This window comes from Deinococcus aerophilus (genome assembly GCF_014647075.1).
Classification (GTDB): Bacteria; Deinococcota; Deinococci; order Deinococcales; family Deinococcaceae; genus Deinococcus; species Deinococcus aerophilus.
In genome coordinates, this window is record NZ_BMOM01000016.1 from 1 (window position 1) to 55756 (window position 55756).

Annotated in this window: 53 protein-coding genes and 3 tRNA genes (1 of these 56 cut by a window edge); 16 read left to right on the forward strand and 40 right to left on the reverse strand. The window is 69.3% G+C overall.

Translation table 11 applies throughout. The annotated features are described in order from the left end of the window. Positions 1–234 precede the first annotated feature (234 nt). Both treS and IEY21_RS10500 read right to left on the reverse strand, forming a co-directional pair. Positions 235–1896: a maltose alpha-D-glucosyltransferase gene (treS, locus tag IEY21_RS10495; RefSeq protein ID WP_188904169.1), complete on the reverse strand. Its 1662-nt coding sequence runs from the start codon at positions 1894–1896 to the stop codon at positions 235–237. Between the two features lie 262 nt (positions 1897–2158). Further along, positions 2159–2232: transfer RNA gene (locus IEY21_RS10500), tRNA-Gln, on the reverse strand. A 312-nt stretch (positions 2233–2544) separates the two neighbouring features. Between IEY21_RS10500 and IEY21_RS10505 the strand changes: the two genes are divergently transcribed. Beyond that, the gene (locus IEY21_RS10505) at positions 2545–4341 is read left to right on the forward strand and encodes a 30S ribosomal protein S1 (protein ID WP_188904171.1); all 1797 of its coding nucleotides are present in this window, start codon (positions 2545–2547) and stop codon (positions 4339–4341) included. Positions 4342–4472: 131 nt separating this feature from the next. On the opposite strand, the gene ppk1 is transcribed toward IEY21_RS10505, so the two are convergent. The 12 genes from ppk1 to IEY21_RS10565 form a co-directional block, all read right to left on the reverse strand. Continuing rightward, positions 4473–6527 carry a polyphosphate kinase 1 gene (ppk1, locus tag IEY21_RS10510; RefSeq protein ID WP_188904298.1) on the reverse strand — a complete coding sequence of 685 codons (2055 nt, stop codon included), beginning with the start codon at positions 6525–6527 and terminating at the stop codon, positions 4473–4475. A 337-nt stretch (positions 6528–6864) separates the two neighbouring features. Next, a complete protein-coding gene (fabF, locus tag IEY21_RS10515; RefSeq protein ID WP_188904173.1) occupies positions 6865–8109 on the reverse strand; it encodes a beta-ketoacyl-ACP synthase II in 1245 nt (414 codons plus the stop codon). 123 nt (positions 8110–8232) lie between these two features. Continuing rightward, complete coding sequence (acpP, locus tag IEY21_RS10520; protein WP_188904175.1) at positions 8233–8463, reverse strand: acyl carrier protein; 231 nt, start codon at positions 8461–8463, stop codon at positions 8233–8235. Between the two features lie 116 nt (positions 8464–8579). Beyond that, entirely contained in the window at positions 8580–9344 is a 765-nt protein-coding gene (fabG, locus tag IEY21_RS10525; RefSeq protein ID WP_188904177.1) for a 3-oxoacyl-[acyl-carrier-protein] reductase, read from the reverse strand. A gap of 128 nt (positions 9345–9472) precedes the next feature. After that, on the reverse strand, positions 9473–10420 hold the full coding sequence (gene fabD, locus IEY21_RS10530; RefSeq protein WP_188904179.1) for an ACP S-malonyltransferase: 948 nt from the start codon (positions 10418–10420) through the stop codon (positions 9473–9475). Beyond that, entirely contained in the window at positions 10417–11472 is a 1056-nt protein-coding gene (locus IEY21_RS10535; RefSeq protein WP_188904181.1) for a beta-ketoacyl-ACP synthase III, read from the reverse strand. The genes fabD and IEY21_RS10535 overlap by 4 nt, the downstream gene beginning before the upstream one ends. A 156-nt stretch (positions 11473–11628) precedes the next feature. Beyond that, positions 11629–12963: a trigger factor gene (gene tig / locus IEY21_RS10540; protein WP_188904300.1), complete on the reverse strand. Its 1335-nt coding sequence runs from the start codon at positions 12961–12963 to the stop codon at positions 11629–11631. A gap of 260 nt (positions 12964–13223) precedes the next feature. After that, positions 13224–13309, reverse strand: a tRNA-Leu gene (locus IEY21_RS10545). 80 nt (positions 13310–13389) lie between these two features. After that, positions 13390–13466: transfer RNA gene (locus IEY21_RS10550), tRNA-His, on the reverse strand. A 117-nt stretch (positions 13467–13583) separates the two neighbouring features. Then, on the reverse strand, positions 13584–13793 hold the full coding sequence (locus tag IEY21_RS10555; RefSeq protein WP_188904183.1) for a hypothetical protein: 210 nt from the start codon (positions 13791–13793) through the stop codon (positions 13584–13586). Continuing rightward, a complete protein-coding gene (locus tag IEY21_RS10560; RefSeq protein WP_188904185.1) occupies positions 13790–15718 on the reverse strand; it encodes an amylosucrase in 1929 nt (642 codons plus the stop codon). Before IEY21_RS10560 ends, IEY21_RS10555 begins: the two co-directional genes overlap by 4 nt. Positions 15719–15780: 62 nt before the next feature. Beyond that, entirely contained in the window at positions 15781–16557 is a 777-nt protein-coding gene (locus IEY21_RS10565; protein WP_229753028.1) for an APH(3') family aminoglycoside O-phosphotransferase, read from the reverse strand. A gap of 56 nt (positions 16558–16613) precedes the next feature. Here IEY21_RS10565 and IEY21_RS10570 point away from each other — a divergent pair, with 56 nt between their 5' ends. The 4 genes from IEY21_RS10570 (at position 16614) to IEY21_RS10585 (ending at position 19505) form a co-directional block, all read left to right on the forward strand. Next, positions 16614–17315, forward strand: a complete 702-nt coding sequence (locus IEY21_RS10570; protein ID WP_373290506.1) for a YqhA family protein — start codon at positions 16614–16616, stop codon at positions 17313–17315. A 59-nt stretch (positions 17316–17374) separates the two neighbouring features. Continuing rightward, positions 17375–18256: a hypothetical protein gene (locus IEY21_RS10575; RefSeq protein ID WP_188904186.1), complete on the forward strand. Its 882-nt coding sequence runs from the start codon at positions 17375–17377 to the stop codon at positions 18254–18256. Then, entirely contained in the window at positions 18253–18627 is a 375-nt protein-coding gene (locus tag IEY21_RS10580; RefSeq protein WP_188904188.1) for a hypothetical protein, read from the forward strand. The genes IEY21_RS10575 and IEY21_RS10580 overlap by 4 nt, the downstream gene beginning before the upstream one ends. Before the next feature lie 137 nt (positions 18628–18764). After that, the gene (locus IEY21_RS10585; protein ID WP_229753029.1) at positions 18765–19505 is read left to right on the forward strand and encodes a CDP-alcohol phosphatidyltransferase family protein; all 741 of its coding nucleotides are present in this window, start codon (positions 18765–18767) and stop codon (positions 19503–19505) included. Here IEY21_RS10585 and IEY21_RS10590 read toward each other — a convergent pair. The 8 genes from IEY21_RS10590 to secA all read right to left on the reverse strand — a co-directional run bounded on the left by IEY21_RS10590 (position 19435) and on the right by secA (position 29467). Continuing rightward, positions 19435–20109 carry a DUF2270 domain-containing protein gene (locus IEY21_RS10590; protein WP_188904189.1) on the reverse strand — a complete coding sequence of 225 codons (675 nt, stop codon included), beginning with the start codon at positions 20107–20109 and terminating at the stop codon, positions 19435–19437. The genes IEY21_RS10585 and IEY21_RS10590 overlap by 71 nt on opposite strands. Positions 20110–20255: 146 nt before the next feature. Beyond that, positions 20256–20921: an MBL fold metallo-hydrolase gene (locus IEY21_RS10595; RefSeq protein ID WP_188904191.1), complete on the reverse strand. Its 666-nt coding sequence runs from the start codon at positions 20919–20921 to the stop codon at positions 20256–20258. Positions 20922–20957: 36 nt separating this feature from the next. Then, positions 20958–21890, reverse strand: a complete 933-nt coding sequence (locus IEY21_RS10600; RefSeq protein ID WP_188904193.1) for a DNA polymerase III subunit delta' — start codon at positions 21888–21890, stop codon at positions 20958–20960. A gap of 5 nt (positions 21891–21895) precedes the next feature. Next, a complete protein-coding gene (locus IEY21_RS10605) occupies positions 21896–22657 on the reverse strand; it encodes a metallophosphoesterase family protein (protein ID WP_188904196.1) in 762 nt (253 codons plus the stop codon). 41 nt (positions 22658–22698) lie between these two features. Then, positions 22699–23727: a S66 family peptidase gene (locus tag IEY21_RS10610; protein WP_188904198.1), complete on the reverse strand. Its 1029-nt coding sequence runs from the start codon at positions 23725–23727 to the stop codon at positions 22699–22701. Positions 23728–23785: 58 nt separating this feature from the next. Continuing rightward, positions 23786–24982 (reverse strand): M20 family metallopeptidase, encoded by a 1197-nt coding sequence (locus tag IEY21_RS10615; protein ID WP_188904200.1) that lies wholly within the window; start codon positions 24980–24982, stop codon positions 23786–23788. Positions 24983–25066: 84 nt separating this feature from the next. Continuing rightward, positions 25067–26644 (reverse strand): ABC transporter substrate-binding protein, encoded by a 1578-nt coding sequence (locus IEY21_RS10620; RefSeq protein WP_188904202.1) that lies wholly within the window; start codon positions 26642–26644, stop codon positions 25067–25069. A 213-nt stretch (positions 26645–26857) separates the two neighbouring features. Then, complete coding sequence (gene secA / locus IEY21_RS10625) at positions 26858–29467, reverse strand: preprotein translocase subunit SecA (RefSeq protein WP_188904204.1); 2610 nt, start codon at positions 29465–29467, stop codon at positions 26858–26860. A 207-nt stretch (positions 29468–29674) separates the two neighbouring features. Here secA and IEY21_RS10630 point away from each other — a divergent pair, with 207 nt between their 5' ends. Beyond that, the gene (locus tag IEY21_RS10630; protein WP_188904206.1) at positions 29675–30160 is read left to right on the forward strand and encodes a hypothetical protein; all 486 of its coding nucleotides are present in this window, start codon (positions 29675–29677) and stop codon (positions 30158–30160) included. A 37-nt stretch (positions 30161–30197) separates the two neighbouring features. Here IEY21_RS10630 and IEY21_RS10635 read toward each other — a convergent pair whose 3' ends face one another. Further along, the gene (locus IEY21_RS10635) at positions 30198–31379 is read right to left on the reverse strand and encodes an amidohydrolase family protein (protein WP_188904208.1); all 1182 of its coding nucleotides are present in this window, start codon (positions 31377–31379) and stop codon (positions 30198–30200) included. Positions 31380–31407: 28 nt separating this feature from the next. Then, entirely contained in the window at positions 31408–32265 is an 858-nt protein-coding gene (gene ppgK, locus IEY21_RS10640; RefSeq protein WP_188904210.1) for a polyphosphate--glucose phosphotransferase, read from the reverse strand. Between the two features lie 210 nt (positions 32266–32475). Here ppgK and IEY21_RS10645 point away from each other — a divergent pair, with 210 nt between their 5' ends. Next, on the forward strand, positions 32476–33093 hold the full coding sequence (locus IEY21_RS10645; protein WP_188904212.1) for a TetR/AcrR family transcriptional regulator: 618 nt from the start codon (positions 32476–32478) through the stop codon (positions 33091–33093). Between the two features lie 223 nt (positions 33094–33316). After that, entirely contained in the window at positions 33317–34849 is a 1533-nt protein-coding gene (locus tag IEY21_RS10650; RefSeq protein WP_188904214.1) for a 2-phosphoglycerate kinase, read from the forward strand. Positions 34850–34857: 8 nt separating this feature from the next. Here the strand turns inward: IEY21_RS10650 and IEY21_RS10655 are convergent, their stop codons facing one another. The 5 genes from IEY21_RS10655 to IEY21_RS10675 all read right to left on the reverse strand — a co-directional run bounded on the left by IEY21_RS10655 (position 34858) and on the right by IEY21_RS10675 (position 38873). Beyond that, on the reverse strand, positions 34858–35277 hold the full coding sequence (locus IEY21_RS10655) for an organic hydroperoxide resistance protein (protein WP_188904216.1): 420 nt from the start codon (positions 35275–35277) through the stop codon (positions 34858–34860). A 124-nt stretch (positions 35278–35401) separates the two neighbouring features. Further along, complete coding sequence (locus tag IEY21_RS10660; protein ID WP_188904218.1) at positions 35402–36700, reverse strand: flotillin family protein; 1299 nt, start codon at positions 36698–36700, stop codon at positions 35402–35404. 73 nt (positions 36701–36773) lie between these two features. Further along, positions 36774–37298: an NfeD family protein gene (locus tag IEY21_RS10665; RefSeq protein WP_229753030.1), complete on the reverse strand. Its 525-nt coding sequence runs from the start codon at positions 37296–37298 to the stop codon at positions 36774–36776. A gap of 88 nt (positions 37299–37386) precedes the next feature. Beyond that, positions 37387–38031: a pyridoxamine 5'-phosphate oxidase gene (gene pdxH, locus IEY21_RS10670; RefSeq protein WP_188904220.1), complete on the reverse strand. Its 645-nt coding sequence runs from the start codon at positions 38029–38031 to the stop codon at positions 37387–37389. Continuing rightward, positions 38028–38873 (reverse strand): DNA-formamidopyrimidine glycosylase, encoded by an 846-nt coding sequence (locus tag IEY21_RS10675; RefSeq protein WP_188904222.1) that lies wholly within the window; start codon positions 38871–38873, stop codon positions 38028–38030. Before IEY21_RS10675 ends, pdxH begins: the two co-directional genes overlap by 4 nt. A 108-nt stretch (positions 38874–38981) precedes the next feature. On the opposite strand from IEY21_RS10675, the gene IEY21_RS10680 reads away from it, so the two are divergent. Then, a complete protein-coding gene (locus IEY21_RS10680) occupies positions 38982–39653 on the forward strand; it encodes a pyroglutamyl-peptidase I (RefSeq protein WP_188904224.1) in 672 nt (223 codons plus the stop codon). A gap of 13 nt (positions 39654–39666) precedes the next feature. Here the strand turns inward: IEY21_RS10680 and IEY21_RS10685 are convergent, their stop codons facing one another. Genes IEY21_RS10685 through IEY21_RS10695 form a run of 3 tightly spaced genes read right to left on the reverse strand, consistent with a single transcriptional unit; the run spans position 39667 to position 40905 of the window. Continuing rightward, complete coding sequence (locus IEY21_RS10685) at positions 39667–39966, reverse strand: hypothetical protein (protein ID WP_188904226.1); 300 nt, start codon at positions 39964–39966, stop codon at positions 39667–39669. Positions 39967–39970: 4 nt separating this feature from the next. Then, the gene (locus IEY21_RS10690; protein ID WP_188904228.1) at positions 39971–40366 is read right to left on the reverse strand and encodes a hypothetical protein; all 396 of its coding nucleotides are present in this window, start codon (positions 40364–40366) and stop codon (positions 39971–39973) included. Further along, complete coding sequence (locus tag IEY21_RS10695) at positions 40363–40905, reverse strand: hypothetical protein (RefSeq protein WP_188904230.1); 543 nt, start codon at positions 40903–40905, stop codon at positions 40363–40365. Before IEY21_RS10695 ends, IEY21_RS10690 begins: the two co-directional genes overlap by 4 nt. A 143-nt stretch (positions 40906–41048) precedes the next feature. Between IEY21_RS10695 and IEY21_RS10700 the strand changes: the two genes are divergently transcribed. Beyond that, a complete protein-coding gene (locus tag IEY21_RS10700; protein ID WP_268237793.1) occupies positions 41049–41606 on the forward strand; it encodes a cupin domain-containing protein in 558 nt (185 codons plus the stop codon). Positions 41607–41628: 22 nt separating this feature from the next. On the opposite strand, the gene IEY21_RS10705 is transcribed toward IEY21_RS10700, so the two are convergent. The 6 genes from IEY21_RS10705 to IEY21_RS10730 all read right to left on the reverse strand — a co-directional run bounded on the left by IEY21_RS10705 (position 41629) and on the right by IEY21_RS10730 (position 47547). Beyond that, on the reverse strand, positions 41629–44550 hold the full coding sequence (locus IEY21_RS10705; RefSeq protein WP_188904234.1) for a transglutaminaseTgpA domain-containing protein: 2922 nt from the start codon (positions 44548–44550) through the stop codon (positions 41629–41631). Beyond that, a complete protein-coding gene (locus tag IEY21_RS10710; protein ID WP_188904236.1) occupies positions 44551–45501 on the reverse strand; it encodes an AAA family ATPase in 951 nt (316 codons plus the stop codon). A 60-nt stretch (positions 45502–45561) separates the two neighbouring features. Then, positions 45562–45891, reverse strand: a complete 330-nt coding sequence (locus IEY21_RS10715; RefSeq protein WP_229753031.1) for a VanZ family protein — start codon at positions 45889–45891, stop codon at positions 45562–45564. A gap of 44 nt (positions 45892–45935) precedes the next feature. Further along, positions 45936–46346, reverse strand: coding sequence for a VOC family protein (locus tag IEY21_RS10720; RefSeq protein WP_373290507.1), 411 nt, complete (start codon positions 46344–46346; stop codon positions 45936–45938). Positions 46347–46432: 86 nt separating this feature from the next. Further along, on the reverse strand, positions 46433–46933 hold the full coding sequence (locus tag IEY21_RS10725) for a PaaI family thioesterase (protein ID WP_188904242.1): 501 nt from the start codon (positions 46931–46933) through the stop codon (positions 46433–46435). A gap of 53 nt (positions 46934–46986) precedes the next feature. After that, positions 46987–47547 carry a DUF402 domain-containing protein gene (locus tag IEY21_RS10730; protein WP_188904244.1) on the reverse strand — a complete coding sequence of 187 codons (561 nt, stop codon included), beginning with the start codon at positions 47545–47547 and terminating at the stop codon, positions 46987–46989. 35 nt (positions 47548–47582) lie between these two features. Here IEY21_RS10730 and IEY21_RS10735 point away from each other — a divergent pair, with 35 nt between their 5' ends. Beyond that, positions 47583–47999, forward strand: a complete 417-nt coding sequence (locus IEY21_RS10735; RefSeq protein WP_188904246.1) for a hypothetical protein — start codon at positions 47583–47585, stop codon at positions 47997–47999. On the opposite strand, the gene purN is transcribed toward IEY21_RS10735, so the two are convergent. After that, positions 47983–48582 carry a phosphoribosylglycinamide formyltransferase gene (gene purN, locus IEY21_RS10740; protein WP_188904309.1) on the reverse strand — a complete coding sequence of 200 codons (600 nt, stop codon included), beginning with the start codon at positions 48580–48582 and terminating at the stop codon, positions 47983–47985. The two genes, IEY21_RS10735 and purN, sit on opposite strands and share 17 nt — an antisense overlap. Positions 48583–48613: 31 nt before the next feature. Continuing rightward, positions 48614–49987, reverse strand: coding sequence for a dipeptidase (locus tag IEY21_RS10745; RefSeq protein ID WP_229753032.1), 1374 nt, complete (start codon positions 49985–49987; stop codon positions 48614–48616). Positions 49988–50050: 63 nt separating this feature from the next. On the opposite strand from IEY21_RS10745, the gene IEY21_RS10750 reads away from it, so the two are divergent. The 5 genes from IEY21_RS10750 to alaS all read left to right on the forward strand — a co-directional run. Continuing rightward, positions 50051–52063 carry an amylo-alpha-1,6-glucosidase gene (locus IEY21_RS10750; protein ID WP_229753033.1) on the forward strand — a complete coding sequence of 671 codons (2013 nt, stop codon included), beginning with the start codon at positions 50051–50053 and terminating at the stop codon, positions 52061–52063. An 84-nt stretch (positions 52064–52147) separates the two neighbouring features. Continuing rightward, positions 52148–52825, forward strand: coding sequence for an NUDIX hydrolase (locus tag IEY21_RS10755; protein ID WP_188904251.1), 678 nt, complete (start codon positions 52148–52150; stop codon positions 52823–52825). Positions 52826–52896: 71 nt separating this feature from the next. After that, a complete protein-coding gene (locus IEY21_RS10760; protein WP_188904253.1) occupies positions 52897–53187 on the forward strand; it encodes a YbaB/EbfC family nucleoid-associated protein in 291 nt (96 codons plus the stop codon). Positions 53188–53239: 52 nt separating this feature from the next. Further along, a complete protein-coding gene (recR, locus tag IEY21_RS10765) occupies positions 53240–53851 on the forward strand; it encodes a recombination mediator RecR (protein WP_188904255.1) in 612 nt (203 codons plus the stop codon). A 120-nt stretch (positions 53852–53971) separates the two neighbouring features. Next, on the forward strand, positions 53972–55756 hold the 5' portion of the coding sequence (gene alaS / locus IEY21_RS10770; protein WP_188904257.1) for an alanine--tRNA ligase. It continues 897 nt past the right edge of the window; only the first 1785 of its 2682 coding nucleotides appear in the window; the start codon lies at positions 53972–53974; the stop codon falls past the right edge of the window.

Sequence of the window (55756 nt, forward strand, 5' to 3'; positions counted from 1 at the left end):
TGACCCGTCTCCTGCTCCGCCGGCTGGTCACAATATGAAAAGACTGTCTGAGACAGTCTTTTCATTTCCAAAACGGGCTCTAAGGGGCGTAAAAGAAAACCACCAACCGGGCAGGCACGCAGAACCCAGCGCACCGGCTGGCAGACATCACGGTCCGCCTGCGCCGTTCTGCACGCCCCACACCCAGAAGGGAAGGCCGACCTGCACCGGTCGCCTTCCCTCCCCTGCCCCGCCTCAGTTCAGTCGCAGCCAGTAGTACTCATGACGGCCCATCATCACGGTGTACTGTCCACCCTCCTGCACCGGCGGAAAAGGACTGGCGCCGGACAGGGTCACAGGGATCCGGCCCTCGTACTGGCTGAGGTCCAGGGTGGCCGACTGGGCATTGGCCGCGAAGTTGTAGATCAGCAGCAGGGTCTCGTTGTCGTGGTTGCGGGTAAACGCCAGGATGGCGGCGTTGTTTGTGTCAATGAAATGCAGGTCTCCGTAGGCGAAGGCCGGGTGCTGGCGGCGGGCTTCCAGCAGGCGCGAGGTCCACTTGAGCAGGCTGCCGGGGTCACGCTCCTGGGCCTGCACGTTGACGCGCTGGTAGCCGTATACCGGGTCGCTGATCGGCGGGAAGAAGCAGTCCGAAGGCCAGGCCGTCGAGAAGCCGCCGCTGATGCCCGCGTTCCACTGCATGGGGGTGCGCACGCCGTTGCGGTCGGCCAGTCCCAGCTCATCGCCCATGCCGATCTCGTCGCCGTAGTACAGGATCGGGCTGCCCGGCAGCGCCAGCAGCACGCTGGTCAGCAGTTCGATGCGTCGGCGCTCGTTGTTCAGCAGCGGCGCGAGGCGGCGGCGGATACCCACGTTGATGCGCATGCGCGGGTCGGGCGCGTAGGCTGCGTACATGAAGGTCCGTTCCTCATCCGTGACCATTTCCAGCGTCAGCTCGTCGTGGTTGCGCAGGAACGTGGCCCACTGCCCGAACGACGGCACCTCGGGCAGACGGCCCATGATCTCGCGGATGCTCGTGGTGTCTTCCTGCTTGAGCGCCATGTACAGCCGGGGCATCACCGGGAAGTTGAAGCACATGTGGAACTCGGGGTTCTCCTCGGTGCCGAAGTAGGGAGCGACCTCCTCGGGCCACTGGTTGGCCTCGGCGAGCAGCAGCCGCCCGGGATATTCCCGGTCTACGAGCTGCCGCATGACCCGCAGGATCTCGTGGGTTTCGGGCAGGTTCTCGCAGTTGGTGCCCTCGCGCTCGATCAGGTAGGGCACCGCGTCTACCCGGAAACCGTCCAGGCCCATGTTCAGCCAGAAGCGCATCACGTCCAGCAGTTCCTCGATCACCCGCGGGTTGTCGAAGTTCAGGTCCGGCTGGCTGGCAAAGAAGCGGTGCCAGTAAAAGCGGCCGCTCACCTCGTCGCGCGTCCAGTTGCTCGTCTCGGTGTCGGTAAAGATGATGCGGGCGCCCGCGTACTCGGTGCCCGTGTCGCTCCAGACATAGTAGTCGTGGTACTCGTTGGGGCTACCGTCGGGCAGCGTGGGGCCGCGCCGCGCCGCCTGGAACCACGGATGGTCGATGGAGGTGTGGTTGGTCACCAGATCGGCGATCACCCGCAGGCCGCGGGCGTGGGCCTCGTTCAGGAAGAACTGAAAGTCCTCGATGGTGCCGAGGTCCGGATGAATGCCGGTGTAATCGGCCACATCGTAGCCGTCGTCGCGCAGCGGGCTGGGATAGAAGGGCAGCAGCCACAGGCAGTCCACGCCCAGATTGCGCAGGTATTCGAGTTTGCCGGTCAGTCCGGGAAAGTCGCCCTTGCCGTCCCCGTTGCCGTCCGCAAAGGTCCGCACAGACAGTTCGTAGAAGACGGCGCTCTTGTACCACTGGGGATGGGTGTGCTGGGTCATTGGGTCCAAGTGTACCCAAGTGTTCCCGGGAGCAGGCAGTCCTTTAATTGACGCCCCTGATTTCCATGAGGGAGCGCCCGCCTGCCTGGACCACCGCGGCAGCCCCACCCCCGCCTTCTTTGCGCCGCGTGACCGTCTGCGGAGGCCTGAGCTCGGAGCGTGCTGGGCATGGGGCATGGAAACGTCCCTGGCCTGAGAAGAAGGGTCCGGCATCCCGGCACCCGACAACAAAAAACCTCCGCACGTGGCGGAGGCTTTGGCTTGGCTGGGGCACAAGGACTCGAACCTTGATCGACAGTGTCAGAGACTGTTGTCCTGCCATTAGACGATGCCCCAACGAGGCTGCGCTTCCTGTTTCGGGGAAGGCGACGCAGAGTATAGACGGGGCCACCGGGCACGTCAAGCCGGGGGGCGGGGCTGTCCGGCCAGCAGGGCATCTTCAGCGTTTCATCAGAAATGAATGGACCGCGTTCAGAGCGTGCTTGCCGCCCCTGGCTGGACTCTGGTACACTAAGGTGTTGCCGCGCCGCTGCGCCCGTGTCTCCCCCTGTTGGATTAAGCCCAGCAGACAGGCCGAAGGACGCACGGCAGCAGGTTTACAGGCTGGCTTACGAACGAAGTTTTGTAAGCCCAGGAGGACAGGAGTTCATGGAAGACAACACCCAGACCCCCGCCCCGCAGGGTGGGACTCAGCCCACGACGGGCACCGATACGGCCACTCCGGCCACGACCGATCAGTCCACTCCGCAGACGGACACTGCGCCGCAGGCCACCGCGCCCGCGAGCAGCGCCCCCGAGGAGCGCGAGTACCCGGCCATGACCATGGAGGACATTCTCGCCAGCGAGGCGCAGGAGCCCCAGAGCGTCACCCGCGGCGACATCGTGGACGGCCAGATCGTGTTCATCGGCCAGGAAGGCATCGCGGTTGACATCGGCGCGAAGGTCGAGGGCATCATTCCCCTCAACCAGCTCGGCGACGAACCCGTGACGCTGGAAGAAGCCCAGGGCATGTACAAGCCCGGCGAAACCATCGAAGCCTATGTGGTCCGCGTGGACCTGTCCAACAGCCAGATCGTGCTCAGCAAGAAGCGCGCCGATCAGGACAAGGGCTGGCGCGTCCTCGAGAAGATGCAGGAAGCCGACGAGGCTTTCGAAGTCGAGGTGCTCGAGAAGGTGCGCGGCGGTCTGGTGGCTCAGGTCGAGGGCATCCGCGCCTTCCTGCCTGCCTCTCAGGTCGATACCCGCCGGGTCAACGATCTGGATCCCTTCGTGGGCAAGCCGCTGATGGTCAAGCTCATTGAGCTCAACCGCAAGCGCAACCGCGTGATCATCAGCCACCGCGCCATCATGGAAGCCCAGAAGGCCAAGGCCCGCGAGGAAACCGTCGGCCAGCTGGAAGCCGGCGCGCAGTTTGAAGGCGAAGTTGTCGAGATCACCGATTTCGGCGTGTTCGTCAACCTCGGCGGCATCGACGGTCTGGTTCACCGCTCGGAGCTGACCTACGGCCGCTTCAACCACCCGCGCGACGTGGTCGCCGTGGGCGACAAGGTCCAGGTGCAGGTGATCGACGTGGACGAGGGCCGCGAGCGCATCAACCTGTCCATGAAGTCGCTGACCCAGGACCCCTGGGAAGGTGCTGTGGACCGGTACAGCGTCGGCCAGCGCGTCAAGGGCAAGGTCACCAACCTGACCAACTTCGGGGCCTTCGTGGAACTCGAGTCCGGTCTGGAAGGTCTGGTCCACGTCAGCGAGATGAGCTGGACCAAGCGCGTGCGTCACCCCAATGAGGTCATGAAGGAAGGCGACGAGGTCGAGGCCGTCATCCTGCGTATTGACCCCAAGGAGCGCCGCATCAGCCTGGGCATCCGTCAGACCACCGACGATCCCTGGAGCGCGCTGCCTGACCGCTACCCGCCCGGCACGCCGGTCAAGGGCAAGATCACCGGCATGACCGATTTCGGCGTGTTCATGGAGATCGAGGAAGGCATCGAGGGTCTGATCCACATCAGCGAACTCGATACCGCGCGCGTCAACAACCCGGCCGACCTGTTCAAGAAGGGTGACGAGATTGAGGCCATGATCCTCAACATCGATCCCGTCGAGCAGCGCGCCAGCCTGAGCCGTCGCCGCTTCCTGGGTGGGGGCGCTCCCCCCGCGCAGCGCGACTACGTCAGCCAGGGCGGCGGCAGCCGCAGCGACCGTTACGGCGGCGCACCCGGCGGTGGCCGCAGCGGCGGTCGCGGTGGACGTGGCGGCGGAGCCGACTACAACTACAACGCCAAGGACGCCAGCCAGGGCGGCAAGATCAGCACCAAGCTGGGCGACGTGTACGCCGACCTGTTTGCGCAGTTCGGTCTGGGCGGCGACAAGAAGGACGAGGCCACCAGCGCCGAGTCTGCCGATACCGCCAGCACCGACACCTCCAACGAGGACACCCAGGCCTAAGCCCTGAGGTCCACGTGACCAACACAAAGGCCCGGACGCACTCAGCGTCCGGGCCTTTCTTGGTGCTGTCGTTTGGTGCCGTCGTGCTGAGGTCCGTGTCCCGCGCAGGCCTCTTGTAAGCGGGACACGGCTCAGACCGGTGGAGACTGGGCCGGGTGACGCGCGAGCGCAAAGGTTTGCTGGGCGCTGTCGTCGCCCGGCAGTTTCTCGTACTCGCCGTCCAGACACAGTTCCCACGACCCGCGGTGGTCGGTCCACTCGGTTTCCAGAATGTCCAGGAACTGGTCACGGTGGGTGTCGTCAAGCACCGGGGCAATCACCTCCACGCGGCGGTCGAGGTTGCGGCTCATCCAGTCGGCGCTGCCGAAATACACTTCCGGATGTCCCCCGTTGCCAAAGGCGTAGACGCGGGCGTGTTCCAGATACCGGCCCAGCAGGCTGCGAACCCGCACCGTCTCGGAGAGGCCCGGTACCCCGGGACGCAGGCAGCACACGCCCCGGATGATCAGATCGATGCGGACCCCGGCCCCGGCCGCCGCGTACAGCGCCTCGATCATGGCCGGGTCGGTCAGGGAGTTCACCTTGATGCGCGCCCAGGCGTCGTGCCCGGCACGGGCGTGCTCCGACTCGCGCTCCAACAGGGCTTCCAGGCCGTTGCGGGCGGTGTCAGGAGCCACGAGCAGGTGGGTGTACTCGGCCGCCGCGTAGCCGGTGAGGTGATTGAACAGCTCGGCCACATCGGTGCCGAGTTCGGGATCGGCGCTCAGCAGGCTCAGGTCGGTGTACAGGCGGGCGGTCTTGGGATTGTAGTTGCCGGTGCCGATGTGCACGTAGCGCCGCAGCCCCCCCTCCTCGCGCCGCACGATCAGCGTGACCTTGGCATGGGTCTTGAGGCCCGCCATGCCGTACACCACGTGCGCCCCGGCGCGTTCCAGTTTGCGTGCCCAGCTGATGTTGCGCTGCTCGTCAAAGCGGGCCTTGAGCTCGATCAGGGCCACCACCTGCTTGCCGTTCTCGGCGGCGGTCCGCAGCGCGGCAAGCAGGCGGGGATCGTCGCCGGTGCGGTACAGCGTCTGCTTGATCGCGAGCACCTGGGGATCGCGGCTGGCCTCCTCCAGAAAATTCAGGATGTTGGCAAAGCCGTCGTAGGGGTGATGCAGCAGCACGTCCCCCCGGCGCAGGGTCTCAAAGATGCCGTTCTCCTCATCGCCGTCCAGATCGGGAACCGCCGGAGCGTAGGGGGGAAAGCCCAGATCCGGGCGCTCGATGGGCAGGCCCATCAGGTCGGCGCTGCCCAGCGGACCTTCCAGCAGGAAGATGTCCTCGGGCGCCAGCCGCAGGCGCTCCTGCAAGAAGGCCACCAGCCGGACGGGCGTATCGCGCACCACCTCCAGCCGCACGGCGGCCCCAAAGCGGCGGCGGCGCAGGCCGTCCTCAATGGTCGCGAGCAGGTCCTCGGCCTCCTCCTCCTCGAACTCGTAATCGGTATTGCGGGTCACCCGGAAGACGTGGGCCGCAAGCACCTCCCGGCCCTTGAACAGGTCGCCGATGTTCGCGGCGATCACGTCCTCGAGCATCAGCAGTGCGTCCCCGATGACCACCACACGCGGCAGCACACCCACCGGTACCTTGACGCGGGCAAAATCCGGCGATCCGTCCGACGCGCCCCTGAGCAGCACTGCGAGGTTCAGGCTGAGGTTGCTGAGGTACGGAAACGGGTGGCTGGGATCCACCACCAGCGGCGTGAGCACCGGCTGAATCTCGGCGAGGTAATGCTCGCGCAGGCTGGCGCGGGCGCGCTTGCCCAGGTCGGCCACCCGCGTGAGCTTGACGCCCTCGTCCATCAGGGCCTTGAGCGCCTTGCGGGTGGTCTTCTCGATCTCGCGCAACATGCCCTGGGTCCGCTCGCGCACCAGCGCCAGGGTCTCGCGCGGGAGCAGACCGTCCAGGCCCGGCGTATTCACCCCAGCCACAATCTGGCGGTGAATGCCCGCCACGCGCACCATGAAGAACTCGTCGAGGTTGCTGCCGCAGATGGCCGCATATTTCAGGCGTTCCAGCGGGGGGTTGCGCAGGTCACGCGCCTCGGCCAGCACCCGTTCGTTGAAGGCCAGCCACGACAGCTCGCGGTTGAGGTAGCGGCTCTCGGGATTGGCGACCGTGCTGTGCGTGCGCGTTTCACCCATGCCGTCCGGCTCCGGCTTCTTCCGGCGGCGTTTGGTCCGGGCGGGAGAAGGGCTGACGGTGGCGGTCGTGGACTTGTCGCGGGGCACAGGCAGAACTCCTTTTGCGAGAGCGGGGTCGGGGACAGGGCAGCCGGTCTGAAGCGAAGGGGGGGCGGCGCCGGTCCTCCTGGGGTCAAGGCATTAGAGCACCGATGCACACGCACCGCACTGTACTTTGCTTGAAACTCTCCTTCGCTTGGGCGAGGCTGGGGCAAGCCGGTATCGCCGCCCTGCCCACAAAGGGGTGGGGCCGGGCCAGCGCCTGTGCAGCGCAGCGGCCCCGCCCCACCCCGCTTTCCTAGACCCGTTTGAACAGCAGCGCCGCGTTCTGGCCGCCGAAGGCAAACGAGTTGCTCAGAGCGTATTCCACCTGCTGCTCGCGGGCGCCCTCGGGGATGTAGTCCAGATCCAGCTCGGGGTCGGGATCGGTCAGGTTGATGGTGGGGGGCAGAATGCCGTCCTTAAGGGCCTGCGCCACGGCGATGGCCTCCACCGCGCCCGCCGCGCCCAGCAGGTGTCCGGTCATGGATTTGGTGCTGCTGACCGCCAGCCGCGAGGCGTGGTCTCCAAAGACATGCTTGAGGCCCTGGGTCTCGTACAGGTCGTTGTAGTAGGTGCTGGTGCCGTGGGCGTTGACATACCCGACCTGCTCGGGGTTGACGCCCGCCGTGCTCAGGGCCATGCGCATGGCGACCTGTGCGCCGCGTCCCTCGGGGGCGGGCATGGTGATGTGGTGCGCGTCGGCGCTTGTGCCGTAGCCGACGATCTCGGCGTAGATGGTGGCTCCGCGCGCCCGGGCCCGCTCGTACTCTTCCAGAATCAGCAGGCCCGCGCCCTCGCCCAGCACAAAGCCGTCGCGCGAGGCACTGAAGGGCCGGCTGGCCGTCTGGGGGTCGTCGTTGCGTGTGGACAGCGCCTTCATGTTGGAAAACCCGCCGATGGCGATGGGCGTGACGGCGGCCTCGGTGCCCCCGGCGATCATCACGTCGGCCAGGCCGAGCTGGATGTAACGCGCCGCGTCCCCCACCGCGCCGGTGCCGGTCGCGCAGGCGGTGACGACCGTGCTGCTCGGACCGGTGGCCCCGAACTTCATGGCGACGTGGCCGGTCGCCATGTTGGCAATCATCATGGGAATGAACATGGGGCTGATGCGCCCCGGGCCGCGGGCGTGCAGCACCCCGGCCTGGTCCTCGAAGGTCTTGACCCCGCCAATGCCGCTGCCGACCACCGTGCCGACCCGCTCGCCGCTCAGTTCCTCGGCGCTCAGGCCGCTGTCGCGGGCGGCCAGTTCGGCGGCGGCCAGCGCGAGCTGCACGTAACGGTCGAGCTTGCGGGCCTCGCGCGGATCCACGAAGGCGTCCAGGCTCTCCCCCACCTCGCCCGCGATCTTGCTCGCCGTATTCGACGCATCAAAGTGCGTGATGGGCCCGATTCCGCTGCGTCCGGCGCGCTGCGCCTCCGCGAATGCCTGCGCTCCCATGCCAATGGGCGTCACCGGTCCCAGCCCCGTGATCACCACCCGCCTCAAGCCTGAAACACCCATGTCTTCTCTCCTTGCTCCGAATTCCTGCACACTGGACGTCATGCAAAAGGGCGGGGAACGGTCTTCACCGCGCCCCGCCCACCCGAACTCTTTTCCGGCTCCCGGACGGGAACCGGAGCGCAGTTACTGCTGGCCCTCGATGTAATCCACGGCGGCCTGCACCGTGCGGATGGTTTCGGCGTCCTCATCACTGATGGTGATGCCGAATTTGTCTTCCAGACCCATGATCAGCTCGACGGTCTCGAGGCTGTCTGCACCCAGGTCCTCCACGAAACGGGCCTCGGGGTTCACTTTGTCCGCGTCGACACCCAGCTTGTCAACGATCACATCTTTTACATCATCAAAAGTCGCCATATGTTTGTTCCTCCTGTCCTGAAGTCTGCGCCAGTCTACACGGGCAGGCCGGGGGTGTCATGTTTCTTGAACGGGGTGCAAAGCGCGGAGCGCCGGAGTGGCCCGGCGCCCATCCCTCAGCTCGGATTCAGGCCGCCGTCCACGCCCACGGTCTGGCCGGTGATGTACCCGGCGCCCTCGGAGGCCAGGAAGGCGACCAGCGCCGCCACCTCCTCCGGCTGGCCGAAACGGGCCAGGGGAATGCTGTCGAGGTAGCCCTTCTGCACACCTTCGGGCAGGGCCGCCGTCATGTCCGACTGAATGAAGCCGGGGGCCACGGCGTTGACGGTGATGCCGCGCCCGCCGTATTCCTTGGCCAGCGCCCGCGTCAGCCCGATCAGGCCGGCCTTGCTCGCCACGTAGTTGGCCTGTCCGGCATTTCCGGTAAGACCCACCACGCTGGCGATGTTGACGATGCGGCCTGAGCGTGCCCGCATCATGTGCTTGAGGGCCGCGCGGCACGCGGCGAAGGCACTGGACAGGTTGGTCTGGATCACGGCGTCCCAGTCCTCGTCCTTCATGCGCACGGCCAGCCCGTCGCGGGTGATGCCGGCATTGTTCACGAGGACGTCGAGGCGGCCCATCTGCACGATCACCGCCTCCACCAGCTGTGTGGCGTGGGCGGGCGCGGACAGGTCCGCTCCGAACACCTCGGCGCGGACGCCGTGCTCGCGGGCTTCGGCCGCCGCCTTCTCGGCCTCGGCGGCGTTGCGGCCATAATGAACGGCGACATCGAAGCCGTCTGCGGCGAGCTTCAGGGCCACCGCACGGCCCAGGCCCCGGCTGCTGCCGGTCACGAGGGCGACTTTACGGGGGGTGGGCGCATTCTTGGAATCGGTCATGGAACCTCTGGAATCGGGAAAGGAGGGGTAGGATGGGAGCTGGGCCGCGGCAGTTCTGACGGCGCCGGGTCAACCGGCACGGCAAAGCGCCGGGAGCGCTGGCGGTACGGACTCCGGGCCAGGACGGACTACGAAGTGGTCAGGTCGGCCCGTTCGGCCGGCGTCATGCGCTCAAACGTCTGTACCTCCGCCGCCGTGCCCACATTGACCACCGTCGCGTCGGGCAGGATGCGCTTGACCAGCCCGGTCAGCACCTTGCCGGGGCCGAATTCCACGAAGGTATCCACACCCAGGTCGGCCAGTGCCCGCACGGTCTCGACCCAGCGCACCGCCCCGGTGATCTGACTCTCCAGCAGCCCGGAGACACGGGCCGGATCATCGTTGACGGCGGCCGTCACATTGGCCACCACTGGAAATGCGAAGGGGTGGTAGGCGGCGGCCCTCAAATCGGGCGCGAGGCCCGCCGCCGCCGGGGCCATCAGGGCGCAGTGGAACGGAGCGCTGACCTTCAGGGGAATGGCCTTCAGGCCGCGGGCCTTGAGTTCGGCGGCGGCGGCCTGTACCGCCGGCGCCGAGCCGCTGATCACCGTCTGGGTGGGGGCGTTGAAGTTGGCGGGCTGCACGCCGTCGATTTGCGCGCAGACCTCGGCCACCACCGCGGGATCACCCATGATGGCGCTCATGGCCCCGTCGCCGGGCGCGACGGCCCGCTGCATCAACGTGCCGCGTGTGCGGGTCAGGCGCAGGGCATCGGCCAGAGACAGAACCCCGGCCGCCACCAGGGCGCTGTACTCCCCCAGCGAGTGTCCGGCGGCCACCACGGGCGTCAGACCCGTCGTGTCCTGCCACGCCCGGTACGCCGCCACGCTCGCCGCGACCAGGGCGGGTTGCTGGTTGGCGGTCAGGGTCAGGTCTTCGAGCGGCCCGGTCTCGATCACGGCGCGCAGGCCCGGCAGCGTGGCCTCGGCCTCGGCATAGACGGCCTCGGCCACCGGAAAGGCGGCGCTCAGATCGGTCCCCATGCCCACCGCGTGCGATCCCTGACCGGGAAACAGGGCCGCGATCCGGGAGCTCAAGCCTCCACCCCGGCCAGCGTGGAAACGGCCTTCGCCTTCAGACTGGGCGCACCGGCCCACCACTTCATCGTTCCGGCCACCCAGCTCAGGCCACCGCCAAAGGCAATCAGCAGCAGTTGTTGGCCGTCTTGCACCCGCCCGTCATCCACCGCCTCGCGCAGGGCGAGCGGTACGGTCGCGCTGGAGGTATTGCCGTAGCGGTCCAGGTTGATCACGGTTTTGCTCATGGGAATGCCGAAGCGTTCCACGGCCGCTTCAATGATCCGCACATTGGCCTGATGCGGAATCACCCAATCCACGTCCGCGCTGGTCAGGCCGCTCTTTTGCAGCACCTTCTGGCCGCTGTCGCCCAGTACGCGCACGGCGAACTTGAAGACCTCGCGGCCGTTCATGCCCACGCTGTCGCCCATCTCAAAGCCGCCGGGCAGGTGCGGCGCCACGTTGCGCAGGTACAGGCTGGACCCCCCCGCACCGTCCGCGCCCATGATGAATTCTTGGAACCCCAGCCCGGCGGGAACGGGTCCCACCACTGCCGCCCCCGCACCGTCACCGAACAGAATGGCCGTGCCCCGGTCCTGCTGATCCACGATCTTGCTCAGCGCCTCGGCGCCCACGACCAGCACCCGCTGCGCCGCGCCGGACTGAATCAGACCAGACGCCACGCTCAGGGCGTACACAAAACCGCTGCAGGCGGTGGACAGGTCAAACGCCGCCGCTCCCGTCAGGCCCACCTGCATGGCAATCAGCGCGGCGGTAGACGGCATCAATGCGTCCGGACTGACCGTGGCGCAGATCACCGCATCCACCCCTTTCAGGGCGTCCGGGTCGCGGTCCAGCATGTCGCGCACCGCGCCCACGCCCACATCCGAAGTGTACTCATCGGGGGCCGAGAAACGCCGCTCGCGGATACCGGTCCGCGATTCGATCCACTCGGCATTGGTCTCCATGTATGCCTCGAAGTCCGCGTTGGTCACGACCCTTGCGGGTACGTAGCTGCCCAGGGCAGTGATGCCGATGCTGGGGCGTCCAGGACGATCAGTGGGAGCGCTCATATCCATCACGGTAGCATTCATTGAACGCCCGTTCAATGAATTGAGTTCAGTCTTCTGGGACCCCGGGAAGGCGGGGGGTCGAGACGGGGCGGCGCACCATACGGAAGGGGGGAGCACGCCCCGCAGGACGCGCCCCCCCCCTTCTGATGGTGCGGTTTACTCTTCGGTCTTGGCCCCGGGCTCGCCCTCACCCTGCGGCTGCGCCTGCGCGTCGGCCTGCGCGTCCCCGGCGGGGGCGTCGACTTCGGTCTGGGCGGGCTTGCTCAGCTGAGCGAGCGCCTGCTGGAGGCCCTTCTCGCGCACCAGGCTGGTGTAGTACGAGTTGATGCCGTCCGGCCCCAGCTGCTTGCTGAGTTCCTGGGGGTTGAGGTTGTTGGCCTGCGCCAGGGCGTTCATGGTCTGGTTGAACTCGGCGTCGCTGACCTGCACCTTGAGGTCCTCGGCCAGCTTCTCCAGGGCCAGATCGCGCTTCACGCGGTTCTCGGCATTCTTGGCGAGGTCGGCCATGAACTCGTCGAGCTTGCCCTGCTCCTGCATGAAGGACTCGTACTCGCCCCACTTGACGCCCTGGCGGCCCAGGTCATCCTTGATTTCCTCGAGCATCGACTCGCGGCGGCGGTCCAGCAGCGCCTGGGGAATGTCGGCCTGCAGGCCCTCGGTCAGGTGGGTGACGAACTCCTCGCGGCGGGCGTTCTCGCCCTCCTGCGTGGCGCGGCGCTCCAGCTCGGTCTTCAGGTCGGTGCGCAGACGGTCAAAGCTGTCGAAGTTCAGCGACTTGGCGAACTCATCGTCCAGCGCCTGGGTCTGCTTGGTCTTGACGTCCACGATGCGCACCGTGACGGTGTGCTCGGGATGCTCGTGGTCGCCGTGCTGGTGGGCCGGCACGGTGATTTCCACGGTGTCGTCCTTGTTCTTGCCCAGCAGCGCGTCGCGCACGTGCGCCTCGGCGACGTCCATGTAGATGGGGTAGGTGCCGCCGTCCTCGCCCTGCTCCTCCACGGTCACCTGATCGCTGGCCTCGATGGGCCGGTCGGCGCTCTCGAAGGTCGCGTTGCGCTCCTGCAGGTCGCTCAGGGTGCGTTCCAGCACCTCGTCGGTGATCTCGGGAGCCGCGGCGCTGAGGCTCAGGCCGCTCCACTCGGGCAGGGTCACGTCGGGGTAGGTCTCGCCCTTGACGGTGAACTCGAAGGCCTGCCCGCTGACCACCGGCTGGGGGTCAATGCTGGCGTCCACCAGGCTGAGCTGCAGCTCACGCGCGGCCTGGCTGTAGTGCGTCTGCAGCAGGCGGTCACGCACTTCCTGCTCCACGTACCCCTTGCCCACGCGGCCCTCGATGACCTTGCGGGGGGCCTTGCCCGGGCGGAAGCCGGGCACACGCACGTCGCGCGCCAGCCCTGCCCACACCTGGTCGTAGGCGCGGTTCACTTCGGAGGCGGGCACCGAAACCCGGAACTCCACCTTGTTGCCATCTCTGCTGATCAGCTCTGCCACGTTCATCTCCCGTCTGCTGCCCCCCGACGTGAGGCCCACAGGGGGCCACCGCCAGGGCGGGCGCACTTGATCTTTGTCTGCCGTGCCGGGCGCGCCCCCCACTGAAGCGGGGCCTGCGGGCGCGCGGCATGCCGCCCGGTATCATAGTGCGTTTTGCCCCTTCGCGTACACCCGCCGGTTTGGTCCGGCGCACGGCCCGGTCCGGACCGGCCCACAACAGCGGCAGCCCTCCCCTGTTCAGAGAAGAGCCGCCGCCGTTGTGGTGCGAGGAAAGGGACTTGAACCCTCACATCCTATGGATACCAGATCCTAAGTCTGGTGCGTCTACCAGTTCCGCCATCCCCGCAGATCTGCCGTGCTGTGCCGAATAAAAATCCGGCCCCCACCGACGAGGGCAGAGACCGGGGTCATGCTCGGTACAACAAGTGGGGTGGATTAGGGGACTTGAACCCCCGGCCTCCGCTTCCACAGAGCGGCGCTCTAACCAACTGAGCTAAACCCACCACGTCCTGCCAACCCGCACAGGCCTACACATCCTAGTCGGCGGTGGGCAGGGTGTCAATGACCCCGGCCCGGCAGACGACTTTGCCCGGTTCCGGCACGGCACAGGGGGCGGGTGGTTACTTGGGCCGCTCGGCCGCCCGGCGGATGGCATCGAGCAGTCTGCCCACCGCCTGCGCGACGTGGGCGGCCTCACGACGCACCTCGGGGTCGCGCGAGAAGCGGGTCAGCCGCTCGGCGGCGTCACGCACGGCGCTGAGCAGGGCCTCGGTGGGCACGCGGGCGCGGCCCGGCCCCTTGCCGGACGGGGGGGTTCGGGGATCGGTCATGCGCTCACCTCCGCTGCGGTCAGCCACAGGGCGCGGTAGGGATCCAGGGTCACGGTGGGGCGTGACAGGGCAAAGGCGCTGCCGCTCAGGGCGTCGGCGGCGTGTTCGCCCAGATGGCCGCGCAGCACGTAGGCGGGCAGGGCCACCCGCTCCTCGCTGAAGTTGTACACCTCCAGCAGGGTGCCCTGCGGATGGTCGCGGCGCAGCAGCAGCACGCGGGGGTCGGGGCACGGCGCGGCCACGCTCTCGATGGAGGCGTGCAGGTGGGGCAGGCTCCTGCGCACCGCGATCAGGTGGCGCAGCCCGGCGTTGACCCGGCCAGCCGGCGTCTCGGGGTGTTCGGCCACCTCACGGGCCAGCGCCCAGTCCATGCGGGGACGGTGGACCCAGCGGTTGTCGGCGGCGTGTTCGGGGGTGTCGGCGTAATTCGGGTCGTTGAGCAGCGCCAGTTCATCGCCCATGTACAGCAGCGGCACGCCGCCAAAGCCCAGCACCACCGCGTGCAGCAGCAGCAGCCGGCCCACGGCGAGGTCAATCTGGACTTCGTCGCCGTCCTCTAACGCCGCCTCCAGACCCGCGAGGCTGGCTGCCGAGCCGCTGATGCGCCGGTCTCCGGTCGCCGGGTTGTGCTGGAACACCAGCCCCCGCGCGAAGGACCCCGGAAACGTGCCGCTGTAGAAGTCGCTGAGAAAGTGGCGATGCCCGGGTCCGCTGAGGCCCACGCGGGCCGCGTCCTCGTCGCCGATGGCCCAGCCGATGTCGTCGTGGCAGCGCACGTACATGCCCCAGGTGGTGTTCGTCGGCTTGGGCGCAAAGGCGCGCAGGGCCTCGGCCATCAACCGGGTATCGCGGCTCGCGAGGCTGCTCCACAGCTGCACCATCAGGCTGTTGTGGTAGGCCATGTCGCTGACCCGGCCGTGGTGGGTGCCGGTGCCCAGGTAATGAATCAGGTCGCCCGGAGCCACGATGGCCTCGGCCTTGAAGGCCACCGCCGGAGCCACGATGCGCGCCGCCGCCCGCAAGGCCCGGGTCAGGTGATGCACTTCCGGCTCGTTCTGGCTGCTCGTGCCCAGCCGTTTCCAGATAAAGGCGATGGCGTCCAGCCGGAAGACCTCCACGCCCCGGTTGGCCAGCGTCAGGATGATGTCCACGAACTCGGCGAGCACCTCCGGATTGCCCCAGTTCAGATCCCACTGGTAGGTGTTGAAGGTGGTCCAGACCCAGCCGCCCGCCGCCTCGTCAAAGGTGAAATTGCCCGGCGCGAAGTCGGGAAAGACCTCGGGCAGCGTGGCCTCGTAGGCGTCCGGGCCGCTGCGGTCAGGGAAGATATGAAAGTAATCGCGGTACCTGGCCTCGCCGGCCCGCGCCCGCGCCGCCCAGTCGTGCTCACGGGCCACGTGGTTGAGCACCAGATCCAGCACCAAGCTGATGCCGCGTCCGCGCAGGTCACGGGCGAGCGCCGAGAGGTCGTCCATGCTCCCCAGATCCGGCCGCACCGAGCGGTAGTCGGCCACCGCGTAGCCGCCGTCGTTCTCACCGTCGCGGGGGCGCAGCAGCGGCATCAGGTGCAGGTAGGTGACCCCCAGCCCTTCCAGATAGTCCACATGCTCCTGCACGCCACGCAGCGTGCCGGCAAAGCGGTCGGCGTAGGCCACGTAGCCCAGCATGCGCGGCGACTGCAGCCAGTCGGGAGACAGCAGCCGCGCCTCGTCGAGCCGTTTCAGATCGGCGGGGCGGGTATGAAAGGCGTGCAACATGATCTCCAGCAACCGCTGCAGCAGGGGCCCGGCCCGCTCTCCATACACCGCCTGAAGGCTGGCCTGCAGTTCAGGGCCGTAACGCTCCAGCCGCAGCAGAAAAGTCTCGGCCTCACGGTCGTCGTCGAAGGCCCGCCTCAGTTGCGTGACCTGCTCCGTAGTCAGCATGGTTCACAGCATACGGTGTGTCTGGAAATGATTCCAAAAAAGGGCAGAAACGGTGAAGTCCCTCAGAACAGTTCGTCCAGCAGTCGGTAGTAGTCCAGTTTTTGCAGATCGATGGATTCGCGCCCGTACAGATCGAGAAACTGCTCGGCGTATTCGGCACCCAGATTGCGGGTCAGGCTGCGGTGGGTCAGGGCCAGATCGGCGTGGCGGTCGGCGAGCCCGGCGCGGCCCACGTCGATCAGGCCGTCGATGTACTCGCCGTTTACGATGAAGTTGGGCAGGCAGGCGTCGCCGTGCGTGACCACCAGGTCCTCGGTCTCCGGGCGGGTGCGGACCAGTTCGTTGAAGACGCCCACCGCCGTGCGGCCACGGCGTTCCTCATCAAAATCCGTCTCGTCCACCACGCCGGCCGCCACCCGTTCGCGGGCGCGGGCCAGCATGACGGGCAGAGACATGTTGAAGGGGCATTCGCGTACGGGCAGGGCGTGCAGTTCTCGCAGCGCGCGGGCGAGCAGGCTGACCAGCCGCTGTGGGTGCAGCAGCACATCCGGGTGGCTGGCGTCCAGACCGGGAATGCGGGTCATGGCGAGGTACTCGTGGTTGCCCTCAATCTCATAGCCCATCATGCGCGGCACCGGCACGCGCCCCCACAGCCAGCGCAGGCGTTCGCGTTCCTGTTGCAGGGTGCCGGCCGGCCAGCCGCCCCGGGCCTGCACCTTGACCACGTGGCGGCCCGACTTCCATACGCCCGCGCCGCTCTCTCCCACGGTCACGTGCTCCCAGCGGGCGGCGGGCAGGACCCGGCGCAGCGGGACGGGCAGGGTCAAGGTTTCGTTCACGGCCGGCAGGATAGATCATGCAGTCCGGGCGCGGGCCGAGGCGCATGATGAAGGGCGTGACCACTTCCAGAACAGGCCCCCGGCCCGGCAGCACGGCCAAACCCCGCGAACACCGGGCAGACTGGTTTTCCGCCGCCATCGGGCGCACCCGTTTCGTGGTCCTGATCGCGGTGATCGCGGTGCTGCTCGTGTCGTTCAGCCTGTTCCTGCAGGGCACGGTGCTTGCCCTCTCGACGCTGTACGACTCCTGGCACGAGACCCTCAAGGCCGGCATTCAAAGCCAGCGCGGCAGCCTGGCGGTGGAATTTCTGGAAGTCGTGAGCACCATGCTCAAGGCGGTGGTCTTCTACCTGATCGGGGTGGGGCTGTACTCGCTGTTCATCTCACCGCTGAACCTCACGAGCGCGCTGGGCGTCGAGAGCCTCGCCGACCTGGAACAGAAGATCATCTCGGTGATCGTGGTGATTCTGGGTGTCACCTTTCTGGAGCATTTCGTGCGCTGGCAGGACCCCGTAGAAACCCTGTATTTCGCCGGGGCCTTCGCGCTGGCCGGCGGAGCACTCGTGTTCTTCCAGCGCGTGCATTCCGGGCACGGCAGCGACCTGCAGCAACCCGAGGCCAAACTGCGCGCCCGGCGCGAGTTGTTTGAACACGACGACGAGCAGCGGCACATCGAGGAAGAGGAGGTCGAGCGCGCCGCGGAGGTCACCGAATCCAAGGCCGAGGGCAAGATCAAGTCCCAGGAGGACGCCGGGTAGACCGCAATAGCGAGGCGCACACTGCTCGGCCGGGGCTGCGCCGCGTAGACTGTTCTGCAATGAGAGTTGGCCTACTGGATTCCTCTGCCGCGCGCCTCCGGGCGTACTGGGCGGCGTACCTCAAAGAACTGGATGTCGAGGCCGTCACGCCCGGCCTGGACGACGCGCAGGCGCTGGCGCTGGGCCAGCAGAGCCTGCCGGGCGAGGCGACGACGGTGCAGCTTGCGCTGGGCCGGGTCCTTGCGCTGGGACCGGTGGACGCCGCGCTGATTCCGCAGTGGCCCGCCGTGACCGGCGACGCCTGGAGCGAGGCGCTGACTGAGCTGCTGCCCCGGCGCATCAGCGGCCTGCCCACGTTGATTGCGGTGCCCGGCCGCGGCGGCCCGGAACTCGAGGGCGTGGCAGCCGAGGTCGGCCTGCGCGTCTCGCAGAACGCGGGCGTCGTGCGCCGGGCGCTGGAACGGGTGCGCCCGCTGGCTGCCGAACCGCGCGTGGCCATGCCGGCCCTGGGCCGCGCTTCACGCACGACGGTGGCGGTGATCGGCCCGCGCGTTCTGCTCGCCGAGGACATCCTGGCCGGGGGGCTGCGGCCCGCGCTGGAGGCGGCGGGGCTGTACGGCGTCTTCTCGCACGAGCTGCCTCTGGGCGAGGTGCTGCGCCGGGCCGAGCGCATGGAGAATGCAGCGGACGTGCCGGAGGGAGAACGTGAACTGTTCGGCGCCGCCTCGCTGCTCTCGGGCAAGAGTGCGGTGCGCGGCGTCATCCTGGCCGCCCCCGCCCGCGACGGAGCCGCGGCGGCGGCACTGGGCCGCATCGCCGCGCGGCTGCACCAGCCGACCCTGCGCGTGGACGTGGAAGCCAGACAGACCGATTTTGACGGCCTGGAGGCCTTTGCCGTGCGGCTGGGTGCGCAGGCCGCCCCCGCCCCCGAGGACGCATGAACTTCTGGCGCTGGCTGACCACCCCCGACTCCAGTCCCGGCTTCACGGGGGGCAAACTGCTCAAGCTCGCGGTGCGCGTGACGCTGTTCGCCACCTTCGCCACGCTGGTGAGCAGCCTGCTATCCCTGACGCCGCTGGGCCCCTACCTCAATACTTGGTGGGGCAGCCTGCTGTTCATTCTGGTGCTGTACGTGCCGCTGGCGCGTTTCATGATGGTGGACTCGTTCGTGCCGCGCCGCGCCGCCGGCCGCAGCGCTGACCCCAGGGCAGCGGGGGCCAGCAGTGCCCAGCGCCGCAAGGAGCGCAACCGCTACGCCGGGGTCAAGAAGGGACCCCCCAAGTACGGCGGCCGCGGCGGAGGCAGACGATAGCCCCGGACTCCATCCCTGGCCTGGCCCAGACGCGCAAGAAACGGCCGGCCGACGAGTGGCTCAATGAGCGCCTCTACCGGCCGCTGGCACAGACGCTGGTGGGGCCGCTGGCCCGGCGTGAAGTCAACCCGGCCCACGTGGTTCTGTTTCATACCGCGCTGGGCGTGTACGCGGCGTGGCGCATCCGGCGCGGCGGATCAGGGCTGGCCGACCGGCTGACGCCCGCGCTGCTGCTGCAGGTCAAGACCGTGCTGGACAACCTGGACGGCCAGCTTGCCCGCGCCACCGGTCAGACCACCGAGACGGGTCGTTACCTGGATACCGAGATGGACCTGGTGGTCAATCTCGCGCTGAACGTGGCGCTCGCGGGCCGCGCCGGGGTGCCGCTGACCGTGCTGCAAAGCCTGATCCTGACCACCGACTACCTGTGGGAGCGCGACCACCGCCAGGCCAGGGGTGAGGTGTTCCGTGAAGGAGCGGCGCAGGCCGGGGACCATCCCCGCGTTCTGGCGACCCTGAAAGCCGTGTATGCCGCCTATTTCGCTCCGCAGGAACGGGCGCTGGACACGCTGTTCGGAACGCGGCTGCGGGCAGTCGCGGGTGCTGAGCCCACGCCGGAGCAGCGGCGGGCATACACCGCGCTGCCCGTCACGGCGGTGGCGGCCAATCTGGGCCTGACCACCCAGCTCGCCGTGCTGGGAGCGTGTGTGCTGGCGGGACGGCCGCAGCTGTATCCCCGCTCGCTGCCCCTTCAGGCGGCGCTGCTGCTGGGCACGCAGCTGTGGCGCGAGAAGCAGGTCCGGCGGCTCAGCCCTCTTCCAGCGGATAGGTGCGCGCCGCGCGCAGGGCCAGCCAGATCAGATACAGGTAAAAGCTGAACACGAACAGAAACACCAGCCAGCCGGGAAAGTTGCCGATGTCGGCCAGTGACAGTGCGTCGGGAAAGGACAGCACGTAGCCCTTGGGCTGCCCCAGGTCCAGCTTGGCCAGCCACGCGAGCAGTACCGCAGCGTAGATCCACAGGTAGTTGCGCCCCAGCCGCCAGCCCAGCGCGTCGTTGCGGGTCATGGGGCTGCGCGGCTTGCCCAGTTCGGCGAGCAGCAGCTGGTGCCAGCCGGGGTCCACATGGTCTCCCAGCATGGCCGGGTAAAAGAAGCGCTCCATGATGCGCACGCGGTGATGCGCGATCTCGTAAGTACGGAAGCGCCGGGCCTCCAGGCGCAGGAAAAAGTAGTTCATGAACATGGCGAACAGAAAGGTGGCGTGGCTGTTGCCGGGGTCTCCCAGCGCAAACGAGGCCAGACCTGCACTGGTAACCACAGACCAGTTGGTGGTCATGTCCAGCCGCTGGCGGTAGGCGGTCATCTTGCCGACCTCGGCGCGGTACAGGTGAATCAGGGCGTTGGCCGTGTTGGTGGTGTAGCTCACCTCGGTCAGGCCTGTGGGCAACACAGCGCCCGCACCGCCGCCCGCACCGGGCATCAGGTCACCCTCCGGCGCGGACCCGCGCCCCGCACCGTCTGCTCCGCCCGTGCCCGCCTGCCCGCGCCCCGCGTCATGACACCCAGGGTAGCGCGTCTGCAGGGGCGGCGGGCGTGCCCGCTGTGGACCGCTCGGCGCAGAAGAGATCAGCGCAAAAAGGGATTGCTCCGCCGCTCCTGGCCGACCGTTGTGGCGGGACCGTGGCCGGGGTACACGGCGGTGGCGTCCGGCAGGCCCAGCAGTTCGCGCTGCAGGCCCGCGAGGAGTTGCGGGTGGTCGCCGCCTGGAAGATCGGTGCGCCCGATACCGCCCTGAAACAGCGTGTCGCCGGCCACCACCAGCCCGTGCTCACCGTCCGTTCCGGCCAGGAACACCACATGCCCCGGCGCGTGCCCGGGCAACTCGCGGGCGGTCAGGGTCAGGTCGCCCGCCGTGAAGGTCTGGTCCTGCGCGATCTCGTAATCGGGCGCGTCGGGCTGAAGGAAGGGCAGGTTCCAGCGGGCCGCCGAGGCCGCTCCCATGCGGTACAGCGGCAGGTCGGCGGGGTGCAGCCACACCGGCACGCGCAGCGCCTCGCGCACCGGCTGCACCGCCCCGATGTGGTCGAAATGGGCGTGGGTGAGCAGGATGCCGCGCACGGTCACGCCCGCGTCGCGCACGAGTGCCAGCACCCGTCCGGCATCGTCGCCGGGATCAAAGAGAAAGCCCTCGCCCTGGGCACCCGCCACCAGCACGGCGTTCTCCTGCAGGGGACCGGTGGGCAGCGACCAGACGCGAAGGGGACCGTGAGGGGTGGGCTGGAGCGCAGTCATGCCGCCGAGTCTAGAGGCTGTCGCCCTGCGGGGCGCTCAGTCCAGCCCGAAGGCCGCGCGCAGGGCCAGCGCGAGGACCTGAAAGCTCAGGCTGGGGCTGGCGTAGGCCTCCAGCGCCGCTTGCAGGGCCTCCAGGGCGGTATCGGCGCGGGCACGCTGATGCGGGGGCCGGTCACGCCAGACAAAGCGCAGGGCCTCGGGATGCCACGCGGGGTCAAAGCGTTTTTCCAGGGCCTCGGCGGCCTCCAGGGCACTGAGCAGGCCCACCTCCAGCGCGGTGTCCAGCTCGCGGGCATCGGTCAGGGCCCCGCGCACCCGCTCCAGATCGGCGAGCACGCCCGCCCGCCCGGCAGCAAAGGCGACCACTTCGGGGTCCTCGGGGTGCCCGGCGCGGCGCAGCGCCGAGGCGATGGCGTGGTCCGGCGCGGGGGCCACTCCCAGGCGGGCGCTGCGGCTCTGGATGGTCGGCAGCACCGAGCGCACGTCCTCGGCCAGAAACACGAACAGCGCGCCGTGCGGGGGTTCCTCGACCAGCTTCAGCAAGGCGTTGGCTGCCTCCGGACCCAGGTGCTCCGCGCCGTTGACGATCACCACCCGGCGGGTGAAGGTGGGCCGCACCTCCAGAAACTCGTAGACGTGCGTCTCGTACTCGCGGGTCTTGTCCCGCCCCTCCAGAATCGCGCCGATGGGAATCAGGCGGCGCCGCGCCACCTTGCCGGTGGTCGTCGTGGCGCGCGGCTCGACGAGCAGCACGTCGGGGTGGGCCCCGGCGGCCAGCGCCCGGCACGAGGAACAGCCCCCGCACGCCTCGCCGTACATGCCGCGCACGCCGGTACAGTTCTGGCCCGCCGCGAGCGCCCACGCCACCTCCAGCTTGCCCACCCGCGCCGGACCGCTGAGCAGCAGGGCATTGCCCCGGAAGGCCCCGGCCTGTTCCAGCAGGGGGCCGTGCAGAACGCTGGCGGTCATGTCCTCTACTTGCCCACGGCCAGCCGCGCCGCGAGCACCTGCGGCAGCCCGGCCTCCAGCGCCGCCGCCTGAGCGCGGGGAATGTCGTAGGGCACACGCACGACCTCAAAATGGGCGCGGGCGCTGTCGAAGATGGCGTAGCTCGCGCGTGGGTTGCCGTCGCGCGGCTGGCCCACGCTGCCGGGGTTCAGGATCACGCGGGTGGAGGGCGGCACGAGGTAGCTGCCGCCGTCATAGAACATCTGCGCCTTGATCCACTCGCCGGTCGGAGCGTTCAGGGTGGCGTACACGGCGGGAATGTGGGTATGCCCCACGAAACCCAGCCGGCCCTGCCACTGGGCAAAGGCCTCGCGGGCGGCAGAGACCGAATCGGTGTAGTCGTCCAGGCTGACCGGCGTGCCGTGGCGGTAGCGGGCACCCACGTCCGGGTCGTCCACACCGTCACGCCAGGTGCGGATCCACGCGATGTCCCGCTCGGACAGGCGCGTCAGCTGCCAGCGCAGTGCCAGCGATACCACGCTGTCTCTGGTGTCGCGTTTGCCGTCGTGGTATTCCAGCAGCATGCGCTCGTGGTTTCCCACGATGCACAGCGCGTCCAGATCGCGCAGCATCTCCAGGACCTCGCGGGGATGCGGGCCGTAGCCCACCGCGTCGCCCAGGTGAACCACCCGGTCGTAGCGGTGGGCCTCGGCATCCTTCAGGACGGCCCCCAGAGCGGTGGCATTGGCGTGAGTGTCAGAAAGCAGCAGCAGCCGCACGCCCGGCATGATACGCCCTGAGCCCCCTTCCTGCTGTCTTGCACTCCGCCCTACGGAAAAACCGTGACGCGCCGGGCCAGCGGATCCAGCCGCACCTGCGCGCCCAGCGGCAGCGTGAGCTGCGGACTGGTATGCCCGAAATCCACGTTGGCCACCACCGGCAGGTCCCCGCGTCCCGCCTCGGCGAGGACGCGGCGCACCCAGCCGTACAGCTCTGTCACCCTGTCCGGCGTGTAGCCGCGGGGACGCGCGAGCAGCAGCCCGGCGGCCCGGCCCAGGATGCCCTGCGCGGCGTAGTTGCGCAGCCAGTATCCCACCTGCTGTGGCGTGGGCACGTCCTCGCTGGTTTCCAGGGCCAGTACCGCACCGTTCCACAGCTCCGGCGCGGGCCACCCGGGCGTGCCGCACAGCATGTCCAGCACCTCCAGACAGCCCCCGATCAGGTGGCCCTGGGCGGGAGCGTCTCCCTGCAGCCACTGCCAGCCGTCTCCCGGCACAAAGGGCCGGCGGCGCTCCTGCAGGGTATCGTCGGCCCAGTCCTGAAAATGTTCGGTCCACTCGGGGGCGGGGAACAGCTCAAAGGGCCGCGGTTCCTCCACCAGCGTGCGGCGCAGCCCCTGCACGGTAAAGGGGTGCAGGCCGCCGTTCTCGGCCAGATCGGTCAGCAGCGCCGGACCGTGGTAGGCCCGGACCCCGGCACGCAAAAAGGCGAGCAGCGTGACCGTGCTGTCGCTGAAGCCCAGGAACGGCTTGGGATGGGCGCGGATAAGGTCCAGGTCCAGCCACGGCAGCAGCCGCACGCTGTCGTCGCCGCCGATGATGCTCAGCAGGCCATGAATTTCCGGGTTCTGCAGGGCCCAGTGCAGGTCGTCGGCGCGGGCCTGCGGGTGGGCGTACAGGAACTCTGGACCGCGCAGGGCGTTCGGGGCGGGGACCACCTCCCAGCCGAACTCGGCGGCCACCTGCCGCACCCCGGCGTGGTAACGGCCCATCACCGCAGTCACGAATCCGCTCGACAGGCTCAGGGCGGCCACACGCGAACCGGGCGGCAGACGGGGCGGGCACAGAAAATACGGCATACGGCAGGGTAAGGCGTGGAGCGCCCGGACCTCCCCCCGGCGCCCGCTGCCCGCCTGCCTAGCCCTGGGGCTGCGTCAGGCGCTGCGCCGACGCGACATACATCCGGGTGCCGTAGGTCAGGGCCTTCTCATCGATGTCGAACTTGGGATGGTGGTGCGGGGCGTGCGCCGGTCCCCCCGCGCCGATCAACACGAAGGTGCCCGGCGCCTTGGTCATGTAGGCGCTGAAATCCTCGCTGCCCATCAGGGGCTGGCCTTCGGTGAGCGTCACCTCGTCCCCGAAGGTCTCGCGGGCCACCTCGCGCAGCAGGGCGGTGGTTCCGGCGTCGTTCACGGTGGCGCGGTAGCCGTTGCGGTACTCGAAGGTGTAGGTCGCCCCGAAGGCCTCGGTGATGCCCTGCACGATCTTCTCCATGCGCTGCGGCATCAGCTCACGCAGTTCGGGGTCAAAGGTCCTCACCGTGCCGTTCAGGGTGGCGGTGTCGGGAATGATGTTGTGGGCCGAGCCCGAATGAATCTGCGTGACGCTCAGGACCGCGGGCACGATCGGGTCGAGCTGCCGGGAAATCACGCTCTGGAAGGCCATCACGATCTGCGCGGCGATCACCACCGGGTCCACGGTCTGGTGCGGCTGCGCGCCGTGGCCCCCCTTGCCCTGAATGGTGATGTCGAAGGCGTCGGGCGAGGCCATCAGCGGTCCCTCGCGCAGCAGGATGACGCCGGTCGGGATGGGGCTCATGACGTGTTCGCCCATCACCACGTCCACGTCGTCGAGCACGCCGGTGTCGACGATCTGCTGTGCGCCGCCCGGAAAATGCTCCTCGGCGTGCTGAAAGATGAAGCGCACCTCGCCGCACAGGGTCCCGGGCTGGCGGCTCAGCACCGTCGCCGCGCCGAGCAGCATGGCGGTGTGGGCGTCGTGGCCGCAGGCGTGCATCACCCCGGCGCGCTTGCTCGCAAACGGCAGGTCCGTTTCCTCGGCGATGGGCAGCGCGTCCATGTCCGCGCGCAGCAGCACCGTGCGCCCCGGCCCCGCCTCACCCCTGAGCACGGCCAGCACGCTCGTGGGCGTGGGGCGGGTCACGCTCAGGTTCGGCAGTTTGCGCAGCTGCGCCTCCACGAAATCGGCGGTCTCATGCTCGTGGAATGACAGTTCCGGGTTCTCGTGCAGGTGGCGGCGCCACTGGATCACCTGCTGCTGCAGGGCAAAGTCCTCGATGCTGACGGGCGTTTGCTGACGGTAGGTCTGGGTCATGGAGCACCTCGGGGCAAGTTCGGAAGGCAAGGAGGGCGACGGCCACCGCGCGGCGCGTCACCCTCCGGGGCTGGGGCGACCGGCTTACTTCTTGCCGTCGATGGTGATGTCCTCGAACGGCAGCAGGCTCGAGGGGCCCGGCTGCCAGCCCTTGACATAGGTGCGCGCCGCCGCCAGCGGGCGCGAGTGCACGATGGGAATCCGGACGTTGGCGTCGTAGGTGATCTGGTGGATCTGGGCGTAGGCCTTGGCCTGGGTGGCGCGGCTGCTGCTCGCGGCGGCGACCCTGAGCTGCTCGAAGATCTTCTGGCTGGCGAACTTGCTGTCGCCGGTCGCCTCCTCGCCGTAGTACGTGCCGTAGAAGTTGTATGGGCTGGCGTAGGGGCCGGTCCAGCCGATCATGTACATGTCGAAGCCCGGGGTGGTCATGCGGTCGGCGAGGTACTTGGCCCAGTCCTCGGTCTTGAGGTTGACCTTGATGCCGATGGCCCCGAGGTCGGCGGCCATCGCCTCGGCGATCGGCTTGGGCGTGGGGAAGTACGGACGGCTCACCGGCATGTACCACAGATCCACGGTAAAGCCGTTGGGATAGCCCGCCTCGGCGAGCAGCTTTTTGGCCGCCGCCGGATCGAACTTGTAGTCGGCGGGCACTGCCTTGCTGTTCGCCCAGCCCAGCGTGGGCGGCAGGAAGCTCGCGTCCGTGACCCCCAGATCTCCCCAGAAGGCGTCCACGATCGCCTTCTTGTTCACCGCCATGGAGATGGCCTGGCGCACCTTGTCGTTCTTGAGGTACTTGTTGCCCAGGTTCAGGCTCAGCATCCCGACGTTGAAGGACGGCACGAGCACCGCCGTCAGGTTCTTGTCGGCCTTGACCGCACCCAGCTGTTCGGGGTTCAGGTCGGTGGTGAAGTCGATGGTGCCGGCCTTGAGTTCGTTCAGGCGGGCGCTGGGGTCTTTCAGGAAGCGCAGCACCAGCGCGTCGTAACTCGCCTTGGTTCCCCAGTACGCCTTGTTGGGAATCAGGTTGATGCGGTCGCCGGTCTTCCACTCCTGCATGATGAACGGGCCGGTGCCCACCGGCAGCGCAGCGGGCGTGCCGTACTTCGCGCCGGCCTTCTTGACCGCCGTGGGCGAGGCGATGCCGAAGAAACTGGTCGCCAGCGCCTCGGGAAACGGCGCAAAGCCGCGGTTCAGGGTAAAGACCACCTTGTTCGTGCCCTCGGCCCGCACGCTCTTGAGCAGCGTGTTCGCGTCGCCCTTGAAACCGCCGAAGATGAACTGCCATGAAGTGAAGGTCTTGTTCTGGTCCTTGGCCCCGCCCGGCGCCTCGGGGTCCCACCAGCGGTTGATGTTGAACACCACCGCGTCGGCGTTGAACGGCGTGCCGTCGGTGAACTTGACGCCCGGCCGCAGCGTGAAGGTCCATTCGGTGGCGTTGGCGTTGGACGACCAGCGCAGCGCCAGCCCCGGCGCGATGTCGCTGGTGCCCTTCTTGAAACGCACCAGACCGTCGTACACCATCATCTGCGGAGTGGCCGAGTTGCCGTCGGTGATGATGCCGGAATCCAGCGAAACCGGCTCGCCGCCCGCGCCGTAAACCAGCGTGGCCGCGCCCGCCGTACCGCACAGCAGGGTCAGGGAAAGGAGAAGGGAACGCCGCATACAAGCCTCCTGAAACATGAAGGGGGAAGCGAGATCATCTCTGTGTTGTCCTGTAGAACAGGGTTGAGGCTAGAGAGTGGGGACCGGAAAGTCAAACCGGTGGGCAAGACAGGGCCGGCATACGCGGACAGGCCCGGGCAAAAAGGGCAGGCCCGGAGCGTCGCGGCGCGTCCGGGCCATGGAGCGTGTCCTGTGGGGCTGTTCAGGCGGTGTTCAGCCGGTCTGGCCGAACTGCATCCGGAAGATGAACTTGGTCACGTCGCTCTTGAGGTTGTCGATCATGTCGTTGAACATGTTGGTGGCCTCGAACTTGTACTCGGTGAAGGGATCGCGCTGGCCGTAGCCGCGCAGGCCGATGCCCTGGCGCAGCACGTCCATGCCGTGCAGGTGCTCCTTCCACAGCTGATCCACCGTCTGCAGCAGTACGTAGCGCGACAGGCTGTTGAGCATGGTGGGGCTGAGCTCCTCGCGCCGGGCGTCAAAGGCGTCGGCCACCGCCTGCAGCAGGGCGTTCTGGGCGTCGGCCGGCGACAGGTCGCGCAGGCGCGCGAAGTCGAAGCCCTCGAGCTGCGGCACGGCGTCGAGCATGGCCGCCTGCAGGCCCTCGATGTCCCAGGCCTCGGGGCTGGCCTCGATGGGCAGGTGGGTGGCGAGCTGCATGTCCACGAAGTCGGCGATCATGCCCTCGGTGGATTCCTCGACCGCCTCGTCCGGCCCGAGCAGAACCTCGCGGCGCTGGGCATACACGGTGTCGCGCTGCTTGCTCATCACGTTGTCGAACTCCAGCAGCTGCTTGCGGGTGCTGAAGTTGCGGTCCTCCACGCGGGCCTGCGCCTTCTCGATGGCCCCGGTGACCATCTTGGCCTCGATGGGCTGGGTGTCGTCCATGCCCAGGCGGTCCATCATGGCGACCACGCGCTCGTTGGCGAACAGACGCATCAGGTCGTCCTCGAAGGACACGTAGAAGCGGCTGCTGCCGGGATCGCCCTGACGCCCGGCGCGCCCGCGCAGCTGGTTGTCGATGCGGCGCGACTCGTGGCGCTCGGTACCGATGATGTGCAGCCCGCCCAGCTCCTTGACCCGTTCGTGGTCCAGCGCCGTCTCGGAGTGCAGCTGCTGGGCCTGACGGATGAAGTCCTCGGTCATGCCGGGAATGCGCATGCCGATCTCCACGGTCTGGGGATCGTGCCGGCTCAGGGCAGTGACGAACGCCTCGACCTCCGGCACATAGCGGTTCAGGCCCAGGCTGGATTCGATGCTGGCTCCGATGATCGATTCGGCGTCCCCGCCCAGCTTGATGTCGGTGCCGCGCCCGGCCATGTTGGTGGCGATGGTCACCGTGCCGCTGCGTCCGGCCTGCGCGATGATGCTCGCCTCCTGCGCCTCGAACTTGGCGTTCAACACCGAATGCTTGATGCCCGCCGCCGTTAGCAGTTCGCTGAGCTGCTCACTGGTCACGATGGAGGCGGTGCCGATCAGCACCGGGCGGCCCGTGGCGTGGATCTCCCGGACCTCCTCGACCACCGCGTTGTACTTGCCCAGCTTGCTGCGGTACACCAGATCGTCGGAGTCCTTGCGGATCACGTCGCGGTTGGTGGGGATGACGAGCACGTCCGAGCCGTAGATGTCGAGGAACTCCTTCTCCTCGGTCTTGGCGGTGCCGGTCATGCCCGCGAACTTGGTGTACAGCCGGAAGAAGTTCTGGTACGTGATGGTCGCGAGCGTCTGGTTCTCGTTCTCGATCTTGACGCCTTCCTTGGCCTCGATCGCCTGGTGCAGGCCCTCGCCGTAACGGCGCCCCGGCATGCTGCGCCCGGTGAACTCGTCGATGATGATGACCTCGCCGTCCGCATTGATGATGTAGTCCTTCTCGCGGTGGTACAGCTCGCGGGCGCGCACGGCCTGGGTGATCATGTGGGCCTTGTCCATGTTCTCGGGGCTGAACAGGTCCGGAATGCTCAGCAGACGCTCGATCTTGCTGATGCCGTTCTCGGTCATGTGGACCTGCTTGCTCTTCTCGTCAATGGTGTAGTCGCCGGTCGGTTCGGTCCGCACGCCAGGCTCGGCGGGCTCTCCCTTCTGCAGGCGCTTGATCAGCTTGGCGTACACGTAGTACAGGTCGGTGGCCTTCTCGGCGGCCCCCGAGATGATCAGCGGCGTGCGGGCCTCGTCGATCAGGATGCTGTCCACCTCGTCCACGATGGCGAAGTTCAGGGGGTGCTCGGCGCGCAGGGACAGCGCCTCACGGCTCTGGGCCATGTTGTCGCGCAGGTAGTCAAAGCCCAGCTCGCTGTTGGTGACATAGGTGATGTCGCAGGCGTAGGCGGCCTGCTTCTGGGCCGGCTGCAACTCGCGGCTCGCCAGACCCACGGTCAGGCCCAGCGTGCGGTACAGCAGGCCCATTTCCTCGGCGCCCACGCGGGCGAGGTAATCATTGACCGTGACCAGATGGCAGCCGCGCCCCTCCAGTGCGTTCAGCGCCAGCGCCAGCGTCGCCACCAGCGTCTTGCCCTCACCGGTGCGCATCTCGGCGATGCGGCCCTTGTGCAGGGCGTAGCCGCCAATCAGCTGCACGTCGTAGTGCCGCTTGCCAATCGAGCGCCGTCCGGCCTCACGGATCAGGGCGAAGGCCGGCACCACCACATCGTCGAGCGTCTCGCCGCCCTCCTGCACCCGGCGGCGCAACTCCATGAACGCCCCGGCCAGGTCCTCTACCCTGCTCATCTCGTCTTCGAGGGCGTTCACGGGCTGCACGATCGCCTTGACGATCTGCTGCACGTCTCGCACGTTGTTATCAAATAGTTTGTTGAGGACACGGAACATGACACGCGAGTATAACGCGCCGGACCGGGCCGTGCCCTTACAAGTTCAGTGAGGCGCACGTAAGCAACCTGAGTGGAACGGACTCACGGAGGGATAAGGAAGAATAAGCAGTGGTGAGGCCATTTTCCGTTGCCGGAAGGCGGTTCTTGACGGCACCAAAGATCCAGCGGTGCCATCTTCCTCATGTGTGGCCCTTATCCTGCAGCCATGTCAAAACGTGCCGTGCTTGCCTTTGCCCTGCTCGTCCCCCTGCTGGGATCGTGCGCGCCGGTGGCGTCCCTGCTTGCCTCCAGGGATGACACCGGGCCGGCCCCCTTTCAGTTCGGGCCGCTGATCGTCGGCCAGACCTGGACGGTCAGCGGAACGGTCACGGGCCGCGACGTGGTGACCACGGTCAATATTCCCGAACTGGTAATCGTGCCGGACGGCTACGCCTCGGCGGGCACCCGTGACCAGTACACCGGATTCAACGAGGGCCGGGCCGGCTTCAATGTGGCCACCTTTGACCAGGAGCGCCGCACCGTCACCTTCCGCTGGGTGGGGCCGGCCGAGGGCTTTGACCGCGTGACCTACACCTGCAAGATCTCCCGCCTGATCGGCGAGCCGCTCACCGGCACCCTGACCTACGAGCGCAACGGCCAGACGGTGGCGAACGGCACTTGCGAGGCCCGCGTCAGCCAGCAGCCGGGCTGATCACCCGGATGGGCGCCGACAGCGCCGCCACGAGTGCTCAGCTCCAGCGGTAGCTTTCCAGCCACAGCTCGCCGCGCCGGATCACGGGCACCCGGCCGCCCAGCACGCGGTGGCCGCCCTTGACGGCGGCGCGCACCAGCACGCGCGGGTCCAGGTCCGGGTACACGCGCCGGGCAAAGGCCACGTCCTCGCGCACGTCCAGGCTCTCACCGCTGGCGACCGAATCGGTGCCCAGGGCGATCTCGATGCCGGCGGCGGCCACGGCGGCCCACGGAAAGGTTCCGCAGTCCAGGTGATGGTTGCTGCGCGGGCAGCTCACCACCGCGCAGCCGGCGCGCGCCACCCGGACGAGGTCACCCTGCGTGACATTGACCATATGGATCAGTGTGGGCCGCGCAGCGAGCGCGCCCAGCTCATCGAGGTAACGCACCGGGGTCAGCTCCGGCTCCGGCGGACGGCCGATCACCTCCGCAAAGGTTTCGGGCCAGAACCCGGGCAGGCGGTGCTCCCACAGCGGGCCCGCGCCGGTGGCGAACAGGGCAGGCTCGCTGGGATGCTCGGCCACATGAATCTGCACGGGCAGGCCCTCGCCCGCGGCGTAGTCGGTCACCAGTTTCATCAGGCGGTGACTGACGGTATACGGCGTGTGCGGCGACAGCCCGATCCGGGGGCCGCCGGGCCGCTCCCGCCGGCGCCACGCCTCCACCCGTTCGCGCATGGCCGCAAAGGTGGTTTCGGCCCGCTCCGGAAAAGCCCCCAGCACCTCGAAATACAGCACCCCGCCCAGGTCTTCACGCGCGAGCAGGGCGTCCATCACGTCCGGCGACCACACGATGTCGCCCACGCCACCCGTACCCAGACGCGCGAGTTCGTCGGCTCCGGCGAGTGCCCCGGGCACTCCACGTTTCCCGCGCTGGGCAACCACAATTTCGGGGAGCCAGCGAAAGTACGGCAATGCCTGGAATGCGTAGGCGCTCATGTCCAGATGCGTGTGCGCGTTGACCGGCGGCGGCGCGATGATTCCGCCCACGGTTTCCTCGGTTGCCTGCGGATAACTGGCGCGCAGCGCATCCGGGTGGCCGGTGGCGGCCACGGTGTCGCCCACGACCACCACGCCGCCGGGAGACTGCGCTCCGCCCATGCCGGTATACAGGAGGTCGCAGACGAGCAGGCGCGGTGTGAAGGACTTGGCCGTGGCGTCGGGTGGGGCAGCAGTCATCGCGGACATGCTATGCCAGCCGGCCCACTCAGGCTTTCCTGGCGCTTCCCTTTTTGGCGGCCTTTTTGGCAGGTGTCTTCGGGGCAACCCGGGCCGCCCCCGACGCCGCCGGACCGCCGGTGGGGGCGGCCGCGTTCGGCGAGAGGGCATAGCCGGCGGCCATCATGGCCGCGCCCACGATTCCAGCCTCGTTCTGCAGCCGGGCAGGCACCAGCTCGCTGCGGGTGAGCTTGATGTGGTCCTGCCACTTGTCGGGCTTCTTGCTGACCCCGCCGCCGATGATGAACAGGTCCGGGCTGAACAGCGCCTCCAGGTGTTGCAGGTAGGTGCTCACGCGCTTGCTCCACTGCTTCCAGTTCAGGTCGTCGCGCTCGCGGGCACGGTCGGAGGCCCAGCCCTCGGCCTCCTTGTCGCGCAGCCACAGGTGGCCCAATTCGGTGTTGGGCACCAGCACTCCGTTGTGGAACAGGGCGCTGCCGATGCCGGTGCCGAAGGTGAGCATCAGCACCGTGCCGGCCACCCCCGCGCCCGCCCCGAAGCGCGCCTCGGCCAGTCCGGCAGCGTCGGCGTCGTTGATCAGGTGGATGTCCTGACCGGTCGCCGTGGAGAACAGCGCGTCGGCGTCCAGATCAATCCAGGCCTTGTCCACGTTGGCTGCGCTCAGCGTGCGCCCGTGCTGCACCACGCCAGGAAAGGTCACGCCCACCGAGCCGTCCAGCCCGAAGTGGGCCACCAGCTCGGCCACCACGGCCTTCACGGCGTCGGGGTGCGCGCCCTCGGGGGTGGGAATGCGGCGGCGCTCCTCCGTCAGCTGTCCGGTGGCGGTGTCTACAGGTGCGCCCTTGATGCCACTGCCGCCGATGTCGATGCCCAGGATCACGCTCATGGCCCACAGCCTATGCGAAGTGGGGCGCAGATGGCGCGGGGAGGGGGGGGCACGCGGACAGAACAGGCGCGGCCACGCCGGCCGCCCTGACGTTGCGCCTGCGCCACCCGACCCCTGCCCGTCTGGGCAGCACCTCTGGTCAAGGTAAAGCCCCGGATTGCTTGAACGGGGTGCAATTTTAGACCAGACGCGCTATACAGGGTTTTAATCATGGATTCCTCCTCGCTGCGCGAACGTCAGAAGGAGCGCCGACGCGCCCGCATCTACAACGTCGCCATCGACCTGTTCAAGCGGGGCGGGTTCCAGACGACCACGGCCACCGACATCGCGCGTGCGAGCAACGTCTCGCGCGGCACCTTCTTCAACTACTACCCGTACAAGGAAGCGGTGCTGCTGGACTACGGCAGCGAGGTGATGGACCGCCTGCGCGATCAGGCCGAGACGCGCCTGGCCGAGGGCACGCCGCCGCTGACGGTGCTGTACGAGATCTGGGACGCGCTGGCCGAAGAGAACGCCCGCGAGCGTGACCTGTTTCCGCCGCTGGCCTACGAGGTGATGAATCCCAACCCCGAGCGCGCCCGCACCGCGTACCAGGCGCTGCCGCTGAGCAAGGTGATCGAGCTGATCCTGAGGCCACTGCACCAGACCGGGCAGATGCGCACCGACCTCAGCCTGCAGCGCATCAGCAACCTGATCGCCGACACCTATCTGATGGTCGCGCTGCGCTGGAGCGCCTACGGCACCGACCGCCCCCTGCAGGAGGAGATGCGTCTGGCGCTGAACCTGCTGCTGGAAGGTGCGGTGCGGCGCGACCTGCTGCGGCCCTGACTGCGGCCAGCAGCGCTTCGCACCCCCGGCAGGCCGCCGGGACTCAACGCGGGACTCCGCCCCAGCGGAACCGTGTCGATCCGATGGTGCTGATCAGGCAAGCGGGACGGCGGGCGGGCCAGGCCCACATCCCGTTACCTCGGGGCGCGGGTTCCTGGGTAGACTGCCTGAACTGGCTCCCGTTGCTCGCCGCCCACCGCCCACCGCCCCCGAAGGAGTGTTCTTGACCCATCCCGAACTGCGCATCGGCACGCCGCGCCACGCCTTTCCGTTCAGCCGCGGGCTGGTGGTCGAGTCGCTGGTGAACGCGGGGGCGTCCGGGAATGTGGCGGCGGCGGCGGCGCGGCGGGTCGAGCAGCAGCTCCGGCTGGCGCGGCGCAGCCTGGTGACGCCCGGTGAGCTGCAGGCGCTGATGGTGGAAGTCGCCCGGGACCTGGCCGGGCCGGAGGTCTCCGGCGCCGCCGCGGCCCAGACCCCCGCCTTTGTGGACATCCTGGTCAGTGCGAAGAAGGGGGATCTGCCCTTCAGCCGGGGCGTGCTCGCCCGCACGCTGGAGGACACCGGCCTGACCGGACGCGAGGCGTACGCCGCGGCCAGCGCCGTGGACCTGGCACTGCGCCGCGAGGGCGTGCGGCGGCTGAGCGCCGAGGAGATCGACAACCGCACCGAGGGCGTGCTCGCCGAGCAGTACGGCGAACACCTGCGCCGCACCTACCGCTACCTGCGCCACAACCGCGGCAAGCTGGGTGTGCTGAGCAAAGACAGCAACATGCCCACGCCGTTTTCCAAGGGCATTCTGGTGCAGTCGATGCTCGCCGCCGGGGTCACGCCGGACGTGGCCCGCAAGGTGGCCCGCGTGACCCAGCGCGATCTGCGCGGCAATGAGGACCGGGTGGTGATGCGCGCCGCCATCCGCGAGAAGGTCGAGGCCCTGCTGCGCGACGAGGTGGGCCCGGACGTCAGCGCCCGCTACCGGCTGCTGCGCGTGATCCGCCGCCCGCCCCGGCCCGTGATCGTGCTGCTCGGCGGGGTCAGCGGCACCGGCAAGAGCTTTCTGGCCGCAGAGATTGCCTACCGCCTGGGAATTGCCCGCGTGGTCAGCACCGATTCCATCCGCGAGGTGATGCGCGCCATGGTGTCTCCGGCGCTGCTGCCCACGCTGCACGCGAGCACCTTCAGCGCCTGGGAAGCGCTGCTGCCCCCCGGGGTGCCGCGCCCCGCCCAGCCCAGCCGTGAGGCGCTGCTCGCCGGCTTCCGCGATCAAGTGCAGCAGGTGAACGTGGGCCTGGGAGCGGTGGTCGCCCGCTCGGTGCAGGAGGGCAGCAGCCTGGTACTGGAGGGCGTGCATCTGGTGCCCGGCTACCTGCGCGCCGATGCCTTTGCCGGAGCGCTGGTCATCCCGATGCTGGTGACCCTGCCCGATCCGGAAGAACACCGCCGGCACTTTCAGAGCCGTGACCTCGAGACCGCCGCGAGCCGCCCGCTGCACCGCTACATGCAGTACTTCGGCGAGATCCGCGCCATGCAGGACGAACTCGAGGCCCTGGCCCGCCAGGAAGACGTCCCGCTGCTCGACGGCCTGACCCTGGACGAAAGCGCCGATCAGGCGGTGGATGTGGTGCTGCGGCGCGTGATGGTCGCCCTGACCCCGCAGGAACGCGCCGAGCTGCTGGGCACCGACGGCGGCGCCGAGCCGGATGCGGACAGCTCCCCCGAACTCTCACTGGACGCCCGCGACACGGCAACCGGCCGCTGAGGGTCACCTCAGGATTTCACCCTCAGGCGCACGTCCACGTTGCCGCGGGTGGCCACGCTGTACGGACAGATCTGGTGGGCAGACTCCATCAGCTGCTGGCCCTGTTCCTCACTCAGGCCGGGAAAGTGCCCTTCGAGTTCCACATCCAGCGCAAAGGCCAGCCCGACCTTCTGCAGGCCCACCCGGGCCGTGATGACGCTGTCGTCGCTCAGGGTGATCTTCTGTCGCCGCGCCACCACACCCAGCGCTCCCTGAAAGCAGGCCGCGTAGCCGGCGGCGAACAGTTGCTCGGGGTTGGTGCCGGGGCCGCCGTCGCCGCCCATATCGGCGGGGACGCTGAGGGACAGGTCCAGGCGCCCGTCCTCGCTCCTGGCCGTGCCGGCACGACCCCCGGTGGCTGCGGCCTGCGCGGTGTAAATGATGGTCATGGCCTGAAGATGCCACGGCGGCGTGCCTGGAGGGGCCACCCGGTCTGGACTGCCCACAATGCCCAAGGGCGGCCCCCCCTCTCGGGAGGACCGCCCTAGACACCACACCGACAAGCCAGTCCGCTCAGTCGTTGGCGACGGCCAGCGGCGTGGGGGCCCCCGCAGAAGCCAGGTCCGCAGAAGCCGGGCGCTGCCGCAACAGGCTGAGCAGGTTGACCCCCGTGGCGTTCTCCACCTGCTCGATCAGGCCGATCACGTTGGCGGGCAGGGTCTGCACGGCGTTGCGGGTGGCCTGACCGCTGCCGCTGTCGATGACCGTCAGCTTGTCGATCTGCATGCCCTGCACGCTCTGGGCAAACCGGTCGATGATGCCGGGCAGCATGTTCAGTACGAAGGCGCGCTCGCCCTCGGCCCCCGCTTCCCGGAAGGCGTCCACGATCAGGCGCACGGCCTCGGCGTTGGCGCGGCCCTGCTCGGTGATCGGGGCGGCGGCGGCCTGGGCATCCAGCAGTTCGGCTTCCCGGCGTGCGCGGGCGGGCGCCACCAGATCGGCTTCCAGGCGCTTCTGGATCAGCGAGACCCGCTCCTGTTCCAGCTGCTGCTCGGCGATCACGCGGGCGCGTTCGGCGTTGACCCTGGCCTCGTTCTCGCGCGAGGACGCCACCGAGTCCAGCTCGGCCGTGCGCACGCGCAGCTCGCTGTCGCGCTCCAGAATGGCCTGCTGCGCGGTGGTCTGCGCGATGCGGGAGCGCTGCTGGGCCTCGACCTCGCTGGCCTCGGCATTGCGGTTGGCCTCGGCGATGCGGGCCTCCTTGAGCACCTCGGCGGTCTTGCGCCGCCCGATGCTGTCGAGGTAGCCGCCCACATCGGTCACGTTCTGAATCTTGAGGGTATCGAGCTTGATCCCGAGGTTCTGGGTGTCGTGTTCGGCCTCCTCAATCAGGGCCTCGGCGAAGCGCAGCCGGTCCTCGTTGATCTCCTCGGGGGTCAGGGTGGCCACCACACCGCGCAGGTTGCCCTCCAGGGTGTCGCGCACGATGCTCGTCAGGGCCTCACGCGGCACGTCCAGAAAGCGCTCGATGGCGTTGGAGAGCTGTGGCTCGTGCGCGTTGATCTTGACGTTGGCGACGGCGTGGATCTTGAGGGGAATGCCGCCCTTGGAATAGGCGTTCTCGATGCTCAGGTCCAGTGGGTTGGTCGTCATGTCCATCCACGACACCTTTTCCAGCAGCGGAATGCGGAAGGCCCGCCTGCCGCGGACCACGCGGTAGCCCACCGTGTCCCCCTCCGCGGTCTGGCGGCTGCGCCCACTGATCACGAGCACCCGGTTGGGCGGCACCACAATCAGAAAGCTCTGGATGAGCACGAAAACCAGCAGGATGCCCAGCAGAATCAGGGCGGCGACGATCACGGTTGCAGTCATGGGAAAGCTCCTTGGGGGGGCAGCACGAAAAGACGGACACGGCGAGGGAGGCGCAGGGGAACCGGACCCGGGGTTACAGGCCCCCGTCCCAGAACTTGACGTCCAGAACACCGCGGTGCGCGCCGATCACGATGACCGGGTCGCCGGGCTTCAGCGGGTCGTCGCTGCGGGCCGGGGCATGCTCGATCTGCCCCGCGACCGTCACGGCCACCTGGCCGGACCGGCCCGGCGCGGGGGCCACGAGCACCTGGCCGGTGCGGCCGGCCAGCTTGCCCGTGCCGCCGTTGACCTCGCCGCGGCCGCGCGCCAGCCGGAACATGAAGACCGTGAAGCCTCCGACCGCCAGTCCGGTGACCAGCGCCATCACCAGCCGGCCCCACCCGGACACCCCGGCCACACCGCCCAGCACGCCGGCCAGCCCAAAGAAGGCGGTGAAGCTGACCAGCGAGCGCACGGTGAACCACGAGGCGACGTCGCCCATTTCGGGATGGTCCACGTCCGCCCCATGCTCCCCCAGAGCGGAATCGTGGCCGCCCAGCAGCGACAGCAGAAACAGGCCGCCGCCCACCATCAGACAGATCAGGTATACGTCCACCACTGTTGTGCCTCCTCACGGTGGGCTACGTGGGGGACACACAAAGTTGCCCGCGCCCCAACCGGCCGGTGCGCTGGGCTGCCGGCTGCGGCTACGGCATCAGCCGTTCGATGCGCCAGCCCTCCGCCGACCGCGCATACCGGAAGCGGTCGTGCATACGGTTCGGCCTTCCCTGCCAGAATTCCCATTCCTGCACGCTCAGGCGGTAGCCGCCCCAGAAATCCGGGCGGGGCACGGTGGTGCCTTCGGGAAAGCGCGTGTGCAGCGCGGCGAACCCAGCCTCCAGCGCCGCGCGGCTGGCAATGGGCGCGCTCTGGGGGTCGCTGGCATGGGCGGCGAGCTGGCTGTCGCGGGGGCGCACGTGAAAGTAGGCGTCGGCCTCGGCGTCCGGAATCCGCGAGACGCGGCCATAGGCCCGCACCTGACGTTCCAGTTCGGCCCAGTAGAACAGCATCTCGGCCTGTGGATTGGCCGTGAGGTCGTGGCCCTTATGGGACTCGAAATTGGTGTAGAAGGTCAGCCCGCGCTCGTCTGCGCCGCGCAGCAGCACCGTGCGGACGCCGGGCCGCCCGGTGGCGTCCGCCGTCGCCAGCGACAGGGCGTAGGGTTCGGGCAACTGCGCCGCCTGCGCCTGCGCGAACCAGTCCTGAAACTGGGCCAGCGGATCACGGTTCAGGTCCGCCCGCGACAGGGCGGCGCGGGTGTAGGACACGCGCAGGCCGGTCAGGTCGGTCATGCGCCTTCCCCGGCGGGCCGCAGCGGCTGGCACTGCGGGCAGTGGTGCGTGCCCCGCTGGGCAAGCACCGTCTTGACGATCCCGGTGCCGCAGCGTTCACACGGCTGACCGGCGCGGCCATACACATGATGCTGGTGCTGGAACAGCCCGCTCAGGCCGTCGTGCTGGCGGTAATTGCCCACGCCGCTGCCCAGGCTGCTGCCGCCTGCCTCCACCGCCGCCGCCATCACCTCACGGATGGCCGCGTACAGCCGGGCGGCCTCGGCGGGCGTCAGGCAGGTCTGGGCTGGGTGGAGGCGGGCGAGCCAAAGGCTCTCATCGGCATAGATGTTGCCCACACCGCTGACCGGCTTCTGCGACAGCAACCACGGCTTGACCGCCCCGCAGTGTCCGGCCTGCCGCACGAACCCGGTTTCCTCAAAGTCGTCCGAGAGCGGTTCCGGGCCCATGGCGGCCAGGGTGGGCATGCCCGCGTACTCGCCGGGCCGGACCACGGCCATCTTGCCAAAGCGCCGGGGGTCGTTGAAGAAGAGGGGTTCGCCTCCCTCGGTGCTCAGGGTGACGCGGGTGTGCTTGCCCCCCTCCAGCCGGAAGCCCCCGGTCATGCCCAGGTGAACGATGAATTCCAGGTCGTGCGGGGTGTCCTCGGCCGCGTCCGCCGCCGTGAGCTGCAGCAGCAGGTACTTGCCGCGCCGCGACAGGCCCTGAACGCGCCGGCCTACCGCCAGATGGGTGTCCCGGTACCTATGCGGCGCGTCGTGTTCGACCCGCGTGATGATCCGTCCGCGCAGCAGCGGCTCGATCTTGCGGCGCGTGGTCTCCACTTCCGGCAGTTCTGGCATACGCGGCTCAGGATAACGGGGGGGCAGGCGCGGGAAGGTGCGCCCGGAGCAAATTGGGTGTTCAGGTCATGTCCCCTCTGCGCTCCCCCGTCCCCGTATCATCCCCGCATGTCCACACTGCTGCTCACCGGGTTCGAGCCGTTTCACACCCATCCCGCCAATCCCAGCGCGGAGGCGGCGCAGGAACTGGACGGCCTGCAACTGGGCAGCCTGCAAGGGGGTGGGGTGCAGGTTGTCTCGGCGCTGCTGCCGGTGGAACCGCACGCCGCCGCCTCGGTGTTGGAGGGGCTGCTGGAGCGCCACCGCCCCGGCGCGGTGCTGCTGACCGGTCTGGCGGCGGGCCGCCCACACGTCACGCTGGAACGGGTGGCCCTCAACGTCATGGATTTCTCCATTCCCGACAACGCCGGCAACACCTACCGTGACGCGCCCGCGCACCCGCATCCAGACGCGCCCCCGGCGCACCTGAGCACGCTGCCGCTGCGGGCCATCCTGGCCGCGTGGCGGGAGGCCGGGATTCCAGGCAGCATCAGCAACACGGCGGGCCTGTACGTGTGCAACGCCGTGATGTACCGCGCCCGGCAGTGGCTGACCGAACGGGACCGGCCCGGGGTGCCGTGCGGCTTTCTGCATCTGCCCGCCAACGCGGCGGTGGCGCTGGCCGCCCCCGAGGACCGCCCGGCGCTGCCGTACCTGCCGCAGCCGGAAATCACGCGGGCGGTGCGGGTGGCGGCCCAGACGGTGGCGGCCGAACTCCCGGTCCTGACTGGAAGCCGGTAACCCGGAGCGTCTCCTAGGGAAACGGCGCCTTGCCCGGTCGCCACCCTCCCTGCGGGCCACCGGCCCAGTACCACTCTCCGTATGTCGGACGCTGCTCCAGCGCGGCTTTCACGGCGGCCAGCGGAACGCGGCGGGCAAAGCGGGTCCGGGCGTGCCACGCGGCCAGCGCGGGGCCCGGATCACCCGGACGCAGCCCCCGCAGGGCCGCGTGGGCACGGTTGACGGCCAGATCGAACAGCGCGGAGGGTGCGGCGGCGGCGTTTGCCTCGCCCTCCTCGCGGGCCTCGGTCAGGAAGGGACGCTCCTCGGGCACGGGGTCAGGCCATGCGGGCGCGCCCAGCCAGAGCGGCGATCTGCCCGGCGTGCCACGCGGTATGACGGGCGTTCAGGCGCAGCAGTTCCGCAACCGTCAGGGACTGGCCGCCGTGCTGGACGGACTGCGCGAGCGCCCCGGCACTGAGTCCCCGCGCGGCCCCCACCTCCCAGACCATCAGGCGGGTCAGGCCCGCGTCGTCATCGGGCGCGGGCCTGCCGGTCGCCCCCGAGATCAGCGTCCAGTATTCGCGTTTGGTGGCGCTCAGGTGGCTGGTTAGCCAGCCCACGCGGGGGTGCGGCTGGCCGTCTATGGTGGCCAGGGCCGCGCGCACGCTTTCCCGGGGAGCGTGGTTCGCCTCGTCCAGCAGCGTGGCCAGGTCCTCCGCGCCGAAGGTCATGTGCGGCGTCCCCTATTTAGGGCAACCCCGCTCAGCGAGAAGGCCTCGCCGTCGTGCGTCAGGCGGCCGAGTTCCAGCATCCGGGCAGTCACGGCGCGGGCCTGCGGCTCGCTCAGGGGACTGCTCTCGGCGAGGTCACCCAGGGTAAAGCGGCCCCCCTTGCGCCACGCCAGCCGGTAGACCATGCGCTCCTGCACGTCCGGGCGCGCCTCACCCTCCTGCCGCCGCCCGAAGATGCGCCACACCACATACGCCGCCGCCAGCCCCACAAGCAACGCCAGCGGAATCAGGCGGGCGGCCAGCACGGGGTCGCCGACCTGCGTGCCCAGCGTGCGCAGCGCGTCGTGCGCCGCCGCCACGGCCCCGGCGTCCGCACCCCCCTCCTGCAGGCGGCGCAGCGCTCCCCTGGCCCGCAGATAGGACATCACGCCGCCCATATCGCCACGCACGAAGATCACCGAGTAGGTGATCAGCGCCGCCGCGCCGCCCACGATGGCCGAGAGGGAGAGCCGCAGAGCGTTGGGAGGAAGAGCGTTCACCCGTCCATGTTAGAGGAGCGGTTGGGGGGGGAAAGTGGCGAACCGGACGCGCCTGCGCCGGACCCTCCGGGCTGGCCGCTCAGTTCAGCCCGCGCGGCCCGCAGGAGCACGCTGATGCAGGACACCATTCAGGGATCAGGACCCTGAGGAGCCGCACCCCCAGCCCTCAGGCTGCGTATTCACAACACGGTCATCCAGGACGTCCTGACGTCTGTGCAGCGGACCGACGGAACGAGCAGCACCCTGCTGGACTTCGAACCCGCTCCGGGCGGCGGGAACCCCCGCATCTTCACCACGCCTTGGAGGAGGGCTTCACCTGTCGGGACGGAGAGCTGAGCGTCCTGCTGGGCCGGCAGACCCTGAACGTGCCGCCGGGCGAGACCGTCACGGTGGCCCGGGGCGTCATCCACCGCTTCTTCAATGCCACCGCGCGCCCAGTCCGGTTCCGGATCGAGGTCTCTCCCGGCAACCGGGATTTCGGGGACAGCCTGATCATTCTGCAGGGCCTGGCGAACGATGGCCTGACCAACCGCAAGAGCATTCCAAAACAGCCTGCCCCTATGGGACTGGTTGCGGAACTGGGCGACATCTGGTCGCCGTTTCCCCTGAGCCTGCTCAATCCGGTGGTGCGTCCGTTTGCGGCCCGCGCCCGCAAACAGGGAATGCTCCAGGAACTCAGGCGGCACTACTGCCCGTCCTGAGCCCTACATGGCCGCGCGCCCCTCAACGCCGGACCCGCCGCAGGGCCGCCGACAGTTCGCGCAGCGCCGCGCGCCCGTCGCCCGGAGCGTAGCGGGCGGCGTGGTAGGCGCGCACCACCTCGTCCAGCGCTCCGCGCAGGTGGGGATAGCGCTCGCCCGCGCGCCGGGCATAGGCGCTGGGGGTCTCGCCGGGAGCGCGCGGCAGGCGCAGGCGCACGGTCAGGGCGTCCAGGGCGCGGGCCGCAGGATCGCGGGGACGGGCGGCGCGGCGCAGCCACAGCCACGCGGGCAGCGCGGTGGCGGCGGCCAGCGCCAGCAGCAGCCCCATGAAGGCAGGAGAGCCGACGCCCTCCAGGCCCACCCTCCCCAGCAGGGCGCGCTGCTGGGCGCCGTCGTAGCCGACCACCACAGCGTTCCAGCGGTTCTGCAGGGCGTCCAGACGCAGGCTCCAGCGGTTCAGGGGGGTGGGCGTGGGGGCCGCCGCCGCCTGCGGACGGCTCAGGGCGGTGGTCAGGCCGGCCGACACGCGGGCGGGGGCCACCACGGCGGTGGGGTCCACCCGCACCCAGCCCTGGCCCGGCAGCCACACCTCGGCCCAGGCGTGGGCGTCCTGCTGGCGCACGATCAGGTAGCCGCCGTCCGGATTCTCCTCGCCGCCCAGGTAGCCGCCCACGATGCGGGCGGGCAGCCCGGCGGCGCGCATCAGGAAGGTGAAGGCCTGCGCGTAGTGTTCGCAGAAGCCCTGGCGGGTGCCGAACAGAAAGGCGTCTACCCGGTTGTGCGCGGGCAACAGTGGCGGCGACAGGGTGTAGCTGAAGCCGCCCGTGCCCAGCAGGGTCAACGCCGCGTCAATGCGGCCCTGCGGAGGCAACGTCTGCCAGCTCTGGCCCAGCGCGGCGGCGCGCGGACTCTCGCCGGGGGGCAACGCAAGGTTGAAATTCAACCGTCTGGGGTCCTCGCGCACCCCCAGCTGGGCGGAACGGCTTTCCAGGGCCACCCGGCGGCGCGAGGTCACGGGCCGGGACGACACGGCCTGGAATGCGGTGGTAAGCAGAACATCCGGTGGCAGCGACACCGGGGTGTCGAGCGCAAGCAACCACGGCATATTCGAAGGCTCCAGCGTGAGGGTATAGCTCCAGTTCGGCCCGTCTGCCTGGACCTCGATGCTGGGTACCCCGACGCTGGGCACCGCGCTGCCCAAGAACCCCTGCGTCCACGCTTCGCCGGCATAGGCCTCGTACACCGGGCCGCGCCAGTACCGCTCGGCGGGCGCGGGCACGGCTCCGGCAAAGTCGGCCCGGAAGGCCACCGCGCGGCTCTGGGCGAGGTCGCTGTAGTCCCCGGCGCGGATCACCGAGGACAGGCCGGTGACTGCCCCGGCGGACACCGGCAGCCGCCACAGCGGGCTCTCCGGGCGGGGAAACAGCACGAACAGGGCCAGTGCCAGCGGCACGGCCAATGCCAGCAGGGTGCCGCTGCGGACCAGGGTGGCGGGCAGATCGGCCCCTGGGTCCCCGTGTCCGGGACGGGTGGGGGCGGTCCAGCGCGAGGCGGCGGCGAGCAGCAGCGCGGCACTGACCACGGCGTGCAGCGCGGTGAGGGGATCCTGACCGTGAAAGAAATGCGTGCTCGTCACGAACAGGCCCAGCACCACCAGCACCTTTCCGTCGCGGGGTCCCCGGCCTTCGGCCGCCTTGAGGGCCACGAGCAGGGCGAGCAGCGCGGTGCCGGCGTCGCGGCCCAGCAGCGTGCCGTAGGTGACGTTCAGGCCCACCGCCGCCAGCCCCGCCAGCACGCCCAGTAGCGGGGTGGGCAGCGGCGGCCAGCCCCGGCGCGGGCGCACGGCGCGGTAGGCCAGCAGGGCGGCGGCGAGCAGCGTGACCCACACCGGCTGTCTCAGGGCGGTGGGGGCCAGCGCAAAGGCCAGCGCGAGCAGGGTGGTCCGCAGCGCGTCCTCGTCGGGCCTCTCCTCCTGTTCCGCGCGGCGTTTCGGGCGCTGCAACACGGGGACGGGGGGCAACGGCAGATGCCGGGCAAGCAGGTCTAGCGCGGCCCGGGCGTGCGCCTCGCCGCCGCCGACCGGCAGACTCTGGCCGGGCAGGCGCAACGCAAACGGTTGCCCGGCCCGCTCCAGCCGGGTGACCCAGGCCGCCAGCCGCGAGAGGCGCGTTTCGGTCTCTCCGGCCGTGTCGGCCCAGTCCAGCTGCCACGTCCGCCCCCGCGGCGCGTCGGTTTCGCGGGTCAGCAACTGGCCGGTGCGGGCCACGTGTCGCCACGACACCCGGCGCGGCGGGTCGCCCGGCGCGTAGGGCCGCAGCCCGGAGAAGTCCTCATCGCCGCGCGTGCGTGCTCCACCGTCGCCCGGGCCGGATACAGTCCGCGGCGGAGTGGGCGGCGCACCGTCCTCGGGGGCCGGGACCACCTGAACGGTCACGGGGGCGGGCGCAGGCAGCCCGGTCGCCCACAACCCCAGGAAATCCAGTGCGGCGGCTGCGCGGGCGGTGACGGTCAGCGGCCCGCGCACCCGCGCCGGAAATGGCACGGCCAGCGTTCTCAGCTCGCCCTCCCGCACGCGCAGGGTGACGCGGCGGGTGTCTCCGGCGCTGCTGTGCAGGGTCAGGGTCAGGGCCCCCGCCGCTCCCGTCACGCCCAGCGCGAACACCGCGTCCTCCCCGGCACGGACCGGCACGGGGGGGGTGAGCGTGACGCGCAGCCCGCGCGCCGGTCGGCTGGCCCCGGCCGAGGCGACCACCCACACGCCCCCCAGCAGAAAGGTCAGGCCGTAGCCCAGGCTCAGGCCGTAATTGATGCAGCCCACCAGCGTCAGCACCACCAGGATCAGGAACCCCACGCCAAAGCGGGTGGGGCGCAGCCGTGCGGTGGCGGCCGCGTGCGGAACCGCGGCAGGATGTGGGGTAACCGGCCCTCCCGCGTCGTCTGCCATCTACGGAATCGGCGTTTCCGCGAGCATGCGCGTCAGCAGTTCTGTGACGTTCACGCCGGGGTCGCGGGGCGGCAGGCGGTGCGCGGCCAGGGCGGGAAAGACTGCCTGCACGTCTTCCGGCAGGGCCATGCGGCGGCCCTCCAGATAGGCCCACGCGCGGGCCGCCGACAGCAGCGCGAGCAGGGCGCGGGGGCTCAGGCCCGCGGCCAGCGCCGGGTGCTGGCGGGTGGCCCCGGCAAGCCGTTGCAGGTAGTCCAGCAGCGGCGGCGCGGCGTGAACTCCGTCCACCTCACGCTGCATGCTGAGCAGCGTGCCCGCGTCCAGCACCGCCCCCAGGTCGCGCACGCTCAGGCTGCGTCCGCCGGTTTCGAGCAGGGTGCGCTCGGCACGTGGGTCCGGGTACCCCAGCGTCACGGTCATCAAAAAACGGTCAAGCTGAGCTTCCGGAAGCGGCGAGGTGCCCACAAAGGCCGCCGGGTTCTGGGTGGCAATCACGAAGAAGGGATCGGGCAGGGGGCGGGTCACGCCGCCCTCGCTGACCTGCCGCTCCTCCATCGCCTCCAGCAGCGCTCCCTGGGTACGCGGGGTGGCGCGGTTGATCTCGTCGGCAAGCAGCACCTCACTGAACACCGGCCCCTCCAGAAAGCGGAAGGTGGCCGTGGCCGCGTCCCACACGCTCACACCGGTCAGGTCGGCAGGCAGCAGGTCCGCCGTGAACTGCACGCGCCGGAAGTGCAGCCCGAAGGTGCGGGCCAGCGCCCCCGCCAGGGTCGTCTTGCCCACGCCCGGCTGGTCCTCGATGAGCAGGTGCCCGCGGGCGAGCAGGCACGCCACCGCCAGCCGGATCTGCCCCGGCTTGCCCAGAATCACACCGTCAAGCTGGGCCAGCGCGGCCCGCAGGGTGGCGGCGTGGTGTGCCGGGCTGGAAGGGGAGGTCACGGCCTGCGTCATGGCGCGCAGCGTAGCGGGCCGCATCTGACAGAACTGCGACGGGTCAGACACGCTCTGCGCTCAGCCGTGTTCGCCGGCCCCCCCTTCCCCACTCCAGCGGCGCAGCGCCAGCCGCGAGCCGATCCACGCGCCCGCGAGGTCAAAGAGCCAGTCGGTCACGCCCGCGTCGCGGCCCGGCACAAAGGCTTGGTGGGCCTCATCCAGCGCGCCCCACCACACCGCGATCACCAGCGCCAGCCCCCGCAGCCCGGTCGCGCGTCCCAGGGCGTAGCCCAGCGCCAGATACGTCAGAAAATGGGCGATCCAGTCCAGCGGATGCACCAGCGGCGGTCCCGGCGTATCGGCCGAGCTGCTCAGCCACCAGATCACGCCCATGATTGCCAGGGACATCAGCCACCAGACGGCCCGGGCGCGTGGGCGCGGCGCGGACGCCGTCAATGCGCGGCTCCGGGCGCGTGCTCTACCAGCTCGATCAGCGTACCTGCGCCCCATTTGGGATGCAAAAAGGCCACCCGCGTTCCGGCGCGGCCCGGCGTGGGGGCCTCATTCAAAAAGCGGGCGCCCTCCGAGCGCAGCCGCGCCATCTCGGCGTCCAGATCGTCCACGCGGTAGGCGGTGTGGTGCAGGCCCGGCCCACGTTTTTCCAGAAACGCGGCGATGGGACTGTCCGGGCGGGTGGGCGTCAGCAGTTCGATCAGGGTCTCCCCCACCACAAAGGCGCGGACGCGCACGCCCTGGGTCCCCACCTCCTCGTCCGGGCCTTCGGGCTGCAGGCCCAGGGCCAGGTAGGGAGCGCTTCCGAGGTCCAGATCCGGGGTGACGATGGCGACGTGATCGAGGTGCATGACCGGCATGGGCCCAGCCTACGCCAGCGCCGCGCCCCGCCTCAATGCACACGGGGCCTGCGCCGCGTGAAGCCCGGCCCGGACGTTCAGGAGCCGCGCGGCGCGGCGCGCAGATACCAGTGGGCCACCGCGCGCATGACCTCCTTGTCCTCGCCGTCGCGCACGCTGACGTTCACGACCAGCCGCGCCCGGCCCTCGGCGCCGTAGGCCTGCAGCGCGGCGGGCAGGTCGCCGGCGAGCGCCTCGGCGCGGGCGCTCAGGTCGCCGCGGGCGCGACCCACGTAGTGCGTCTCCAGCTTCTCGATCAGCGGCACGGCCCCGGCAAGGTGCGCCGCAAAGGCCCCCGCGAAAGCGGCCCCGCTGACCGCCTCGGCCAGCAGAAACTGCGCCCCGGCGTGGATGGTTCCCAGGTGGTTGCGGTACGGAGGCGTATCCGGGCACTCGCCCTCGGCCCAGCCCAGCCCCACATCGGTGATCCGGACCCCCACCGTGGCATTCATGGGAATGGCGTGCAGCGCGGCCTGCACGGCCTGTACCGCCTGAGGCGGCAACCGGGTCTGGGGGGCGGGCGTGTGAAGCTGGGACATGGGAAAACCTCCGGGTAGAAAACGAAATTTTGAACCGGGTTCAAGAACTGAGGTCAAGTATACGGGTCTTCCACGTAGCGCCGCAGCACCTCCACGGGCGGATAGGTTCCGGCGCGCAGCTGTGCGTCCACCTGCCGGGCATGATCCCAGGTGCGCGCCGCCAGCTCCGGCGTGACCTGACCGGCCTCCACCGCCGCCTCCAGATCCTCGGCGTCGATGATGTGTGTGGCCGTTACCGTCCACGGCGCGTCGGGCTCCGAGACCCCCACCACATCCAGATACAGGTCGTCATGCCACGGCAGCCCCTCTTCTGCCACACCCTCGCCACCATGGATGTCCACGTAAAACTGCACCGGCTGACCCGCCGCGCCGAGCATGACCGTCAGGGCCGCCCCCACCACACCTGCGCCCGCCCCGGTGGGATGGGCGCGCACCCAGCGGAAGCCGCTGTCCAGGATGCGGTGCGTGCCGCCGCCGGGCCGGGAGACGTCCAGCGGCCGGACCACCGTGCGGGCCGTGAAGTCCACGATCACGTAGCCGGGCACGTCCAGCACCGTCTGGGTGCCCTGCGTGACCCGCGCCCAGGCCCGCAGATCAAAGGTCTTGCGCTTCATGCTTCTGAGGCTACACGGCCCGCTAGCATGTCGGCATGTTCCAGTACGCCCGCCGCTTCTGGTTGCCCCTACTGCTTGTCCTGCTGGTGCCCACCACCCTGTGGGCCATCTCCGTGGCGCGGCAGGCCGGGTCCGAGCGGCAGCGGCAGGCGCAGGAGGCCGCGCGTCGGGCCGAAACCGCGCGCGTGATGGCCTCGGACCCGGTGCGCTTCGAACAGTACGTGCGGCAGGTATTCATCGCCGCCGACGTGATCGGTCAGGGCGAGCAGGATGCCAGCGGCCCGTGCCGGAGCGTCAGCGGTTTTGAGAACGGCGTGGGTGACCCGCCCCCCGAGACCAGAGACTGTGTGATCCGCGATCCCGGGGAGGAGGCCCCGACGGTTCAGCTGACCCTGCAAGACGGCCGGGTCTTTCGCTGGCCGCCGGACGGGGCCGTCAATCCGGTGCCATAGAGGCCCGCTCCGCCACCAGCTGCCGTACCGCCCGCAGCATCAGCTCCCCCTCGATGGCCTGCACGCGCGCCTTGAGGGTCTCCAGCGTGTCACCCGGCTGCACCGGCACCCGCCCCTGCGCGAGCGCCGGCCCCTCGTCGATGCCCGCCGTGACCAGATGCACTGTCGCGCCGGATTCCGGGTCGCCCGAGGCGAGGACGGCCTCATGCACGCGGTCCCCGTACATGCCGCGCCCGCCGTGCCGGGGCAGCAGGCTGGGGTGGATGTTCAGCACCCGGCCCGCGAAGGCCCCCAGCACCCGTGGCCCCAGTTCCCGCATGTAGCCGCTGAGGACAAGTACTTCGGCGCCCGCCCCGCACAGAAAGTCGAGGATGGCCGCGTCGAGGTCGTCGGGGTCGGGGTACCCCGCGCTGCTCAGGTGCGCGGCCCGCAGACCCTCTGCCCGCGCCCAGGCCAGCGCCACCGAGCGGCTGTTGTTGCTCACCAGCGCCACCGGCACGGCGTCCAAGGCTCCGCTGCGGCACGCCTGAGTGAGGTGCCGCGCCGCGCTGCCACCGTGCGAGGCGAGAAAGGCGAGCTTCATGGGCACGCCGCGCGCCGCCACGCCCCCCGCCTCATTTTCCCAGTTCCTCCAGCAGGTACGCGCTTGTCAGAATGCCGTTGTGGTAGTCGGCGAGCGCAAAGCTCTCGTTGGGGCTGTGTGGGGCGTCCTCGTTCAGGCCCATGTCCACGAACAGCACCGGGCTTTTCAGGATCTCGGCGAACGAGGCGACGATGGGAATGCTGCCCCCGGTGCGCGCAAACACCGCGGGCTTGCCGTACACACGTTCCAGCGCGCGGTCGGCGGCCTTCACGTAGGTGCTGGAGGTATCGAACTTGATGGGCTGGCCGCCGTGCAGCGCCCGGACCTCCACGGTCACCCCCGCCGGGGCGATGGTGGGCACGTATTCCTGAATCAGGCGGGTGATGCGGTCCGGGTCCTGGCCGGGGACCAAGCGCATGGACACCTTGGCTCCCGCCTTCGCGGCGATCACGGTCTTGCTGCCCTCGCCCTGGTAGCCGCCCCAGATGCCGTTGACGTCCAGGGTCGGGCGGCCCCACAGCCGTTCCAGTACGGAATAGCCGTCCTCGCCGGGCAGCGCGGACACGCCGATGCTCTGGGCAAAGGCATCGTCGTCCTGGGGCAGCGAGGCCCACATCTCCCGCTCCTCGCCGGTCAGTTCCTCGATGCCGTCGTAGAAGCCGGGAATGGTGACGCGGCCGTGGTCGTCCTTGAGGCGGGCGATGATCTCGCACAGGGCGTTGATGGGGTTGGGGGCGGCTCCGCCGTAGCTGCCGCTGTGCAGATCACGGTTGGCCCCCTGCACATGAATCTCCACGTAGCTCAGGCCGCGCACGCCGTAGGTAATGGTCGGCACGTCGGCGGCGAAGCGGCTGCCGTCACTGATCACGATCACGTCGGCCTGCAGCTCTTCCCGGTGCGCCTGCAGGTACGGCACGATGCTGGGGCTGCCGATTTCCTCCTCACCCTCCAGCAGGAACTTGATGTTCACGGGCAGCTCGCCCTGCGTCTGCAGCAGTTCCACGCCGCGCACGTGCGCGTAGGCCTGACCCTTGTCGTCGGTGCTGCCGCGCGCGTAGATGCGCCCGTCGCGCACGGTGGGCTCGAAGGGGGGCGTCACCCACTCCTCCAGCGGGGCCTCGGGCTGCACGTCGTAGTGGCCGTACAGCAGCACGGTGGGCTTGCCCGGAGCCTTGAGGTGCTCGGCGTACACGGCGGGGTGTCCCCCGGTCTCATCCACCCGCGCGGTGAAGCCCAGCGACTCCAGCTTGACGCGCAGAAATTCGGCGGCCCTTACCAGATCCTCCTTGTGGCTGGGATCGGCGCTGACACTGGGAATGCGCAGCAACTCGAAGAGTTCGGCCTCGGCTTGCTCGCGGTTCAGGGCACTCGACAGATCGCCGGGGGTCAGGTCAGTGGAGGTCATGCGGGGAATGATAGAGGGTCGGCAGGTGAGCGGAACATCCCACCGTCTGCCATGCTGCCCTCCATGAGCCCGCCCGAACCGCCTGCTCCGTCCCCCGCCCACCTGCGGCATTACGGCCCGCTGCGGGCGCGCGACCCCGATCTGGAAGTGCTGCTCACCGACGGTCTGGGCGGCTTTGCCCTGAGCAGTCTGGCGGGCGTGCCGACCCGCTGTTACTCGGGACTGGTGGTCAGTCAGGCCCCGCCGGTGGAACGCTTCACGCACCTGGCCTCGCCGCTGGAAGTGCTGCAGGTCGGTGGCGAGACGGTGGCCCTGCATGCCCTGGAACTCGCGCCGGGTGTGTTCGAGGGCCAGGGCCTGGAACACCTGAGCGGCGTGACCCTGCGCGACCTGCTGCCCGAGCGCGAGCAGGCGGTGGGCGGCGTGCGGGTGCGGCGCCGGACCGTGTGCCCGGCACAGTCGGGCGCGGTGGTGTACCTGTACGACGTCCAGGCGCGCGAAGCGGTCACGCTGACCCTGGGCGGCTATTTCGTGGACCGCGACATGCACCACACCCACACCACTGCCCCGGAACTGAGCTTCACGGTCAAGGGCACTGCGGCAGAGGTGGTCGGCGGGCGGCGCACAAGGGCGCAGGTCCACGCGCCCGGCGCACAGGTTGAGGCCCTGCCACCGCAACCGTTTGCCCAGCGGATTTACTACCGCCACGACGCGGCGCGCGGCGAGCCGGACCACGAATACGTGCGCGGCGCGGCGCTGTGGAGGGTGCACCTTCCGGCAGGCGGAGGCCGGGTGGCCCTGAGCGTGCAGGGCCGGACAGCCACCACACCCGATCTGACCAATCCGTGGCTGGCCTACGAACAGGAGGGGGCCCGCCGCCACGCCCTGGCCGTACAGGCCCAGGGCGCCTGTGAAGTGACAGACGGACTGGTGGCCACCCTGGCGGTCGCCGCCGACGCCTACCTCGTGCGCCGCAGCGCCCCGGCGGGCCGCAGCGTGATTGCCGGATACCCGTGGTTTGCCGACTGGGGGCGCGACGCCATGATCGCGCTGACCGGCCTGACCCTGCTCACCGGGCGGCACGCCGAGGCCCGCGACCTGCTCGATACCTTCCTGCGCACGGCCCGGCGCGGCCTGATTCCCAACCACTTTCACGAGGACGGCCAGGGCGCCGGCTACAACACCGTGGACGGCGCGCTGTGGCTGGCGGTGGCGCTGGAACGCTACGTGACGGCCAGCGGCGACACCGCCTTTGCCCGCACGGCCCTGCCGCAGCTGCGCGGGGTGCTGCGGTGGCACCTGAACGGCACCGACCACGGCATCCGCGCCGACCCCCACAGCGGGCTGCTGCATGCGGGCGAGGCGGGCGTGCAGCTGACCTGGATGGACGTGAAGATCGCCGAGTGGGTGGTGACGCCCCGGCACGGCCATCCCATCGAGATCCAGGGGCTGTGGCTCGCGGCGCTGGGGGCAGAGACGCGCCTCTCACAGCGGATGGGCGAGCGGCCGCAGTTTGCGGCCACGCTGCAGCAGGCCCGCGCGAGCTTCGCCGCGTTCTGGAATGACAACAGGTGGGCCGACGTGCTGGGCGCGGACGGCTCTCCCGACCCCAGCGTGCGCCCAAACATGGCCCTGGCCCTGGCACTGCCGGACACCCCCGCCACCCCCACGCAGGTCGCGGCGGCGGTCCAGACCCTGGAGGCCGAGCTGCTCACGCCGCTGGGGCTGCGCACCTTATCGCCGCGCGACCCGCGCTACCGCGGCAACTACGGCGGCCCCCAGGTTCAGCGCGACGCCGCCTACCACCAGGGCACGGTCTGGCCGTGGCCGCTGACCGCGTACACCGAGCTGCTGCTGTCGCGCGGCGAGGTCGCCCGCGCCCGCGCCGCCCTGAACGGCCTGAGCGGCCACCTCTGGGAAGCGGGCGTGGGCCACGTTTCCGAGGTGTTCGCCGGAGACACGCTGCGCCCCGGCGGCTGCCCCTTCCAGGCCTGGAGCGTGGCCGAACTGCTGCGCGCCCACGTGCTGGTCTCCCGCGCAGAGGCGGACTCCCAAAGCGCCCAAAACTCCGGCTGAAGTCCGTTCCGGTGACGTTCATTCCAGGCTCAACTAGACACTTATCCTTGACGTACCGAGGACACTAACCCTAGCATCGCCAGCATGTCCCGCCTCACCTTGCCGCCGCAGGCCACCCAGGTTGGTCTGGCGGTGGATGTGGCGGCGTTTGCCATGCACGGCGGCGAGCTGCGCGCCCTGCTCGTCCAGCGCGGCGAACTGCCCCACGCCCGCGCCTGGGCCCTGCCCGGCGGCTTTGTGCAGCCGGGCGAGGAACTGCATGAGGCGGCCCTGCGTGAACTGCGCACCGAGACGGCCGTGCAGCTTGAGCCCCGGCACCTAGAGCAGTTCTATACCTTCGGGGCCGTGGACCGCGATCCGCGCGGCCGCATCGTGAGCGTGGCCCACCTTGCGGTGCTGCCGCACGGCACGGTGCGGGTCAGCGGCGGCGGGCACACCCTGGACGCCGAGTGGCTCAGCGCCCACCGCCCGCCGCAGCTGGCCTTCGACCACCACGACATCCTGACCCGCGCGCTGCTGCGGCTGCAGTTGCGGCTGGAATATGCCAACCTCGCGCTGGAATTCCTGCCGGACACCTTCACGCTGCCCGAGCTTCAGGGGGTCTACGAGGCGATCCTCGACCGCCAGCTGGACAAGCGCAACTTCCGCAAACGGCTGCTCGCCCAGGGCATCCTGACCCCCAGTGGCGAGCGGCGCAGCGGCGTGGGCCGGCCCGCCCAGCTGTACCGCCGCGCCAAGAACGTGCGGGTGGCGGCGCTGTAGCGCTCCCGACTCTCCGCGAGACGGGTCTGCGTTTTACTTTCCGGCATAGGCCGGGCCGCTACACTGACCGCATGGACATGAAGAAGCTGATGAAGCAGATGCAGCAGGCGCAGGTGGCCGCGGGCAAGATTCAGGAGGAACTCGCCGCCAAATCGGTGGAGGGCAGTGCGGGCGGGCTGGTCACGGTCACCATGAACGGCCACGGCAAGCTGACCACCCTGAAGATCAACCCCGAGGCGGTGGACCCGCAGGACGTCGAGGCCCTGGAAGACCTGATTCTGGTCGCCATGCAGGACGCCAGCGCCAAGGCCGACGCTTTGCAGCAGGACGCCACGCGCGGCCTGGGAATCCCCGGATTTTGAAGACGGGCCGCCTTCCCCATAGCGGGCGGGGCGCACCCCGAGAGCGGCGGGCATGAAATACCCTCCCTCCCTGGTCGCGCTGATCCGCGAGCTCTCACGCCTGCCCGGCATCGGCCCCAAGAGCGCGCAGCGGCTGGCCTTCTACCTGTTCGAGCAACCGCGCGAGGACATCGAGCGGCTGGCCAGTTCCCTGCTCTCGGCCAAGCGGGACCTGCACACCTGCCCCATCTGCTTCAACATCACCGACGCCGAGCGCTGTGACGTGTGCAGCGACCCGGCCCGCGACCAGAATCTGATCTGCGTGGTCGAGGAACCCGGCGACGTGATTGCCATCGAGCGCAGCGGCGAGTACCGGGGCCTGTACCACGTGCTGCACGGTGTCCTGAGTCCCATGAACGGGGTGGGGCCCGAGCAGCTGCACATCAAGCCCCTGCTGCCGCGCGTGACCGAGGGCCAGGAGGTGATCCTGGCCACCGGCACCACCGTGGAGGGCGACGCCACCGCGCTGTACCTGCAACGCCTGCTGGAGCCGCTGGGCGCACTGGTCAGCCGCATCGCCTACGGCCTGCCGGTAGGCGGCGCGCTGGAGTACGCCGACGAGGTCACGCTGGGCCGCGCCCTGACCGGGCGTCAGCGTGTGAGCAAGCCCCGGCCAGACGCCTGAAGCCCACACGCCCACGTCCCCACCCTCAAGCTTCTCCCCTGCGGAGGAGTTTTTGTTTTGCTTGCGGGGGCTGGCGGCGAACAGATTGGCCGCCCGCCCCGCCGCGCTAAACTTCCCCGCATGACTGCTCCGTCCTCTTCCCTGTCCACCGCCGACATCCGCGAGAAGTTCCTGAGCTTCTTCGAGGGCAAGGGCCACCTGCGCCTGCCCAGCCACAGCACGGTGGCCCCGGACCCCACCACGCTGTTCACCGTGGCAGGCATGCAGCCGTTCAAGGAACAGTTCATGGGTGCGCCCGCCAAATTCGAGCAGGGTGCAAACAAGCGCGTGACCACCGCGCAGAAGTGCCTGCGCATCGGGGACATCGAGAACGTGGGGCGCACCCTGCGGCACTGCTCGCTGCTGGAGATGATGGGCAACTTCAGTTTTGGCGACTACTTCAAGCGCGAGTCGCTGACCTGGGCGTGGGAATTCCTGACCAGCCCCGAGTGGATGGCGCTGGACAAGACCAAGCTGTACGCCACCATCTACCAGGACGACGAGGAGGCCTTCGAGATCTGGACGCAGGACATCGGCCTGCCCGAGGACCACATCCTGCGCTTTGGGGCCGACGAGAACTTCTGGCCCGCCGACGCGCCCAAAGAGGGTCCCAACGGCCCGTGCGGCCCGTGCAGCGAGATCTTCTATGACCGGGGGCCGCAGTACGGTGACGACACCTGGGCCGACTACGCCCAGACCCGCGAGAGCGCGCGCTTTCTGGAAATCTGGAACAACGTGTTCCCTCAGTACGACCGCCAGGAACCGCAGCCCGACGGCACGCCGACGCTCGTTGACCTGCCCTTCAAGAACATCGACACCGGCATGGGCCTGGAACGCATCGCCACCGTGGTGCAGGACGTCTACGATTTTTACAGCAACGACGTGTTCGCGCCGATCATCGCCCGCATTGCCGAGCTGAGCGGCCACCCCTACGAGGGGCCGCAGAACGTCTCGCACCGCGTGGTGGCCGAGCATGTCCGCAGCGTGAGCATGGTCATCGCCGACGGCTCTGCGCCGGGCAACACCGGACGCGGCTACGTGATCCGCAAGATTCTGCGCCGCGCCTCCAGACACGCCTACCTGCTGGGCCTGCGCGAGCCGACGCTGTACAAGCTGGTGCCGCTGGTGGTGGACCGCATGGGCGACGCCTACCCCGAACTGAGGGCCGAACAGGCCCGGGTCGAGGCCACGATCAAGAGTGAGGAGGAGCGCTTCCTGAAGACGCTCGAGGGCGGCATCCAGCGCCTCGGCGGGCTGCTCGAGCGGCTGGAGAAGGGCGCGGTGCTGGGCGGCGAGGAAGCCTTCATCCTGTACGACACCTACGGCTTTCCGGTCGACCTGACCAAGGAAATTGCCGAGGAATACGGCGTCAGCGTGGACGAGGCCGGGTACGCCGAGAGCCTGGAAAACGCCCAGAACATCGCGCGGGCTGGCAGCAAGTACGGCAAGTCCGAACTGTTCGGCGGACAGGAGGCCCTCACCGACCTCTCTCCCACCGAGTTTGTCGGCTACGACGAGCTGGAGGCCGACGGTGAGGTGCTGGCCCTGCTCGTGGCGGGCGAGCGCCCCACCCACCTGAGTGCGGGCGACGAGGCGACGGTGGTGCTGTCGCGCACCCCGTTCTATGCCGAGGGCGGCGGCGAGGTCGGCGACACCGGCCGCCTGGAGTGGGACGGCGGCGCCGGAGTAGTGCGCGATACCCGCAAGACCCCCGGCGGCGTGTTCCTGCACGACGTGATCGTGGAGGCGGGCGAGCTGAAGGAAGGCCAGCGCGTGCGCGGAGTGGTCTCGGGCGAGCGGCAGGCCACGCAGCGCCACCACACCGCCACCCACCTGCTGCACGCCGCGCTGCGGGCAGTGCTGGGG

Excerpts from the sequence above, each read along its gene's own strand:
- IEY21_RS10725 (WP_188904242.1), bottom strand. The coding sequence starts at position 46,933 with ATGTCCCAGCTTCACACGCCCGCCCCCCAGACCCGGTTGCCGCCTCAG.
- IEY21_RS10535 (WP_188904181.1), bottom strand. The coding sequence starts at position 11,472 with ATGAGCGCTCCCACTGATCGTCCTGGACGCCCCAGCATCGGCATCACT.
- IEY21_RS10715 (WP_229753031.1), bottom strand. The coding sequence starts at position 45,891 with ATGTCCCTGGCAATCATGGGCGTGATCTGGTGGCTGAGCAGCTCGGCC.
- IEY21_RS10590 (WP_188904189.1), bottom strand. The coding sequence starts at position 20,109 with ATGCCCGGTGCGGGCGGCGGTGCGGGCGCTGTGTTGCCCACAGGCCTG.
- IEY21_RS10755 (WP_188904251.1), top strand. The coding sequence starts at position 52,148 with ATGTCCCGCCTCACCTTGCCGCCGCAGGCCACCCAGGTTGGTCTGGCG.
- IEY21_RS10575 (WP_188904186.1), top strand. The coding sequence starts at position 17,375 with ATGAGAGTTGGCCTACTGGATTCCTCTGCCGCGCGCCTCCGGGCGTAC.
- IEY21_RS10635 (WP_188904208.1), bottom strand. The coding sequence starts at position 31,379 with ATGACTGCTGCCCCACCCGACGCCACGGCCAAGTCCTTCACACCGCGC.
- IEY21_RS10645 (WP_188904212.1), top strand. The coding sequence starts at position 32,476 with ATGGATTCCTCCTCGCTGCGCGAACGTCAGAAGGAGCGCCGACGCGCC.
- IEY21_RS10600 (WP_188904193.1), bottom strand. The coding sequence starts at position 21,890 with ATGACCGCCAGCGTTCTGCACGGCCCCCTGCTGGAACAGGCCGGGGCC.
- acpP (WP_188904175.1), bottom strand. The coding sequence starts at position 8,463 with ATGGCGACTTTTGATGATGTAAAAGATGTGATCGTTGACAAGCTGGGT.
- pdxH (WP_188904220.1), bottom strand. The coding sequence starts at position 38,031 with ATGACCGACCTGACCGGCCTGCGCGTGTCCTACACCCGCGCCGCCCTG.
- IEY21_RS10735 (WP_188904246.1), top strand. The coding sequence starts at position 47,583 with ATGTTCCAGTACGCCCGCCGCTTCTGGTTGCCCCTACTGCTTGTCCTG.
- treS (WP_188904169.1), bottom strand. The coding sequence starts at position 1,896 with ATGACCCAGCACACCCATCCCCAGTGGTACAAGAGCGCCGTCTTCTAC.
- IEY21_RS10730 (WP_188904244.1), bottom strand. The coding sequence starts at position 47,547 with ATGAAGCGCAAGACCTTTGATCTGCGGGCCTGGGCGCGGGTCACGCAG.
- IEY21_RS10595 (WP_188904191.1), bottom strand. The coding sequence starts at position 20,921 with ATGACTGCGCTCCAGCCCACCCCTCACGGTCCCCTTCGCGTCTGGTCG.
- IEY21_RS10680 (WP_188904224.1), top strand. The coding sequence starts at position 38,982 with ATGTCCACACTGCTGCTCACCGGGTTCGAGCCGTTTCACACCCATCCC.
- IEY21_RS10655 (WP_188904216.1), bottom strand. The coding sequence starts at position 35,277 with ATGACCATCATTTACACCGCGCAGGCCGCAGCCACCGGGGGTCGTGCC.
- recR (WP_188904255.1), top strand. The coding sequence starts at position 53,240 with ATGAAATACCCTCCCTCCCTGGTCGCGCTGATCCGCGAGCTCTCACGC.
- IEY21_RS10620 (WP_188904202.1), bottom strand. The coding sequence starts at position 26,644 with ATGCGGCGTTCCCTTCTCCTTTCCCTGACCCTGCTGTGCGGTACGGCG.
- IEY21_RS10720 (WP_373290507.1), bottom strand. The coding sequence starts at position 46,346 with ATGCACCTCGATCACGTCGCCATCGTCACCCCGGATCTGGACCTCGGA.
- IEY21_RS10560 (WP_188904185.1), bottom strand. The coding sequence starts at position 15,718 with ATGCTGACTACGGAGCAGGTCACGCAACTGAGGCGGGCCTTCGACGAC.
- IEY21_RS10660 (WP_188904218.1), bottom strand. The coding sequence starts at position 36,700 with ATGACTGCAACCGTGATCGTCGCCGCCCTGATTCTGCTGGGCATCCTG.
- IEY21_RS10615 (WP_188904200.1), bottom strand. The coding sequence starts at position 24,982 with ATGACCCAGACCTACCGTCAGCAAACGCCCGTCAGCATCGAGGACTTT.
- ppgK (WP_188904210.1), bottom strand. The coding sequence starts at position 32,265 with ATGAGCGTGATCCTGGGCATCGACATCGGCGGCAGTGGCATCAAGGGC.
- IEY21_RS10555 (WP_188904183.1), bottom strand. The coding sequence starts at position 13,793 with ATGACCGATCCCCGAACCCCCCCGTCCGGCAAGGGGCCGGGCCGCGCC.
- ppk1 (WP_188904298.1), bottom strand. The coding sequence starts at position 6,527 with ATGGGTGAAACGCGCACGCACAGCACGGTCGCCAATCCCGAGAGCCGC.
- IEY21_RS10505 (WP_188904171.1), top strand. The coding sequence starts at position 2,545 with ATGGAAGACAACACCCAGACCCCCGCCCCGCAGGGTGGGACTCAGCCC.
- IEY21_RS10750 (WP_229753033.1), top strand. The coding sequence starts at position 50,051 with ATGAGCCCGCCCGAACCGCCTGCTCCGTCCCCCGCCCACCTGCGGCAT.
- fabF (WP_188904173.1), bottom strand. The coding sequence starts at position 8,109 with ATGGGTGTTTCAGGCTTGAGGCGGGTGGTGATCACGGGGCTGGGACCG.
- IEY21_RS10610 (WP_188904198.1), bottom strand. The coding sequence starts at position 23,727 with ATGCCGTATTTTCTGTGCCCGCCCCGTCTGCCGCCCGGTTCGCGTGTG.
- IEY21_RS10675 (WP_188904222.1), bottom strand. The coding sequence starts at position 38,873 with ATGCCAGAACTGCCGGAAGTGGAGACCACGCGCCGCAAGATCGAGCCG.
- IEY21_RS10745 (WP_229753032.1), bottom strand. The coding sequence starts at position 49,987 with ATGACCTCCACTGACCTGACCCCCGGCGATCTGTCGAGTGCCCTGAAC.
- IEY21_RS10630 (WP_188904206.1), top strand. The coding sequence starts at position 29,675 with ATGTCAAAACGTGCCGTGCTTGCCTTTGCCCTGCTCGTCCCCCTGCTG.
- IEY21_RS10760 (WP_188904253.1), top strand. The coding sequence starts at position 52,897 with ATGGACATGAAGAAGCTGATGAAGCAGATGCAGCAGGCGCAGGTGGCC.
- IEY21_RS10690 (WP_188904228.1), bottom strand. The coding sequence starts at position 40,366 with ATGACCTTCGGCGCGGAGGACCTGGCCACGCTGCTGGACGAGGCGAAC.
- IEY21_RS10580 (WP_188904188.1), top strand. The coding sequence starts at position 18,253 with ATGAACTTCTGGCGCTGGCTGACCACCCCCGACTCCAGTCCCGGCTTC.
- secA (WP_188904204.1), bottom strand. The coding sequence starts at position 29,467 with ATGTTCCGTGTCCTCAACAAACTATTTGATAACAACGTGCGAGACGTG.
- fabG (WP_188904177.1), bottom strand. The coding sequence starts at position 9,344 with ATGACCGATTCCAAGAATGCGCCCACCCCCCGTAAAGTCGCCCTCGTG.
- IEY21_RS10605 (WP_188904196.1), bottom strand. The coding sequence starts at position 22,657 with ATGCCGGGCGTGCGGCTGCTGCTGCTTTCTGACACTCACGCCAATGCC.
- IEY21_RS10710 (WP_188904236.1), bottom strand. The coding sequence starts at position 45,501 with ATGACGCAGGCCGTGACCTCCCCTTCCAGCCCGGCACACCACGCCGCC.
- IEY21_RS10705 (WP_188904234.1), bottom strand. The coding sequence starts at position 44,550 with ATGGCAGACGACGCGGGAGGGCCGGTTACCCCACATCCTGCCGCGGTT.
- purN (WP_188904309.1), bottom strand. The coding sequence starts at position 48,582 with ATGAAGCTCGCCTTTCTCGCCTCGCACGGTGGCAGCGCGGCGCGGCAC.